General features: G+C 59.4%; 59 protein-coding genes and 1 pseudogene (2 of these 60 cut by a window edge). 29 read left to right on the top strand and 31 right to left on the bottom strand.

Annotated elements, in window-relative coordinates:
- Window positions 1-1,440, bottom strand: partial view of an NADP-dependent isocitrate dehydrogenase gene (locus ACZZ0A_RS14640; protein WP_007920205.1) — the 5' portion only. It extends 786 nt beyond the left edge of the window; 1,440 of the gene's 2,226 nt are visible here — the first part of the coding sequence; it begins with the start codon at window positions 1,438-1,440; the stop codon falls past the left edge of the window.
- 481 nt (window positions 1,441-1,921) lie between these two features.
- On the opposite strand from ACZZ0A_RS14640, the gene icd reads away from it, so the two are divergent.
- Window positions 1,922-3,178: an NADP-dependent isocitrate dehydrogenase gene (gene icd, locus ACZZ0A_RS14635; protein ID WP_007920207.1), complete on the top strand. Its 1,257-nt coding sequence runs from the start codon at window positions 1,922-1,924 to the stop codon at window positions 3,176-3,178.
- A gap of 85 nt (window positions 3,179-3,263) precedes the next feature.
- Here the strand turns inward: icd and ACZZ0A_RS14630 are convergent, their stop codons facing one another.
- Complete coding sequence (locus ACZZ0A_RS14630) at window positions 3,264-3,569, bottom strand: cold shock domain-containing protein (protein WP_123376865.1); 306 nt, start codon at window positions 3,567-3,569, stop codon at window positions 3,264-3,266.
- Window positions 3,570-3,793: 224 nt separating this feature from the next.
- Between ACZZ0A_RS14630 and clpS the strand changes: the two genes are divergently transcribed.
- Window positions 3,794-4,177 (top strand): ATP-dependent Clp protease adapter ClpS, encoded by a 384-nt coding sequence (clpS, locus tag ACZZ0A_RS14625; RefSeq protein WP_011334948.1) that lies wholly within the window; start codon window positions 3,794-3,796, stop codon window positions 4,175-4,177.
- A 30-nt stretch (window positions 4,178-4,207) separates the two neighbouring features.
- Window positions 4,208-6,478, top strand: coding sequence for an ATP-dependent Clp protease ATP-binding subunit ClpA (gene clpA / locus ACZZ0A_RS14620; RefSeq protein ID WP_007920210.1), 2,271 nt, complete (start codon window positions 4,208-4,210; stop codon window positions 6,476-6,478).
- Between the two features lie 1,013 nt (window positions 6,479-7,491).
- Here clpA and infA read toward each other — a convergent pair.
- The 4 genes from infA to trxB all read right to left on the bottom strand — a co-directional run bounded on the left by infA (window position 7,492) and on the right by trxB (window position 10,291).
- Entirely contained in the window at window positions 7,492-7,710 is a 219-nt protein-coding gene (infA, locus tag ACZZ0A_RS14615; protein ID WP_002553999.1) for a translation initiation factor IF-1, read from the bottom strand.
- A 112-nt stretch (window positions 7,711-7,822) separates the two neighbouring features.
- Window positions 7,823-8,530 (bottom strand): arginyltransferase, encoded by a 708-nt coding sequence (locus ACZZ0A_RS14610; RefSeq protein ID WP_007908064.1) that lies wholly within the window; start codon window positions 8,528-8,530, stop codon window positions 7,823-7,825.
- 57 nt (window positions 8,531-8,587) lie between these two features.
- Window positions 8,588-9,268 carry a leucyl/phenylalanyl-tRNA--protein transferase gene (gene aat, locus ACZZ0A_RS14605; protein WP_463543377.1) on the bottom strand — a complete coding sequence of 227 codons (681 nt, stop codon included), beginning with the start codon at window positions 9,266-9,268 and terminating at the stop codon, window positions 8,588-8,590.
- A gap of 63 nt (window positions 9,269-9,331) precedes the next feature.
- Complete coding sequence (gene trxB / locus ACZZ0A_RS14600; RefSeq protein WP_007908068.1) at window positions 9,332-10,291, bottom strand: thioredoxin-disulfide reductase; 960 nt, start codon at window positions 10,289-10,291, stop codon at window positions 9,332-9,334.
- A 297-nt stretch (window positions 10,292-10,588) separates the two neighbouring features.
- Between trxB and ACZZ0A_RS14595 the strand changes: the two genes are divergently transcribed.
- The 6 genes from ACZZ0A_RS14595 (at window position 10,589) to cysG (ending at window position 18,214) form a co-directional block, all read left to right on the top strand.
- Window positions 10,589-12,997 (top strand): DNA translocase FtsK, encoded by a 2,409-nt coding sequence (locus tag ACZZ0A_RS14595; RefSeq protein WP_034155142.1) that lies wholly within the window; start codon window positions 10,589-10,591, stop codon window positions 12,995-12,997.
- A gap of 67 nt (window positions 12,998-13,064) precedes the next feature.
- Window positions 13,065-13,685, top strand: coding sequence for an outer membrane lipoprotein periplasmic chaperone LolA (gene lolA, locus ACZZ0A_RS14590; protein WP_123376619.1), 621 nt, complete (start codon window positions 13,065-13,067; stop codon window positions 13,683-13,685).
- Window positions 13,686-13,826: 141 nt separating this feature from the next.
- Window positions 13,827-15,149, top strand: a complete 1,323-nt coding sequence (locus ACZZ0A_RS14585) for a replication-associated recombination protein A (RefSeq protein ID WP_007908078.1) — start codon at window positions 13,827-13,829, stop codon at window positions 15,147-15,149.
- Window positions 15,149-15,523 (top strand): fluoride efflux transporter CrcB, encoded by a 375-nt coding sequence (gene crcB, locus ACZZ0A_RS14580; protein WP_007908079.1) that lies wholly within the window; start codon window positions 15,149-15,151, stop codon window positions 15,521-15,523. The genes ACZZ0A_RS14585 and crcB overlap by 1 nt, the downstream gene beginning before the upstream one ends.
- Before the next feature lie 15 nt (window positions 15,524-15,538).
- Window positions 15,539-16,819, top strand: coding sequence for a serine--tRNA ligase (gene serS, locus ACZZ0A_RS14575; RefSeq protein WP_007908080.1), 1,281 nt, complete (start codon window positions 15,539-15,541; stop codon window positions 16,817-16,819).
- The gene (gene cysG / locus ACZZ0A_RS14570; protein ID WP_414893781.1) at window positions 16,820-18,214 is read left to right on the top strand and encodes a siroheme synthase CysG; all 1,395 of its coding nucleotides are present in this window, start codon (window positions 16,820-16,822) and stop codon (window positions 18,212-18,214) included.
- A gap of 94 nt (window positions 18,215-18,308) precedes the next feature.
- Here cysG and ACZZ0A_RS14565 read toward each other — a convergent pair whose 3' ends face one another.
- The 8 genes from ACZZ0A_RS14565 to ACZZ0A_RS14530 all read right to left on the bottom strand — a co-directional run bounded on the left by ACZZ0A_RS14565 (window position 18,309) and on the right by ACZZ0A_RS14530 (window position 23,035).
- On the bottom strand, window positions 18,309-19,310 hold the full coding sequence (locus ACZZ0A_RS14565; protein ID WP_007908082.1) for a glutathione S-transferase family protein: 1,002 nt from the start codon (window positions 19,308-19,310) through the stop codon (window positions 18,309-18,311).
- A gap of 91 nt (window positions 19,311-19,401) precedes the next feature.
- The gene (locus ACZZ0A_RS14560; RefSeq protein ID WP_463543376.1) at window positions 19,402-20,403 is read right to left on the bottom strand and encodes a glycosyl transferase family protein; all 1,002 of its coding nucleotides are present in this window, start codon (window positions 20,401-20,403) and stop codon (window positions 19,402-19,404) included.
- Entirely contained in the window at window positions 20,400-20,735 is a 336-nt protein-coding gene (locus ACZZ0A_RS14555) for a TusE/DsrC/DsvC family sulfur relay protein (RefSeq protein WP_007908084.1), read from the bottom strand. The genes ACZZ0A_RS14560 and ACZZ0A_RS14555 overlap by 4 nt, the downstream gene beginning before the upstream one ends.
- On the bottom strand, window positions 20,732-21,025 hold the full coding sequence (gene tusB / locus ACZZ0A_RS14550) for a sulfurtransferase complex subunit TusB (RefSeq protein WP_007908088.1): 294 nt from the start codon (window positions 21,023-21,025) through the stop codon (window positions 20,732-20,734). Before tusB ends, ACZZ0A_RS14555 begins: the two co-directional genes overlap by 4 nt.
- The gene (gene tusC, locus ACZZ0A_RS14545) at window positions 21,025-21,381 is read right to left on the bottom strand and encodes a sulfurtransferase complex subunit TusC (protein WP_414893779.1); all 357 of its coding nucleotides are present in this window, start codon (window positions 21,379-21,381) and stop codon (window positions 21,025-21,027) included. The genes tusB and tusC overlap by 1 nt, the downstream gene beginning before the upstream one ends.
- 1 nt (window position 21,382) lies before the next feature.
- Window positions 21,383-21,775 carry a sulfurtransferase complex subunit TusD gene (tusD, locus tag ACZZ0A_RS14540; protein WP_007908093.1) on the bottom strand — a complete coding sequence of 131 codons (393 nt, stop codon included), beginning with the start codon at window positions 21,773-21,775 and terminating at the stop codon, window positions 21,383-21,385.
- A 200-nt stretch (window positions 21,776-21,975) separates the two neighbouring features.
- Entirely contained in the window at window positions 21,976-22,680 is a 705-nt protein-coding gene (locus ACZZ0A_RS14535; protein WP_123376626.1) for a YoaK family protein, read from the bottom strand.
- Between the two features lie 25 nt (window positions 22,681-22,705).
- The gene (locus ACZZ0A_RS14530) at window positions 22,706-23,035 is read right to left on the bottom strand and encodes a DUF6388 family protein (RefSeq protein WP_463543375.1); all 330 of its coding nucleotides are present in this window, start codon (window positions 23,033-23,035) and stop codon (window positions 22,706-22,708) included.
- A 134-nt stretch (window positions 23,036-23,169) separates the two neighbouring features.
- Here ACZZ0A_RS14530 and ACZZ0A_RS14525 point away from each other — a divergent pair, with 134 nt between their 5' ends.
- Window positions 23,170-23,520: a hypothetical protein gene (locus ACZZ0A_RS14525; RefSeq protein ID WP_095113675.1), complete on the top strand. Its 351-nt coding sequence runs from the start codon at window positions 23,170-23,172 to the stop codon at window positions 23,518-23,520.
- 96 nt (window positions 23,521-23,616) lie between these two features.
- Here ACZZ0A_RS14525 and ACZZ0A_RS14520 read toward each other — a convergent pair whose 3' ends face one another.
- A complete protein-coding gene (locus tag ACZZ0A_RS14520) occupies window positions 23,617-24,042 on the bottom strand; it encodes a GNAT family N-acetyltransferase (RefSeq protein WP_123376627.1) in 426 nt (141 codons plus the stop codon).
- A 148-nt stretch (window positions 24,043-24,190) separates the two neighbouring features.
- On the opposite strand from ACZZ0A_RS14520, the gene ACZZ0A_RS14515 reads away from it, so the two are divergent.
- From ACZZ0A_RS14515 to ACZZ0A_RS14500, 4 genes and pseudogenes are all read left to right on the top strand, one after another.
- Window positions 24,191-24,628 carry a hemerythrin domain-containing protein gene (locus tag ACZZ0A_RS14515; protein WP_007908104.1) on the top strand — a complete coding sequence of 146 codons (438 nt, stop codon included), beginning with the start codon at window positions 24,191-24,193 and terminating at the stop codon, window positions 24,626-24,628.
- 221 nt (window positions 24,629-24,849) lie between these two features.
- Complete coding sequence (locus ACZZ0A_RS14510; RefSeq protein ID WP_095113674.1) at window positions 24,850-25,479, top strand: lytic polysaccharide monooxygenase auxiliary activity family 9 protein; 630 nt, start codon at window positions 24,850-24,852, stop codon at window positions 25,477-25,479.
- A gap of 43 nt (window positions 25,480-25,522) precedes the next feature.
- A pseudogene (locus tag ACZZ0A_RS14505) lies at window positions 25,523-26,524 on the top strand (chitinase); the annotation flags it as partial.
- A 151-nt stretch (window positions 26,525-26,675) separates the two neighbouring features.
- Window positions 26,676-27,266, top strand: a complete 591-nt coding sequence (locus ACZZ0A_RS14500) for an NUDIX domain-containing protein (protein ID WP_095113673.1) — start codon at window positions 26,676-26,678, stop codon at window positions 27,264-27,266.
- Between the two features lie 94 nt (window positions 27,267-27,360).
- Here ACZZ0A_RS14500 and ACZZ0A_RS14495 read toward each other — a convergent pair whose 3' ends face one another.
- Complete coding sequence (locus ACZZ0A_RS14495; RefSeq protein WP_463543374.1) at window positions 27,361-27,876, bottom strand: methylated-DNA--[protein]-cysteine S-methyltransferase; 516 nt, start codon at window positions 27,874-27,876, stop codon at window positions 27,361-27,363.
- A 155-nt stretch (window positions 27,877-28,031) separates the two neighbouring features.
- Here ACZZ0A_RS14495 and ggt point away from each other — a divergent pair, with 155 nt between their 5' ends.
- The 3 genes from ggt to ACZZ0A_RS14480 all read left to right on the top strand — a co-directional run bounded on the left by ggt (window position 28,032) and on the right by ACZZ0A_RS14480 (window position 31,570).
- Window positions 28,032-29,759, top strand: coding sequence for a gamma-glutamyltransferase (ggt, locus tag ACZZ0A_RS14490; protein WP_463543373.1), 1,728 nt, complete (start codon window positions 28,032-28,034; stop codon window positions 29,757-29,759).
- Between the two features lie 67 nt (window positions 29,760-29,826).
- On the top strand, window positions 29,827-30,360 hold the full coding sequence (locus ACZZ0A_RS14485; RefSeq protein ID WP_447786128.1) for a cysteine hydrolase family protein: 534 nt from the start codon (window positions 29,827-29,829) through the stop codon (window positions 30,358-30,360).
- A 196-nt stretch (window positions 30,361-30,556) separates the two neighbouring features.
- A complete protein-coding gene (locus tag ACZZ0A_RS14480) occupies window positions 30,557-31,570 on the top strand; it encodes a lysozyme inhibitor LprI family protein (protein WP_095113672.1) in 1,014 nt (337 codons plus the stop codon).
- A gap of 21 nt (window positions 31,571-31,591) precedes the next feature.
- On the opposite strand, the gene ACZZ0A_RS14475 is transcribed toward ACZZ0A_RS14480, so the two are convergent.
- Window positions 31,592-32,236 (bottom strand): TetR family transcriptional regulator C-terminal domain-containing protein, encoded by a 645-nt coding sequence (locus tag ACZZ0A_RS14475; protein ID WP_463543372.1) that lies wholly within the window; start codon window positions 32,234-32,236, stop codon window positions 31,592-31,594.
- 143 nt (window positions 32,237-32,379) lie between these two features.
- Here ACZZ0A_RS14475 and ACZZ0A_RS14470 point away from each other — a divergent pair, with 143 nt between their 5' ends.
- Window positions 32,380-32,838: a GNAT family N-acetyltransferase gene (locus tag ACZZ0A_RS14470; protein ID WP_414893775.1), complete on the top strand. Its 459-nt coding sequence runs from the start codon at window positions 32,380-32,382 to the stop codon at window positions 32,836-32,838.
- A gap of 128 nt (window positions 32,839-32,966) precedes the next feature.
- Window positions 32,967-33,602, top strand: a complete 636-nt coding sequence (locus ACZZ0A_RS14465) for a hypothetical protein (RefSeq protein WP_463543371.1) — start codon at window positions 32,967-32,969, stop codon at window positions 33,600-33,602.
- Between the two features lie 39 nt (window positions 33,603-33,641).
- On the opposite strand, the gene ACZZ0A_RS14460 is transcribed toward ACZZ0A_RS14465, so the two are convergent.
- Together ACZZ0A_RS14460 and ACZZ0A_RS14455 are read right to left on the bottom strand one after the other, a co-directional pair.
- Window positions 33,642-34,187, bottom strand: coding sequence for a hypothetical protein (locus ACZZ0A_RS14460; protein ID WP_007908120.1), 546 nt, complete (start codon window positions 34,185-34,187; stop codon window positions 33,642-33,644).
- Window positions 34,188-34,240: 53 nt separating this feature from the next.
- A complete protein-coding gene (locus tag ACZZ0A_RS14455; RefSeq protein WP_007908121.1) occupies window positions 34,241-34,558 on the bottom strand; it encodes a DUF7693 family protein in 318 nt (105 codons plus the stop codon).
- Between the two features lie 157 nt (window positions 34,559-34,715).
- Here ACZZ0A_RS14455 and ACZZ0A_RS14450 point away from each other — a divergent pair, with 157 nt between their 5' ends.
- Window positions 34,716-36,161, top strand: a complete 1,446-nt coding sequence (locus ACZZ0A_RS14450; protein WP_463543370.1) for a SulP family inorganic anion transporter — start codon at window positions 34,716-34,718, stop codon at window positions 36,159-36,161.
- Here the strand turns inward: ACZZ0A_RS14450 and ACZZ0A_RS14445 are convergent.
- Window positions 36,129-38,360 (bottom strand): GAF domain-containing protein, encoded by a 2,232-nt coding sequence (locus ACZZ0A_RS14445; RefSeq protein WP_463543369.1) that lies wholly within the window; start codon window positions 38,358-38,360, stop codon window positions 36,129-36,131. The two genes, ACZZ0A_RS14450 and ACZZ0A_RS14445, sit on opposite strands and share 33 nt — an antisense overlap.
- Before the next feature lie 253 nt (window positions 38,361-38,613).
- Window positions 38,614-39,132: a carboxymuconolactone decarboxylase family protein gene (locus ACZZ0A_RS14440; protein WP_007908124.1), complete on the bottom strand. Its 519-nt coding sequence runs from the start codon at window positions 39,130-39,132 to the stop codon at window positions 38,614-38,616.
- Window positions 39,133-39,263: 131 nt separating this feature from the next.
- On the opposite strand from ACZZ0A_RS14440, the gene ACZZ0A_RS14435 reads away from it, so the two are divergent.
- Window positions 39,264-40,079 (top strand): cupin domain-containing protein, encoded by an 816-nt coding sequence (locus tag ACZZ0A_RS14435; protein WP_463543368.1) that lies wholly within the window; start codon window positions 39,264-39,266, stop codon window positions 40,077-40,079.
- A 3-nt stretch (window positions 40,080-40,082) separates the two neighbouring features.
- Here the strand turns inward: ACZZ0A_RS14435 and ACZZ0A_RS14430 are convergent, their stop codons facing one another.
- Window positions 40,083-40,976, bottom strand: a complete 894-nt coding sequence (locus tag ACZZ0A_RS14430) for a DMT family transporter (protein WP_463543367.1) — start codon at window positions 40,974-40,976, stop codon at window positions 40,083-40,085.
- Window positions 40,977-41,065: 89 nt separating this feature from the next.
- Between ACZZ0A_RS14430 and ACZZ0A_RS14425 the strand changes: the two genes are divergently transcribed.
- From ACZZ0A_RS14425 to ACZZ0A_RS14415, 3 genes are all read left to right on the top strand, one after another.
- A complete protein-coding gene (locus ACZZ0A_RS14425; RefSeq protein ID WP_463543366.1) occupies window positions 41,066-42,397 on the top strand; it encodes an aminotransferase-like domain-containing protein in 1,332 nt (443 codons plus the stop codon).
- Window positions 42,398-42,449: 52 nt separating this feature from the next.
- Window positions 42,450-42,836, top strand: coding sequence for a c-type cytochrome (locus tag ACZZ0A_RS14420; protein ID WP_463543365.1), 387 nt, complete (start codon window positions 42,450-42,452; stop codon window positions 42,834-42,836).
- Window positions 42,837-43,040: 204 nt separating this feature from the next.
- Window positions 43,041-43,334 (top strand): hypothetical protein, encoded by a 294-nt coding sequence (locus ACZZ0A_RS14415; RefSeq protein ID WP_007908133.1) that lies wholly within the window; start codon window positions 43,041-43,043, stop codon window positions 43,332-43,334.
- Here the strand turns inward: ACZZ0A_RS14415 and ACZZ0A_RS14410 are convergent, their stop codons facing one another.
- The 3 genes from ACZZ0A_RS14410 to ACZZ0A_RS14400 all read right to left on the bottom strand — a co-directional run bounded on the left by ACZZ0A_RS14410 (window position 43,335) and on the right by ACZZ0A_RS14400 (window position 46,133).
- Complete coding sequence (locus tag ACZZ0A_RS14410; RefSeq protein WP_463543364.1) at window positions 43,335-44,978, bottom strand: sensor domain-containing diguanylate cyclase; 1,644 nt, start codon at window positions 44,976-44,978, stop codon at window positions 43,335-43,337.
- A gap of 147 nt (window positions 44,979-45,125) precedes the next feature.
- Entirely contained in the window at window positions 45,126-45,449 is a 324-nt protein-coding gene (locus ACZZ0A_RS14405; protein WP_463543363.1) for a hypothetical protein, read from the bottom strand.
- Window positions 45,450-45,572: 123 nt separating this feature from the next.
- On the bottom strand, window positions 45,573-46,133 hold the full coding sequence (locus ACZZ0A_RS14400; protein ID WP_123376640.1) for a chorismate mutase: 561 nt from the start codon (window positions 46,131-46,133) through the stop codon (window positions 45,573-45,575).
- A gap of 199 nt (window positions 46,134-46,332) precedes the next feature.
- Here ACZZ0A_RS14400 and ACZZ0A_RS14395 point away from each other — a divergent pair, with 199 nt between their 5' ends.
- Together ACZZ0A_RS14395 and ACZZ0A_RS14390 are read left to right on the top strand one after the other, a co-directional pair.
- Window positions 46,333-47,688 (top strand): MATE family efflux transporter, encoded by a 1,356-nt coding sequence (locus tag ACZZ0A_RS14395; protein WP_007908144.1) that lies wholly within the window; start codon window positions 46,333-46,335, stop codon window positions 47,686-47,688.
- A 74-nt stretch (window positions 47,689-47,762) separates the two neighbouring features.
- Window positions 47,763-48,326, top strand: a complete 564-nt coding sequence (locus ACZZ0A_RS14390; protein ID WP_463543362.1) for a YceI family protein — start codon at window positions 47,763-47,765, stop codon at window positions 48,324-48,326.
- 15 nt (window positions 48,327-48,341) lie between these two features.
- Here ACZZ0A_RS14390 and ACZZ0A_RS14385 read toward each other — a convergent pair whose 3' ends face one another.
- From ACZZ0A_RS14385 to ACZZ0A_RS14375, 3 genes are all read right to left on the bottom strand, one after another.
- Complete coding sequence (locus ACZZ0A_RS14385) at window positions 48,342-48,554, bottom strand: YXWGXW repeat-containing protein (RefSeq protein WP_007908149.1); 213 nt, start codon at window positions 48,552-48,554, stop codon at window positions 48,342-48,344.
- 93 nt (window positions 48,555-48,647) lie between these two features.
- A complete protein-coding gene (locus tag ACZZ0A_RS14380) occupies window positions 48,648-48,920 on the bottom strand; it encodes a YXWGXW repeat-containing protein (protein ID WP_463543361.1) in 273 nt (90 codons plus the stop codon).
- Window positions 48,921-49,101: 181 nt separating this feature from the next.
- Window positions 49,102-49,587 (bottom strand): DUF3592 domain-containing protein, encoded by a 486-nt coding sequence (locus ACZZ0A_RS14375; protein WP_007908152.1) that lies wholly within the window; start codon window positions 49,585-49,587, stop codon window positions 49,102-49,104.
- A gap of 151 nt (window positions 49,588-49,738) precedes the next feature.
- Between ACZZ0A_RS14375 and ACZZ0A_RS14370 the strand changes: the two genes are divergently transcribed.
- Window positions 49,739-50,425 carry a GNAT family N-acetyltransferase gene (locus ACZZ0A_RS14370; RefSeq protein ID WP_007908154.1) on the top strand — a complete coding sequence of 229 codons (687 nt, stop codon included), beginning with the start codon at window positions 49,739-49,741 and terminating at the stop codon, window positions 50,423-50,425.
- A 64-nt stretch (window positions 50,426-50,489) separates the two neighbouring features.
- Here ACZZ0A_RS14370 and ACZZ0A_RS14365 read toward each other — a convergent pair whose 3' ends face one another.
- Window positions 50,490-50,930, bottom strand: coding sequence for a hotdog fold domain-containing protein (locus ACZZ0A_RS14365; protein WP_034156174.1), 441 nt, complete (start codon window positions 50,928-50,930; stop codon window positions 50,490-50,492).
- Window positions 50,931-51,093: 163 nt separating this feature from the next.
- Between ACZZ0A_RS14365 and ACZZ0A_RS14360 the strand changes: the two genes are divergently transcribed.
- Complete coding sequence (locus ACZZ0A_RS14360) at window positions 51,094-51,726, top strand: TetR/AcrR family transcriptional regulator (protein ID WP_007908165.1); 633 nt, start codon at window positions 51,094-51,096, stop codon at window positions 51,724-51,726.
- 182 nt (window positions 51,727-51,908) lie between these two features.
- Here ACZZ0A_RS14360 and ACZZ0A_RS14355 read toward each other — a convergent pair whose 3' ends face one another.
- Window positions 51,909-52,544, bottom strand: coding sequence for a TetR/AcrR family transcriptional regulator (locus ACZZ0A_RS14355; RefSeq protein WP_463543360.1), 636 nt, complete (start codon window positions 52,542-52,544; stop codon window positions 51,909-51,911).
- Window positions 52,545-52,630: 86 nt separating this feature from the next.
- Between ACZZ0A_RS14355 and ACZZ0A_RS14350 the strand changes: the two genes are divergently transcribed.
- Entirely contained in the window at window positions 52,631-53,218 is a 588-nt protein-coding gene (locus ACZZ0A_RS14350) for an NAD(P)H-dependent oxidoreductase (protein WP_463543359.1), read from the top strand.
- A gap of 103 nt (window positions 53,219-53,321) precedes the next feature.
- Here ACZZ0A_RS14350 and ACZZ0A_RS14345 read toward each other — a convergent pair whose 3' ends face one another.
- Window positions 53,322-53,948 carry the 3' portion of a DmpA family aminopeptidase gene (locus tag ACZZ0A_RS14345; RefSeq protein WP_463543358.1) on the bottom strand. Its footprint extends 492 nt past the window's final position, so only the last 627 of its 1,119 coding nucleotides appear in the window; its start codon lies beyond the right edge, outside the window — the gene reads right to left on this strand; its stop codon occupies window positions 53,322-53,324.

Here is a 53,948-nt window from a genome sequence, read left to right as displayed (position 1 = left end):
GCTTGCGCGAGCACGGTTGACGGCCAGTTTGACCCAGTCCTGGATCGGCGCGTCTTTGGTCTGGCACATGCGGAAGATGTCGCCGGCTTCAACAGCCTGTTCCATCAGCAGGTTGCCCTTGCTGTCGGTGACGCGAACCACGCCGTCAGCCTTGATCTGGAACGTCTTGTCGTGCGAGCCGTACTCTTCGGCTTTCTTCGCCATCAGGCCAACGTTTGGCACGCTGCCCATGGTGGTCGGATCGAAAGCGCCATTGGCTTTGCAATCTTCGATCACAGCCTGGTAGATGGTCGCGTAGCAGCGATCCGGGATCACCGCCTTGGTGTCGTGCAACTGACCGTCGGTGCCCCACATTTTGCCGGAGTCACGGATCATTGCCGGCATCGAGGCGTCGACGATGACGTCGCTCGGCACGTGCAGGTTGGTGATGCCTTTGTCGGAGTTGACCATCGCCAGCGATGGACGAGCGGCGTAGACCGCGGCCATGTCGGCTTCGATCTGCGCTTGCTGCTCGGCCGGCAGGGCCTTGATGCGCGCGTACAGATCGCCGATGCCGTTGTTCAGGTTGAAGCCGATCTCGGCCAGCACGTCAGCGTGCTTGGTCAGGGCGTCTTTGTAGAACTCGGCAACGATCTGGCCGAACATGATCGGGTCGGAGACCTTCATCATGGTCGCTTTCAGGTGAACCGAGAGCAGCACGCCCTGGGCCTTGGCGCTTTCGATTTCAGCAGCGATGAACGCGCGCAGGGCGTTTTTGCTCATCACGGCGCAGTCGAGGATCTCGCCAGCCTGAACGGTGGTTTTTTCTTTCAGGACGGTAGCGGTACCGTCCTTGGCGATCAGTTCGATCTTCACGGCGTCAGCGGCGTCGATCAGGGCAGCTTTTTCGCTGCCGTAGAAATCGCCGGTGCTCATGTGAGCGACGTGGGACTTGGAGTCTTTGGCCCAGGCGCCCATTTTGTGCGGGTGCTTGCGAGCGTAGTTTTTAACCGACAGCGGTGCGCGACGGTCGGAGTTGCCTTCACGCAGAACCGGGTTCACGGCGCTGCCCTTGACCTTGTCGTAACGCGCCTTGGCGTCTTTGTCGGCGTCGCTGGTCACGGTTTCCGGGTAGTCCGGGAGGTTGTAACCCTGAGCTTGCAGCTCTTTGATCGCGGCTTGCAGCTGTGGCACCGAAGCGCTGATGTTCGGCAGCTTGATGATGTTGGCTTCAGGCGTAACGGCCAGGTCGCCCAGTTCGGCGAGGTGGTCGGCTACGGCTTTGTCGCCCAGTTGCTCGGGGAAGCTGGCCAGAATGCGCGCTGCAAGAGAGATATCGCGGGTTTCCACGGCGATATCGGCCGAAGCGGTGTACGCCTCGATGATCGGCAGCAGGGAATAGGTGGCGAGGGCTGGAGCTTCGTCGGTGAAGGTATAGATGATCTTCGAGCGGGTGGGCATATTCGGATTAACTCTCTCTTCTTTGCTAAAGCGTGCGCAGAAACTCGAGGGGCGCCGGGTAAGCGCGTTCGTTCAAAGTCATCCATGAACCGAATGTCGAGATTCTTCGCGGTGATGTTGGGTGCATCAGTAGAGCGTCAAGCAGTCGGACTGCGGTAACAACCCGACCAATCAGGCGGAAAGTCTCGTGCTAGAGAGGCCAGCCGTCGTGACCCTGTGGTCAGCGGGCGGCATTATACATAGGTAGCTGGCAATCTGCCGATGGTTCATATGCAACGATTCTCGTCCATTGGTCTAAAGGTCGCAGGGCGGGGTGGGGCGTAGAGTCGTCGCGAATGCTTGAGTTTGGCGCTTTTCCCTTTGCTTTCAGGCTTGTACGAAACGAGATGTAGCCGCGCCACGAACAGAGGGTTTGCGTGTTGATTTAACTGGGTTACGCTCGAACCAAGCCAGATGTTCAATCCAAACAATGGAGTTCAGCATGGGTTACAAGAAGATTCAGGTTCCAGCCGTCGGCGACAAAATCACCGTCAATGCAGACCATTCTCTCAATGTTCCTGATAACCCGATCATCCCCTTCATCGAAGGTGACGGCATTGGTGTCGACATCAGCCCGGTGATGATCAAGGTTGTCGATGCTGCAGTTCAAAAGGCATACGGCGGTAAACGCAAGATTTCCTGGATGGAAGTCTACGCCGGGGAAAAAGCCACTCAGGTTTACGATCAGGACACCTGGCTGCCTCAGGAAACTCTCGATGCAGTCAAGGATTATGTGGTTTCCATCAAAGGCCCGCTAACCACGCCGGTCGGTGGCGGCATCCGCTCGCTGAACGTGGCCCTGCGTCAGCAACTCGACCTGTACGTCTGCCTGCGCCCGGTGCGCTGGTTCGAAGGCGTGCCAAGCCCGGTGAAAAAGCCTGGCGACGTCGACATGACCATCTTCCGCGAGAACTCCGAAGACATCTATGCCGGCATTGAGTGGAAGGCCGGTTCGCCGGAAGCCACCAAAGTCATCAAATTCCTTAAAGAAGAAATGGGCGTCACCAAGATCCGTTTCGATGAAAACTGCGGCATTGGCGTCAAGCCGGTTTCGCTGGAAGGCACCAAGCGCCTGGCGCGCAAGGCTCTGCAATATGTGGTCGATAACGACCGCGATTCGCTGACCATCGTGCACAAAGGCAACATCATGAAGTTCACCGAAGGTGCCTTCAAAGAGTGGGCCTATGAAGTAGCCGCGGAAGAATTCGGCGCGACCCTGCTCGACGGCGGCCCGTGGATGCAGTTCAAAAACCCGAAAACCGGCAAGAATGTTGTGGTCAAGGATGCCATCGCCGACGCCATGCTCCAGCAGATTCTGCTGCGCCCGGCCGAATACGATGTGATCGCGACCCTCAACCTCAACGGCGACTACCTCTCCGACGCTTTGGCGGCGGAAGTGGGCGGTATCGGTATCGCGCCGGGCGCCAACCTGTCCGACACCGTGGCGATGTTCGAAGCGACCCACGGTACGGCGCCGAAGTACGCCGGCAAGGATCAGGTCAACCCGGGTTCGCTGATTCTCTCGGCAGAAATGATGCTGCGGCACATGGGCTGGACTGAGGCGGCGGATCTGATTATCAAGGGCACCAACGGCGCTATTTCGGCCAAGACTGTGACCTATGACTTTGAGCGTCTGATGGACGGGGCCAAGCTGGTTTCGTCTTCGGGCTTTGGCGATGCGCTGATTTCGCATATGTAAAACGCGGGCACATAAAACCGCCTGATTCTTCATTGAGTCAGGCGGTTTTTTATTGCTTGGGATATTCAGGTGAAGATCAGTCAGCTCACGCTTTGGCAGTTGCGGCAGCGGCAGCGGCAGCGGCAGCAGCGCTGACAGCTGCACTATCAATGGCACTGGATGGTTCGACTGACTGGATGTTTACGGCATGCAGCCCCTTGGGGCCTTGGATAATGCTGAAAACCACCGCCTGCCCGGCCTTAAGGGTTTTGTATCCGTCCATCTTAATCTGAGAAAAATGAGCAAAAAAGTCGATCTCTTTGCCATCCTCATCGCGGCCTTCACGGGCGTCGGTATTGATAAAGCCGAATCCCTTGGCATTGTTGAACCATTTCACCTTGCCGACAGCCATGCTCAAATCCCTCTGCAACAGATTCCATCGCTGGAGTATCATCCAATTCATCCGCAATCTAATCCGTTAAAAGGATTGACTCCGCGGATCTTTTTTACCCACTGTGGGCTCTATTGGTTGTAACACCGTTTTCCCGATAGTCAAGGTGACCGGGCAGTCGGAGTTGAAAACGCGTACAACCGCCCCCACCACTGTATTTGCACAACTGACGAACCTTTCTTTCCATGCATGCAATCAGCCAGATTCGACTAACATTCAATCAGGATCGCCCGCTTCTCCAAAAGGATCTTCCACAGGAGCACGACGACGATTCGGCAGGCGTTGCTGTTCAGGAAGCAAAGCCTGCGTTACAGGCGCCGCCGATGTACAAGGTGGTTTTGTTCAACGATGACTACACACCGATGGATTTCGTCGTCGAAGTGCTCGAGGTGTTTTTTAACCTGAATCGCGAGCTGGCGACCAAGGTCATGCTGGCCGTCCACACAGAAGGACGGGCAGTATGTGGAGTGTTTACCCGCGACATCGCCGAGACAAAGGCCATGCAGGTCAACCAGTACGCCAGGGAAAGCCAGCATCCGCTACTCTGTGAAATCGAGAAGGACGGTTAATCGCCGACCACTTGGGTATGAGGTGAAGCTATGTTAAACCGCGAGCTCGAAGTCACCCTCAATCTAGCCTTCAAAGAGGCTCGTTCGAAACGTCATGAATTCATGACCGTCGAACACCTTTTGCTGGCCCTATTGGACAATGAGGCTGCCGCCACCGTTTTGCGTGCCTGCGGCGCAAACCTCGACAAACTCAAGCATGACCTGCAGGAGTTCATCGACTCCACCACGCCATTGATCCCCGTTCATGACGAAGATCGCGAAACCCAGCCAACTCTGGGCTTCCAGCGTGTACTGCAACGTGCTGTTTTCCACGTACAGAGCTCGGGCAAACGCGAAGTAACCGGCGCCAATGTGCTGGTTGCCATCTTCAGTGAGCAAGAGAGTCAGGCAGTGTTCCTGCTGAAACAGCAGAGCGTTGCGCGCATCGATGTCGTCAATTACATCGCACACGGCATTTCCAAAGTGCCGGGGCATGGCGATCACTCTGAAGGTGAACAAGATATGCAGGACGACGAGGGCGGTGAGTCTTCTTCTTCAGGCAATCCTCTGGATGCTTATGCCAGCAACCTCAACGAACTCGCGCGCCAGGGTCGTATCGATCCGCTGGTCGGTCGTGAATCGGAAGTCGAACGTGTCGCGCAGATTCTCGCGCGTCGGCGCAAAAACAATCCGCTGCTGGTCGGTGAAGCAGGCGTGGGTAAAACCGCGATTGCCGAAGGTCTGGCCAAGCGCATTGTCGACAACCAGGTGCCGGATCTGCTGGCCGGTAGTGTTGTTTATTCGCTCGATCTCGGTGCTCTGCTCGCGGGCACCAAGTATCGCGGTGATTTCGAGAAGCGCTTCAAGGCGTTGCTCAATGAATTGAAAAAACGTCCGCAAGCCATTCTGTTTATCGACGAGATCCACACCATTATTGGTGCGGGCGCTGCGTCGGGCGGAGTCATGGACGCTTCGAACCTGCTTAAGCCGCTACTGTCGTCTGGCGACATTCGCTGCATCGGTTCGACCACGTTCCAGGAGTTTCGCGGCATCTTCGAGAAGGATCGCGCCTTGGCGCGTCGCTTCCAGAAGGTCGATGTCGTCGAGCCATCGGTGGAAGACACCATTGGTATCCTGCGCGGCCTGAAAGGGCGTTTCGAACAGCACCACAACATCGAATACAGCGACGAAGCGCTGCGTGCCGCTGCTGAACTGGCGTCGCGCTATATCAATGACCGACACATGCCGGACAAAGCCATTGATGTTATTGACGAGGCGGGCGCCTATCAGCGTCTGCAACCGGTCGAGAAGCGCGCCAAGCGTATCGAGGTGCCGCACGTCGAAGACATCGTCGCGAAAATCGCGCGGATTCCGCCTAAGCACGTCACCAGCTCCGACAAGGAGTTGCTGCGTAACCTTGAGCGTGACCTGAAGCTGACGGTGTTTGGTCAGGACGCGGCGATCGATTCGCTGTCAACCGCGATCAAGCTGTCTCGTGCCGGCCTCAAGTCGCCTGACAAGCCAGTCGGTTCGTTCCTGTTCGCAGGCCCGACCGGTGTCGGTAAAACCGAGGCCGCGCGGCAATTGGCCAAGGCGTTGGGGATCGAACTGGTGCGTTTCGACATGTCCGAGTACATGGAGCGTCACACCGTATCGCGTCTGATCGGTGCCCCTCCAGGTTATGTCGGTTTCGATCAGGGCGGTCTGTTGACCGAAGCGATCACCAAGCAGCCGCACTGCGTATTGCTGCTCGATGAAATCGAGAAAGCGCATCCGGAAGTCTTCAACCTGCTGCTGCAGGTGATGGACCACGGTACGCTGACTGACAACAACGGGCGCAAGGCGGATTTCCGCAACGTGATCGTGATCATGACCACCAACGCCGGTGCCGAAACGGCTGCGCGGGCTTCGATCGGTTTCACCCATCAGGACCACTCGTCTGATGCGATGGAAGTGATCAAGAAGAGCTTCACACCGGAGTTCCGTAACCGTCTGGACACCATTATCCAGTTTGGTCGCCTCAGCCATGAGGTCATCAAAAGTGTGGTGGACAAGTTCCTTACCGAGCTTCAGGCGCAGCTTGAAGACAAGCGTGTGCTGCTTGAGGTCACTGATGCTGCGCGGAGTTGGCTGGCGGCGGGTGGTTATGACTCGGCAATGGGCGCACGTCCGATGGCGCGTCTGATTCAGGACAAGATCAAGCGTCCGTTGGCGGAGGAGATTCTGTTTGGCGAGCTGGCCGAGCATGGCGGTGTGGTGCACATCGACATCAAGGATGGTGAGTTGACGTTTGACTTCGAGACTACCGCAGAAATGGCCTGATGGCCTTGGATCAAGAGGGCGCCTTCGGGCGCCTTTTTGTTATTTGTCGTTTGGGGTTTTTGGGTGAATATCCGTTGCTGCGGTGATGGCTTATTACGGTTTCGCCCTTACGGCGACTCACTTTTTTTCAAACGCCAAAAAAAGTAAGCAAAAAACGCTTGCTCCTACGTGCGGCCCGCTCGCTGGGGCTCGGGGTTCCTTCGCTGCGGGATCGATCCGGGCGCAGCGTCTCCGGTTTGCTTCGCTGCACCTACTCCCGCTGTGTTTGGCTGCGCCAAACGGTCGCTGCGCTCCCACGCCCGGATCAATCCCTCCACTCAGCCTTCCGACGTCGCCTTGCAGATCAAAAGCCGCAGCCGAGCTAACGCTCATCCTGTTGAGTGGTGAGGAGCAACAGCGTGTTCGGCTTTGGATTTGTGGTGGATTTTCCCCTCATCGGAACGCCGCCCGCCCAGCCCTCTCCCGAGGGAGAGGGGGCCGATTTTTGGGCGTTTCAAAACCTGAGTTCGCCGCGGTATCGCATGTCGGCGTACCTCGCCCAAACACCACGGTCAGTTCCCTCTCCCTTCGGGAGAGGGCTAGGGTGAGGGGCTCTTGATCTGGCTCTGGCTCTGGCTCTTGATCTGGCTCTGGCTCTGGCTCTTGATCTTGCTTTGGCTTTTGATCTTTTGCCCCTTCGGCAGGCCGAGCGTAGGTGTCCATCCGGGGGTTAGGCGCGCAGCGCCGTGCGGCGAAGCCGCATACATCGAGAGGAGGTGCAGCGAAGCAAACCGTAGGCGATGCCCCCGGATGGACACCGTAGCGAGGGAACACTGAGCCTCAGCGAAGTGCCGTACGCCGGGGCAAAGCCTTTTGGGTTACCTTTTCGGCGTTTGGAAAAGGTGACTCGCTGTAAGAGCGAAACCGCCAGCGGCGGCACCCGCAGCAACGGATATGCCCCCAAACCCAAACCAACCCCCAAAACGCACAAACAAAAACGCCCGGCATAAACCGGGCGTTTTGTATTGACTTGATTAACGAGCGCGGTAAGTGATGCGCCCTTTGCTCAAGTCATAGGGCGTCAGCTCGACGCGCACTTTGTCACCGGTAAGAATACGAATGTAGTTCTTGCGCATCTTGCCGGAAATATGCGCGGTTACGACGTGCCCATTTTCCAACTCCACACGAAACATGGTGTTGGGCAGGGTGTCGACGACAGTGCCTTCCATTTCGAAGCTGTCTTCTTTCGACATGCAGTAAAGCCCTCGGTATCCAATGAATGGCCCGGTGCAACTGCGCCAGGCAAAAGCGGCGTGCATTGTGCCCGAAAAATGGGGTTTACGCCAAGGGGTTTACGGCTTGGGTTTAGTTGAGGATGACCCAGCGCTGATTAATCAGCAATTCGATGGGGCGATATTGCGTCTTGTAGTTCATCTTTTTGCAGTTCTTGATCCAGTAACCGAGGTACACCGCCTCAAGTCCGAGGCGCTGTGCCTCGGCGATTTGCCAGAGGATGGCAAATCGGCCAAGGCTACGGCGTTCCTCGGCCGGTTCGTAGAAGGTGTACACCGCCGACAAACCGTTCGGCAGTAAGTCGGTCACAGCCACGGCTAGCAACCGTCCGTCGAGTCGGAACTCATAGAAGCGCGAGAAGGGCAGATCGCGTACCAGAAAAGTCGAGAATTGATCGCGGCTCGGCGGGTACATATCGCCGTCGGCGTGGCGTTGTTCGATATAGCGCTGGTACAGATCGAAATATTCTTCGCTGAACTGCGGTTTGGCCGGGCGCACCTGCAAATCCGTGTTGCGTTTGAAAATCCGCTTCTGCTGACGATTGGGTGTGAACTGCGCCACCGGAATGCGCGCAGGCACGCACGCATTGCAGTTCTGGCAATGCGGGCGGTACAGATGATCGCCGCTGCGACGAAAGCCCATTTCCGACAGGTCTGCGTAGACATGCACATCCATGGGCTGACTCGGATCGAGAAACAGGGTCGTGGCCTGCTCCTCGGGCAGATAACTGCAAGAGTGAGGCTGAGTGGCATAGAACTTCAAACGCGCCAACTCGGTCATGATCAACCCTCGGGATAAGCTGGTGAATTAAGTGTAAGCCACGCGCGCAAAAGTCGCTCAGCAAACCCAGGTGGCGCGATTGGGCTGATCCAGGTGATGTGCCAGATAGTCGGCGAATTGCTGACGAGGAATTGCCCGCGCGCCGAGGCTGTGCAGATGATCGGTCGGCATCTGGCAATCGATCAGCACGAATCCCGAGTCTTTCAGATGGCGCACCAGGGTGGCAAAGCCGAATTTGGAGGCATTGTCGGCGCGGCTGAACATCGATTCGCCGAAAAACAGTTGGCCCATCGCCAGGCCGTACAGGCCGCCGACCAGTTCGTCTTGATCCCAGACCTCCACCGAATGCGCGAAGCCGCGACGATGCAGTTCAACGTAGGCGTCCTGCATGGCTTGGGTGATCCAGGTGCCGTCGGCGTAGTCCCGTGGTGCAGCGCAGGCGCGGATCACCGCTTCGAAGTCCTGATCGAAGGTCACTCGATAGCGTTCCTGGCGCAGCAGTTTGCCGAGGCTGCGCGAGACATGCAGTTCGTCGGGAAACAACACCGTGCGCGGATCCGGCGACCACCAGAGAATCGGCTGGCCCTCGGAAAACCACGGAAAGCAGCCATGGCGATACGCTTGAATCAGTCGGTCGGCCGACAGATCGCCACCGGCGGCGAGCAATCCGTTGGGGTCGCGCATGGCCTTTTCCAGCGGTGGAAAAGTCAGGGAATTACGTTGTAACCAAGTCAGCATGGCATCCAGGCTTGCAGAAGGGGAGGGCGGTGCGGGCCGTTTGGCCCGCGATAAAGTGTGCCGTTAAATGACCGGAATGTCGTCCAGATACTTCTCGGCATCGAGTGCGGCCATGCAGCCGGCGCCTGCCGATGTCACCGCCTGACGGTAAACGTGGTCGGCCACGTCGCCGGCGGCAAACACCCCGGGAATCTCGGTGGACGTAGCGTCGCCGTCACTGCCACCCTTGACCAGCAAGTACCCATCACGCATCGGCAGCTGTCCCTGAAACAGATCAGTGTTGGGTTTGTGACCAATGGCAATGAATACGCCGGCCAGCGCCAGTTCTGTGGTTTCGCCGGTATGGCTGTCACGCAGTCGTGCGCCGGTGACGCCGCTGGCATCGCCGAGTACTTCGTCGAGATTCTGGTTCCAGTGCAGGCGCACGTTACCGTTCGCGGCTTTCTCGAACAGTTTGTCTTGCAGGATTTTCTCCGCACGCAGCTTGTCGCGGCGGTGGATCAGATGCACCTCCTTGGCAATGTTCGACAGGTACAGTGCTTCCTCGACGGCGGTATTGCCGCCGCCGACCACGGCGACCACCTGATTGCGATAGAAAAAACCGTCACAGGTCGCGCAGGCGGATACGCCTTTGCCGGCGAAGGCTTCCTCTGAAGGCAGTCCCAGGTATTGCGCCGAGGCCCCGGTGGCAATGATCAGTGCGTCGCAGGTGTAAGTGCCGCTGTCGCCAGTGAGCTCGAACGGGCGCTGCTGCAACTTGGCGGTGTGGATGTGGTCGTAAACGATCTCTGTGGCAAAGCGTTCGGCGTGTTTCTGCATGCGCTCCATCAGTACCGGGCCGGTGAGGCCTTCGACGTCGCCGGGCCAGTTGTCGACTTCGACGGTAGTGGTGAGCTGGCCACCGGCCTGCAGGCCGGTAATGACCACGGGTTTGAGGTTGGCGCGGGCGGCATACACGGCAGCGCTGTAACCGGCCGGGCCGGAGCCGAGGATGATCAGGCGTGAATGCTTCGCTACGTTCATCAAATACACCTCATAAGCCTTTGTCACAAAAGGTAATGCATGCTCAAATTGAGTCGCGGCTTCTGTGTGCTTGACTATGCTCAATCCTGGGGCTTGAAGCATGGCATCAGACGCACAAACCCGTACAATGCCGGGCTGTTACAGAATATTCGCGCTGCGCTGTGTTTATAAAATGCGCGACGCAGTGTTAAAAGTAGTCTCAGTTGCGCTCGTTCACTTTTTTACCTGCCTGGATTGGGCAGTTTTTTATCGTCATTCAATAGATGGACGCGCCTTGGGCGCAGGAAAAGAAGCGTTTTGAAGAAATCCACCGAAGCACCAAAAACAGTCGTTCCGCTCTGGCGCCAACAGTTGCACTACCGGCTCAAGGAAGGTGCATTGATCGCCATCGGTGCCTTGTGCCTGTTCCTGATGATGGCTTTGCTGACCTACGGCAAGGACGATCCAGGCTGGAGCCACAACAGCAAGATCGACGACGTACAGAATTTCGGCGGCCCGGCGGGCTCCTACAGCGCCGATATATTGTTTATGGTGCTGGGTTACTTCGCCTACATCTTCCCGCTGCTGTTGGCGATCAAGGCCTACCAGATCTTCCGTCAGCGCCACGAACCGTGGCAGTGGAGCGGCTGGCTGTTCTCCTGGCGTCTGATCGGTCTGGTGTTTCTGGTGCTGTCCGGCGCGGCGCTGGCGCATCTGCATTTCCACGCAGCGTCGGGTCTGCCGGCAGGTGCGGGCGGCGCGCTGGGCGAAAGTCTCGGCAATCTGGCGAAGAATGCGCTGAACATTCAGGGCAGCACGCTGTTGTTCATTGCGTTGTTCCTGTTTGGCCTGACGGTGTTCACTGACCTGTCGTGGTTCAAAGTGATGGACATCACCGGCAAGATCACCCTTGATCTGTTCGAACTGTTTCAAGGCGCGCTCAATCGCTGGTGGTCGGCACGTACCGAACGCAAACAACTGGTTGCGCAACTGCGTGAAGTCGACGATCGCGTCCACGACGTGGTCGCGCCGACGGTGACCGACAAACGTGAGCAGGCCAAAGTCAAAGAACGCCTGATCGAACGTGAGCAAGCCCTGAGCAAGCACATGTCCGATCGCGAGAAACAAGTGCCGCCGGTTATCGCCCCGGCTCCGGCCAAGGCGCCCGAGCCAAGCAAGCGCGTACAGAAGGAAAAACAGGTGCCGTTGTTCGTCGACAGCGCCGTGGAAGGCACCTTGCCGCCGATCTCGATTCTTGATCCGGCGGAAAAGAAACAACTCAATTACTCACCGGAATCCCTGGCGGCGGTCGGCCACTTGCTGGAGATCAAGCTGAAGGAGTTCGGGGTCGAGGTCACGGTGGATTCGATCCACCCAGGCCCGGTGATTACCCGTTACGAAATCCAGCCGGCTGCCGGCGTCAAAGTCAGCCGCATCGCCAACCTCGCCAAAGACCTTGCGCGTTCCCTGGCCGTGACCAGTGTGCGGGTGGTCGAGGTGATTCCGGGCAAGACCACCGTCGGTATCGAGATCCCCAACGAAGACCGGCAGATCGTACGTTTCTCCGAGGTGCTGTCGACGCCCGAGTACGACAACTTCAAATCGCCGGTCACCCTGGCACTCGGTCATGACATTGGTGGCAAGCCGGTCATCACCGACCTGGCGAAGATGCCGCACTTGCTGGTGGCCGGTACGACCGGTTCCGGTAAGTCGGTGGGTGTGAACGCGATGATTCTGTCGATCCTGTTCAAGTCCGGCCCGGAAGACGCCAAGCTGATCATGATCGACCCGAAAATGCTGGAACTATCGATCTACGAAGGCATTCCGCACCTGCTGTGCCCGGTCGTCACCGACATGAAGGATGCCGCCAATGCCCTGCGCTGGAGCGTCGCCGAGATGGAGCGCCGCTACAAGCTGATGGCGAAGATGGGTGTCCGAAACCTGTCCGGCTTCAACGCCAAGGTCAAGGAGGCCCAGGACGCCGGCGAGCCGTTGAGCGATCCGCTGTACAAGCGCGAAAGCATCCACGACGAAGCGCCGTTGCTACAGAAGCTGCCGACCATCGTTGTGGTGGTCGACGAATTCGCCGACATGATGATGATTGTCGGCAAGAAGGTTGAAGAACTGATCGCCCGTATTGCCCAGAAGGCGCGGGCGGCCGGTATTCACTTGATCCTCGCGACCCAGCGACCGTCGGTGGACGTGATCACCGGTCTGATCAAGGCCAACATTCCGACCCGTATGGCGTTCCAGGTGTCGAGCAAGATCGACTCCCGGACCATCATCGACCAAGGCGGCGCCGAACAACTGCTCGGCCACGGTGACATGCTCTACATGCCGCCGGGCACCAGCCTGCCGATCCGCGTTCACGGTGCATTCGTATCCGACGATGAAGTACACCGGGTGGTCGAAGCGTGGAAACTGCGCGGCGCACCGGAATACAACGACGACATCCTCAACGGTGTCGAAGAAGCCGGCAGCGGTTTTGAAGGCAGCAGCGGTGGCGGTGATGGCGATGATCCGGAAGCCGACGCGCTGTATGACGAAGCCGTACAGTTCGTACTCGAAAGCCGTCGCGCCTCGATCTCCGCTGTACAGCGCAAGCTGAAGATCGGCTACAACCGCGCCGCACGGATGATCGAAGCCATGGAAATGGCCGGGGTCGTCACCTCGATGAACACCAACGGTTCCCGTGAAGTCCTGGCCCCGGGCCCGGTACGCGACTGATTGCAAACGCAAGAGGCGGGACAATGATGTGCCGCCGCTCTCCCAACGAGTATTCAAGAGGACTCCCATGCGTCTTATCCGCATGCTGTTGCCAGTACTGGCGCTGACCACGCTCACGGCCCACGCCGATGACAAGGACGTGGCGCGTCTGACCCAATTGCTGGAAACATCCAAGACCCTGAGCGCGAACTTCTCGCAGCTGACCCTCGACGGCAGCGGCACGCAGTTGCAGGAAACCACCGGCAACATGACCCTGCAGCGTCCGGGGCTGTTCTACTGGCACACCAATGCGCCGGCCGAGCAGACCATGGTCTCCGACGGCAAGAAGGTCACCCTGTGGGACCCGGATCTGGAACAGGCGACCATCAAGAAGCTCGACGAGCGTCTGACCCAGACCCCGGCGCTGCTGTTGTCCGGTGATGTGTCGAAGATCAGCCAGAGCTTTGATATCACCGCGAAAGAGGCGGGCGGCGTGATCGACTTCACTCTGAAGCCGAAAACCAAGGACACCCTGTTCGATAACCTGCGCCTATCCTTCCGCAATAATCTGCTTAACGATATGCAACTGATCGACAGCGTCGGCCAGCGCACCAATATCCTGTTTACCGGGGTGAAGGCCAATGAGCCGGTTCCAGCGTCGAAGTTCAAGTTCGACATCCCCAAGGGTGCCGACGTAATCCAGGAATAAACCCAAAACCCTTTGTAGGAGTGAGCCTGCTCGCGATTCGATTTGTCAGTCACATCTTCATCGTCTGACCCACCGCTATCGCGAGCAGGCTCACTCCTACAGGGTCAATGATCGGCAAAATAGAGGTTTCAACGCTACGTGATGGATCTGTTTCGCAGTGCACCGATTGCCCAGCCACTGGCCGCGCGTTTGCGTGCGACCAATCTGGATGAGTACGTCGGTCAGGAGCACGTGCTCGCTCGCGGCAAACCTCTGCGTGAGGCGCTGGAGCAGGGTGCCCTGCATTCGATGATCTTCTGGGGCCCGCCGGGCGTGGGTAAAACCACCTTGGCGCGGTTGCTTGCGGAAGTCTCCGATGCGCACTTCGAAACGGTCTCGGCGGTGCTCGCCGGGGTCAAGGAGATCCGTCAGGCCGTTGAAATCGCCAAGCAGCAGGCCGGCCAGTACGGCAAGCGCACGATTCTGTTCGTCGATGAAGTGCACCGCTTCAACAAGTCCCAGCAGGACGCATTCCTGCCGTACGTTGAAGACGGCACGCTGATCTTCATCGGCGCCACCACCGAAAACCCTTCGTTCGAGCTCAACAACGCTCTGTTGTCGCGCGCCCGCGTCTACGTGCTGAAAAGCCTCGACGAAGCGGCGCTGCGCAAACTGGTGCACCGCGCGCTCACCGAAGAGCGCGGGCTGGGCAAACGTAACTTGACCCTCAGTGATGAGGGTTTTCAGATGCTGCTATCGGCCGCCGATGGCGATGGCCGGCGTCTGCTCAATCTGCTGGAGAATGCCTCCGATCTGGCCGATGACAACAGCGAGATGGGCATCGATCTGCTGCAAAGCCTGCTCGGCGACACGCGCCGGCGTTTCGACAAGGGCGGCGAAGCGTTCTACGACCAGATCTCGGCGCTGCACAAATCCGTGCGCGGCTCCAACCCCGATGGCGCGCTGTACTGGTTTGCGCGGATGATCGACGGCGGTTGCGATCCGCTGTACCTGGCCCGACGCGTGGTGCGCATGGCCAGCGAAGACATCGGCAACGCCGACCCGCGCGCATTGAGCCTGTGCCTCGCCGCGTGGGAAGTGCAGGAACGCCTCGGCAGCCCCGAAGGTGAGTTGGCGGTGGCTCAAGCCATTACTTATCTGGCCTGTGCGCCAAAAAGCAACGCGGTATACATGGGCTTCAAAACCGCGCTGCGTGCCGCCGCCGAAAACGGCTCGCTGGAAGTGCCGCTGCACCTGCGCAACGCGCCGACCAAACTGATGAAACAATTGGGCTACGGCGACGAATACCGCTACGCCCATGACGAACCAGACGCCTACGCCGCCGGCGAAGACTATTTCCCGGAAGAACTCGAGCCGATACCGTTTTACCAACCGGTGCCGCGCGGCCTGGAGTTGAAGATCGGTGAGAAGCTCAACCACCTCGCTCAACTTGATCGTTTAAGCCCTCGGCAACGGAGAAAATAGTGCTTCCATTGATCATTGCGGTCTCCGCCGGCGGGGTTGCCGGCACCTTGTTGCGCTTCGCTACCGGCAATTGGGTCAACGCCAATTGGCCGCGGCACTTCTATACCGCGACGCTGGCCGTTAATATCGTGGGCTGTCTGCTGATTGGCGTGTTGTACGGCCTGTTTTTGATACGCCCGGAAGTGCCGATCGAGGTGCGTGCCGGGTTGATGGTCGGCTTCCTCGGGGGGCTGACGACTTTTTCATCCTTTTCACTGGATACGGTGCGCCTGCTGGAAAGCGGGCAAGTGCCGCTGGCCCTGGGCTATGCGGCGCTCAGCGTATTCGGCGGGCTGCTCGCGACGTGGGCTGGCCTGTCTTTGACCAAACTTTGATAACGAGAAACCGACATGCTCGATTCCAAACTGTTACGTAGCAACCTTCAGGACGTAGCGGACCGCCTGGCTTCCCGTGGCTTTGCCCTGGATACCGCGCGCATCGAAGCGCTGGAAGAACAGCGCAAGACCGTCCAGACCCGCACCGAAGCACTGCAGGCTGAGCGTAACGCGCGTTCCAAATCCATCGGTCAGGCCAAGCAGCGCGGCGAAGACATCGCGCCGTTGATGGCGGACGTCGAGCGCATGGCGGGCGAACTGAGTGCCGGTAAAGTCGAACTGGACGCGATCCAGACCGAACTGGACTCGATCCTGCTCGGCATCCCGAACCTGCCACACGAATCCGTTCCGGTCGGCAAAGACGAAGACGACAACGTTGAAGTGCGCCGCTGGGGCACGCCGACTGCATTCGATTTCGAAGTGAAAGACCACGTGGCGCTGGGCGAGAAGTTCGGCTGGCTGGATTTCGAAACCGCCGCCAAGCTGTCCGGCGCCCGTTTTGCCCTGCTGCGTGGCCCGATCGCCCGTCTGCACCGCGCACTGGCGCAGTTCATGATCAACCTGCACGTCAACGAGCACGGCTACGAAGAGGCGTACACGCCTTATCTGGTTCAGGCGCCGGCACTGCAAGGCACCGGTCAACTGCCGAAGTTCGAAGAAGACCTGTTCAAGATCGCTCGCGAAGGCGAAGCCGATCTGTATTTGATCCCGACAGCCGAAGTATCGCTGACCAACATCGTGGCCGGTGAAATCGTCGATTCGAAACTGCTGCCGATCAAGTTCGTTGCCCATACTCCGTGCTTCCGCAGCGAAGCCGGCGCGTCGGGTCGCGACACGCGCGGCATGATCCGTCAGCACCAGTTCGACAAAGTTGAAATGGTCCAGATCGTTGAGCCATCGACTTCGATGGAAGCGCTGGAAGGTCTGACTGCCAACGCTGAAAAGGTGCTGCAATTGCTCGGTCTGCCTTATCGCACCCTGGCACTGTGCACCGGCGACATGGGCTTCAGCGCGGTCAAGACTTACGATCTGGAAGTGTGGATCCCGAGCCAGGACAAGTACCGCGAAATCTCCTCGTGCTCGAACTGCGGCGATTTCCAGGCCCGTCGCATGCAGGCGCGCTTCCGTAACCCGGAAACCGGCAAGCCTGAGCTGGTGCACACCTTGAACGGTTCCGGTCTGGCTGTTGGCCGTACCCTGGTGGCCGTGCTGGAAAACTACCAGCAGGCCGATGGTTCGATCCGTGTGCCGGACGTGCTGAAGCCGTACATGGGTGGCCTTGAGGTCATCGGCTAAATGAAATATCTGCCGCTGTTTCACAACCTGCGCGGCAGTCGTGTGTTGGTCGTCGGTGGGGGGGAAATTGCCTTGCGCAAATCCCGCCTGCTGGCCGATGCCGGTGCGCTGCTGCGGGTGGTCGCACCTGAAATCGAAACGCAACTGCGTGAGCTGGTCGCTGCTTCTGGCGGTGAATGCCTGTTGCGTGGTTACGTCGAGGCAGATCTGGACGGTTGCGGGCTGATTATTGCCGCTACCGACGATGAGACACTGAACGCACAAGTTTCCACCGATGCTCATAAGCGCTGCGTGCCGGTCAACGTGGTCGACGCGCCGGCCTTGTGCAGCGTGATCTTCCCGGCGATCGTCGATCGCTCGCCGCTGATCATTGCCGTGTCCAGCGGCGGCGATGCACCGGTGCTGGCGCGTTTGATCCGCGCCAAGATCGAAACCTGGATTCCGTCGACATACGGCCAATTGGCCGGGCTCGCCGCGCGTTTCCGTAATCAGGTGAAAGGCCTGTTTCCGGATGTGCAGCAGCGTCGTGGTTTCTGGGAAGATGTATTTCAGGGACCGATTGCCGATCGGCAACTGGCCGGGCAGGGCGCCGAGGCCGAACGTCTGCTGCAAGCCAAGATCGATGGCGAAGCCATGGTCACCACCGGCGAGGTGTATCTGGTCGGCGCAGGCCCGGGCGATCCGGACCTGCTGACCTTCAAGGCCTTGCGCCTGATGCAGCAAGCCGACGTGGTGCTGTACGACCGTTTGGTTGCACCTGCGATTCTTGAGCTATGCCGTCGCGATGCCGAGCGGGTTTATGTCGGCAAACGTCGTGCTGATCACGCCGTGCCGCAGGATCAGATCAACCAGCAACTGGTCGATCTGGCCAAGGCCGGCAAACGTGTGGTGCGGTTGAAGGGCGGCGATCCGTTTATCTTCGGCCGTGGCGGCGAAGAGATCGAAGAACTGGCCGCTCATGGCATTCCGTTTCAGGTGGTGCCGGGTATCACCGCAGCCAGCGGTTGCGCGGCGTATGCCGGGATTCCGCTGACCCATCGTGATCACGCGCAGTCGGTGCGTTTTGTCACCGGGCATTTGAAGGACGGTTCCACCGATCTGCCATGGGCCGACCTTGTCGCCCCGGCGCAGACGCTGGTGTTCTATATGGGCCTGGTCGGCTTGCCGGTCATTTGCGAACAACTGATCAAACATGGTCGTTCAGCAGATACCCCGGCGGCGTTGATTCAGCAGGGCACCACGGTCAATCAGCGCGTCTTTACCGGCACGCTGGCCGATCTGCCGCGATTGGTGGCGGAGCATGAAGTGCATGCGCCGACACTGGTGATCGTTGGTGAAGTGGTGCAACTGCGCGAGAAACTGGCGTGGTTCGAAGGGGCTCAGGCGCAGGTCTGAGTCAGATCAAAAGATCGCAGCCTTCGGCAGCTCCTACATGAGAATGGGTTCCCTGTAGGAGCTGCCGAAGGCTGCGATCTTTTGCTTTTTGCTATTAACCCTTCAACCAAACCCCTTTCCCAGCCAACCGCGCCCGATCATGCGCCACGGTGAAATCCTGCTCCGGCCCCTTCGGCACAACACCCGTCGGGTTGATCGTCTTGTGACTGCCGTAGTAGTGATTCTTGATGTGCTGGAAATCCACCGTCTCGGCAATCCCCGGCAACTGATACATCTCCCGCAGCCAGTTCGACAGGTTCGGATAATCGGCAATGCGCCGCAGATTGCACTTGAAGTGCCCGTGATACACCGCATCAAACCGGATGATCGTAGTGAACAGGCGCACGTCAGCTTCAGTGAGGTATTCGCCGCTCAGATAGCGGTTTGCGCTTAAAACGCCTTCAAGGTGATCGAGTTCGGCAAACACCTCATCGAACGCTTCTTCATAAGCCTGTTGCGACGTCGCAAAGCCTGCGCGATAAACGCCGTTGTTCACGGCCGGATAGATTCGCTCGTTCAACGCATCAATTTCACCGCGCAACGGTGCTGGGTAGAAATCCAGATCATTGCCGGTCAGATCATCAAACGCGCTGTTGAACATGCGGATGATCTCCGCTGATTCGTTGCTGACGATGCGTTTGAGCTTCTTGTCCCACAGCACCGGCACAGTAACGCGGCCGGTGTAATCGGCCGTGTCGGCGGTATAGCGCTGGTGCATGAAGTCGAAGCCATCGAGCTTGTCGCCGGTTGAGCCGAGTGCCGTGTCGAAGGTCCAGCCGTTTTCCAGCATCAGCCAACTGACCACCGAGACGTCGATCAGACTTTCCAGGCCTTTGAGCTTGCGCAGGATCAGCGTGCGATGTGCCCACGGACAGGCGAGGGAAACGTATAGGTGATAGCGCCCGGCTTCAGCGGCAAAACCGCCTTCACCGCTGGGGCCGGGTTCACCGTTGGCGGTCACCCAGTTGCGGCGTTTGGCCTGTTCACGCTGGAACGCGCCGTCCTTGCTGCTTTCGTACCACTTGTCCTGCCAGTGGCCATCGACGAGTAAACCCATGATCAAGACTCCGTAAACCAATAATCGTTGGAGTCGAGTCTATTCCGATGAGTTCGAACAAAAAGCGCAAAGATCGGGCGTGAATGATCGGTTAAATCGATTTGTTCCGCGCGGCCCAGTACTGCTCGGCGGTTGCGAAGGCTTGCTCACGGTTTTGACCGAGGCCGCGCAAGGCCAGGGCCATGGTCGCAATCAGGGCCATTTGTGGATAGCTGTCGACCACGTCGCCACGCCACACCGCTTTCAGATGTTCAACGTCCAAAGTTGCCGGTTTGACGTGGCGCTGCGCCGACAATTGCGGCCATTCCTCGTCCCAGCTCTCGCCGCCAGTGGTGCCGTATAAGTGACTGTTGGCATCCGGGTTGATCTCGATTTCGCCACCGTCACCCTTGACCACAATCGCCGTGTCGCCGAGCAAGCCGCTGGCATCGCGATGCACGGCCTGATAGCCAGGATGGAAAATACTCTGCAGCCCACAACGCGCGCCCAGCGGATTGAGAATCCTCGCCAGCGAATGAATCGGCGAGCGCAGGCCAAGGGTGTTGCGCAGGTCGATCATCTTCTGCAGTTGTGGCGCCCAGTCCACCAGCGGCATGAGCGCCAGTCCGCCGTTGTCCAGCGCCGTGCCGGTCTGCTGCCAGGTCCGGCACAACGGGATGTTCAATTCGCCGAGCAATTGCTCGCTGTACAGCCGCCCGGCCGTGTGCGCGCCGCCGCCGTGCATAAAGATGCGCACTCCGTTCTGTGCCAGACACTTGGCTGCCAGCAGGTACCACGGCAGATGGCGCTTTTTGCCGGCATAGGTCGGCCAGTCCAGATCGACGTTCAGCTTGGGGGCCTGCAAGCGCTCGCGCAGGGCTTCGGTGAAACCGGCCATCTCCTCGGCGCTTTCTTCTTTGTGCCGCAGCAACATCAGGAACGCGCCGAGCTGGGTGTCTTCGACCTTGTCGTCGAGCACCAGGCCCATCGCTTCGCGGGCTTCTTCACGGGTCAGGTCGCGGGCGCCGCGTTTGCCCTTGCCGAGGATTCGCACGAATTGAGCGAACGGATGTTCGGCTGGCGTTTCGAGGGTCAGCGCTGGAAAGTCGGTCATAAGCAATTCGTCGGTTTGGGCAGGCCCGCCAGTTTCGCGGCGAGTTTGGCGGGGGTGCCTTTGAACAGTCGGTTCAGGTGCAGGCTGTTGCCTTTGTCCGGGCCGAGTTTCAACGCGGTGTACTTGATCAACGGCCGGGTGGCCGGTGACAGCTGGAATTCGGCATAGAAGCTGCGCAGCAGCTCGAGGACTTCCCAGTGCTCCGGAGTCAACTCTATCTCTTCGGCAGCGGCGAGGGCGCTGGCGACCTCAGCCGACCAGTCGCTGAGGTCGACGAGAAAGCCATCCTTGTCCAGTTCGATGGCGCGGGCGCCGACGGTCATGGAATTCATAGCCAGCTGTTGACCTTGTCGTGGTGTATCGACAGTTCGACGAAGGCCGGGTAATCGATCGCTTCGGCCCAGTCCGGGACTTCGATGGCGCGAGCCTGTGCATCTTCGGCCAGAACCCACAGTTTGATCTGGCGGCTTTGCAGATCGGTGAATGGCGCTGTGCCCGGTTGCAATGCATAGACGGCATCGCCGGACAGCAGCAGGGCATCAGCGCTGCCGATCAGGCGCAGGCAACTGCTCAGGCGATCGTCGCCGAACGGGGAATGAGACAACACATGCAAAGTCGACATCAGAGGGTGATCACCTGGTCGTAACGGTCAATAAGGGCGGTGATTTGTTCGGCGGCCAGCGGCTGCGCTTCGGCCAGCGACAGATTGCCGAGACCGCGTGTGCTGGCGCTGTCGGCGCAGTAAAACAGTTCTTCTACGCCGAACATCGACAGCGCCTGCAGGTTGGCGCTGAGGTCTTTCTGTTGCAGGGTCTTGGCGTTTTGCCCGGCGGCGAGTTGCAGCACGCCATCATCCAGAAACAGCAAGCCAACGGGCAGATCGAAGGCGCCACCGGCCAGCACGATGTCCAGCGCTTCACGAGCGCCGGGGCCAGACCACGGCGACTGGCGGCTGATGATCAACAGGGACTTGGCCATCTCACGCACCTCCAAAGCAGATCAAACGGTCGGCGTCTTGCACCGCGTCATGCAACTGACCGAGGCCGGACAATTCCCACGGCGCGCTGACTGAGACGGCGTCACGTTGATAGCGTTTGGCTTCTTCAGCGTTGAGCGCACCGCGACGCAGGGCGGCGGCGATACACACCACGCCATCCAGATTCTGCTCGGTTATGAAGCTGCGCCATTGTTTGGGCAAATCCAGTTCGTCCTGCGGGGTGACGAGCGCATCCGAGGCGTTATAAACGCCGTCCTGATAGAAAAACAGCCGGACGATCTCATGCCCGCCGGCCAGCGCAGCCTGCGCAAACAGCAGGGCGCGGCGCGAGGAGGGCGCATGGGCGGCGGAAAACAGCGCGATGGCAAACTTCATGACGGACTCGATCAGCAAAACTGCGGCCATGATAAAGCATTGCAGGCCGCAAAGGATCGCAGCGCTTACAGGGAAACACGATCTCTGTAGGAGCTGCGGCACGCTGCGATCTGTTGATTTTGATTTTGAAAAACAAGATCAAAAGATCGCAGCCTCGTTTCACTCGACAGCTCCTACAGGGAGCACGGGGCGGGCGTTGATTAGCGAGGCATGTAGCCCAGTTGCCAGCGCCGCGGAATTTTCAGGGAGAGCAGCCCGATCATCGCGGCCAGCAACCCGCTGACGAACATCGCCTTGAGTCCAAGATGATGCTCCAGCACTGCGCCCAGAATCGCGCCGATAAACATTCCGCTCCAGGGCACCAGCTGCACCCGCCAGCCGCTGCGCCGTTCGCCAAGCATCCAGCGGCCCAATCCACGGCCGAACCGCGACAACGCGCCAGTCACGTAAGTCAGCCCGACCGGCAAGCCATTCACTTCTTCGACCGCCGCGTTGAGCATGCCCATCGCTATGATCGCCGCCAGCAGCGCTGGCAGTTGCGTGTCGAATGGCCAGGCCGCCGCCGCGCACAGCAGGGTGGCGATACACAGCAGCAGAGGAAGCGCCCGGCGTCCGCCAAAACGTGCGACGACAACCCCCAAGGCATTGCCGACAATAAATGTTGCGACGAGGATCAACAATCGCGCAGTCAGCCCGACATCGCCATCGCTGATTGCCACGGCAAGTCGGGTGGTGTTGCCGCTCATGAACGAGACGAAGTCGCCGCTGGCCATAAAGCCAATGGCGTCGGTCATTCCGGCCAGTACCGAGAGGCTGGCCACCAGCGCCAGACCAATCCGCCCGCGCCACTTCTGTGTGTGCAGGTGGCCGGGGCTGGCGCGGTGAGTCGAAGCGGATGGCAGCATGAGTGGCGGTGTCCTTAGGCGGAGGTTACGGCTCTATGCCATACAGATCGCAATATTCCAGCCAATCCATTCCGGCCATTTCCGCGACTTCGCGATGCACTTCCAGACGCTGCGCCTGATACGCCTCAGGCGAATCAGCGGTCAGTTGCAAGGTCAATTCCCAGGCGAACAACCCGCGGCTTTCCGCTTCCTCTTCAAACGCTTCATGCAGTCGTTCTTCACGATATTGCGCCTGCGTTTCGCCCTTGGCCTGAGCCAGCAACGGGTTGAGGTGATCGAGGGTTTCGCGCAGTTCGGGACGCGCGTCGAGAAACACTTTCAGGGCATGTTCATGTCGCTGGTCGGTAGGCGCCATGTGTTTTCCTTGTGAGGCTGATGAGCTTAGGTTGCCGCAGCGACCTGCGCGTGTCGCGCTATAAATGCAGTAAAGCAGAACGATTCCTGCTGCTGCGATGATACAGTCCGCTTTTTTCTGAATGAGCGAATGCAATGCGAATTCTGATGGTAGCGCTGGCCGCGACATTGCTGGCCGGTTGCGCAGGCTCGGTGATGGACGATGCTCGCACGAAAACCCCGTACAAGGTGTTGACGTCGGACAAGGCTGAAAAAGTCGTGGCGCAGTGTGTGCAGTTTGGTTGGCAGGACGAAGCGGTGTTCGGTGTGGATGCGGCGGCGTATCTGGAACCGCGCAAGTCCGGCGGGACGACGGTGTACACCCGTTCGGCAGAGTCGTTTGTCGACGTGATTACCCAGGCATCGGGCACGACGTTGAATTACTACGCGCAGAAGGATGACTTTGTCGCCAAGCGCCGGTTGGCGGCGTTGGCGACCTGCCTGTAGGGGCAATTGTCGCAGTGATGCTCAACCCGCCTTCGTCGGAAGGCCGCCCGGAGCAGGCTCGCTCCGGATGGCCTTCCGACGAAGGGGCCGCAACATTCAACCGATCAATCGCTTCTGGAAGAAATGCCGCTTATGCCCCAGTGGATAATCCAGAATCTCTCCGCATTCGCTAAATCCAAGCTTCTTGTAAAACTCCGGTGCCTGGAAGGAGAAGGTGTCGAGCCAGATGCCAACGCAGTCTTTTTCCCGTGCCAGATCTTCCGCCCTCTGCATCAACTGCGAGCCGATACCCTTGCCGCGACCTTGCTCCGGCACGGCCAGTAACTCAATGAACAGCCAACGATAGAACGTGTGGGCATACAAACCTCCGAGGATCGCGTCGTGTTCATCACGCACTAACAGAGCGATCGGCTCGAAGGTCGACGGTCCGGCGTTGGCAACGTTGTGCGCACGCAGCGGCGCGAGGATGGCTGTGCGTTCTTCTTCGGTCGGGTTTTGTGACTGCTCGATGCGTAAGTTCATGCATGACTTCCTTGTTGTTTGAATTCGCAGCCTATCCTGCCCCGCGGCCATCTTCCAAGCCCTTCTTCAACCCGGTGGAACTGCCGCTCTCGCCTCGGGGTCTAGGCTTTACAGCGTCATTCCAGCACGCGGTTGATGAGGAACCCCCATGAATATTTTCGAAGCCCTTCGCGAAAGCCATGACCGCCAGCGTACTTACGCCAAGACCTTGATCGAAACCAGCGGCGATACGCCGGAGCGGGTCGAAGCCTACAAACAGCTCAAGGCAGAACTCCAGGCCCATGAAACCGCCGAAGAGCGCCATTTCTACATTCCGTTGATGGAGCTTGATGACGGTGTCGATTTGAGCCGCCATGCCATCGCGGAACATCATGAAATGGACGAGATGATGGAAGAACTCGATGAGACCGAGATGTCCAGCCCGGCCTGGCTGGCCACCGCCAAGAAGCTCTCTGACAAAGTTCACCATCACCTGAAGGAAGAGGAACAGAAGTTCTTCCAGATGGCTGGCAAATTGCTCAGCGAAAAACAGAAAGAACAACTCGCCGGGCAATACGAAAAGGAGTTTCAGGAACAATTGCCGTAATCACTGAATGGCAGTCTTTGTAGCATTGGCGTGTAATCTTTTGTCGTCATCTCTGGTGGGCGTTGTCGCAAAAGACTGTATATGCATCCAGTATTTGCGGTGTTTTTACGGTTCAAGGCTGCTGACTGCGACAAAACCGCCGATGGACAAAAAATCCGTCTCCGTTAGCTTGAAGGCCTCTCCTCGGAAAGGAGAGTTCTTAAATCAACGGAGTGAAAAACATGAATCAACCACAAACCCAACTGCGACACGGTCGTGTCATTTCCCCTGCAAGCCGCGGTGCGGTAGCGATTGAGCAAGGATTGCTCGGCGCCTGGCAGGTCAACGAAATGGAAGGCGGCAAGAACTTCCCGGCGCTGGCGGCGGGGCCATTTCCGGCGCCTTACCAGAGCGACTCGGACAGCGTCACGCCACCGGCCGATGGCTACATCCTCAGCGGCGGCAAGACCGATGCCCGCGACTGTGTGAACTTCACCAATGACGAAATGAGCAAGAAACTCGCTCGTCCGTTCACTTGGCCGCTGCTCAATGTCACCCCGGGACAAACCCTCGAAATCAAGTGGGAATACACCGCACCACACACCACCCGCGGCTACCGCTGGCTGATCACCAAGGACGGCTGGGACCCGAAACAGCGCATTACCCGTGCGCAACTGGAAGCCCAACCGTTCTTCGAGGACTTCTACACTCAGGTGCCTTATTACAGCTACCCGAATGAGTTGAAGGCCAAGGTCAATCACGCGGTGAAACTGCCGGCCAACAAAAGAGGCCATCACGTGATCGTGCTGATGTGGATCGTCGCCAACACCGGCAACGCCTTCTATCAGGCTTTCGACGTCGACTTCAAATAACGGCGCAGCGTCGCCAAACCCACACGTTCTGAAGGATTAGAACATGTCAAAAATCGATTTCTCTTTAGTGCAAAACGCGGCGAGCGATGCCGCCTCGCTGATGCCGAGCATTGCCGGCAAAAAGGTCCTTATGGGCTTCTGGCACAACTGGCCCGCAGGCCCGAGCGATGGTTACCGCCAGGGCCGCTTTGCCAGCCTCTCGCTGGAGGACGTACCCAAGGAGTACAACGTGGTTGCGGTCGCTTTTATGAAGGGCAGCGGGATTCCGACCTTCAAACCGTTCAACGTTTCCGATGCCGAGTTCCGCCGCCAGGTCGGCGTACTCAACAGCCAGGGACGGGCCGTGTTGATTTCCCTCGGCGGCGCCGATGCGCACATCGAATTGCGCAGCGGTCAGGAACAACCGCTGGCCAATGAAATCATTCGTCTGGTGGAAACCTACGGCTTCGACGGTCTGGACATCGATCTTGAACAGAGCGCGATTGATTTCGCTGCCAACAAGACAGTTCTGCCGGCCGCACTGAAACTGGTCAAGGATCACTACGCAGGCCAGGGCAAGCACTTCATCATCAGCATGGCTCCGGAGTTTCCGTACCTGACCAGCACCGGGAAATACATCAGCTATTTGCAGGCACTGGAAGGCTACTACGACTTCATCGCCCCACAGTTCTACAACCAGGGCGGTGACGGCGTTTGGGTACCGGAGGCGAACAACGGCGCGGGTGCGTGGATTGCGCAGAACAACGATGCGCTGAAGGAGGATTTCCTTTACTACCTGACCGAAAGTCTGGTGACCGGCACACGTGGCTTCACGCGGATCCCGGCGGACAAGTTCGTCATCGGTCTGCCGGCCAATAACGATGCGGCAGCCACCGGTTATGTGATCGACAAAACCGTGGTCGGGAATGTCCTCAAGCGTCTGGCGATCAAGGGGATACCGATCAAAGGCCTGATGACCTGGTCGGTGAATTGGGATAACGGTACCAGCAAGGATGGCGTGCCATACAACTGGGAGTTCAGCCGGCGTTATGGGCCGTTGATTCACGGGGTACCCGCCGCAGGGCAAGCTTTCGATGATAAGCAATCGTTTATCGCTCGTTAGTTGCAAATGAAGAAGCCCGGTAGCGCTGCCGGGCTTTTTTTGTTTGCGCAATTATTCGACCATGGCGACTTACTCAGGAACAGGATCAGGCGTCATGTCCAACACAGCCGAGCGGGTCAACATTGTCGACACTCAAGTGTTGTCCCATGACTGGTATCTACTGAAGAAAATCACCTTCGACTATCACCGCAACAATGGCGAGTGGCAGCGTCAGACCCGTGAGGTTTACGACCGTGGCAATGGCGCTGCGATTCTGTTGTTCAACCGCGAGCAGCGCACGGTGGTGCTGACCCGGCAGTTTCGTTTGCCGGTATTCGTCAATGGCCACGATGGTTTGTTGATCGAGGTGGCGGCCGGGTTGCTCGAAGGTGCAGCGCCGGAGCAACGGATTCGCGATGAAGCCGAAGAGGAAACCGGGTATCGCGTGCACGATGTGACGAAGGTGTTCGAGGCTTACATGAGCCCTGGCTCGGTGACCGAGAAACTGCATTTTTTCATTGCCGAATACGACGCCGCATCGAAGGTTAGCGACGGTGGTGGTCTGGAAGAGGAGACCGAAGAACTGGAAGTGCTGGAGTGGCGATTCGACGACGCGTTGGCGGCGTTTCAGCGCGGCGAGATCTGCGACGCCAAGACCATCATGCTGTTGCAATATGCGGCGATGAATAACCTTTTTGCCCAATAAATCAAAAGATCGCAGCCTTCGGCAGCTCCTACAGGAAAACGCATTCCAGGTAGGAGCTGCCGAAGGCTGCGATCTCTTGATCTGTATTGACTGACTAAAACAAATCCCCGGTTTTGCCAATCTGCGACCAGTCGCCACCTTCAAGTGTCAGCAGGCGCTCTTTCGCCTCTAGCCCACCGGCAAACCCGGTGAGCTTCCCCGACGCGCCGATCACTCGATGACACGGCGCGACAATGGAGATCGGGTTGCGTCCGTTCGCTGCGCCCACTGCCCGCACGGCGCTGGGATTGCCTATCTGTTCGGCAATCTGGCTGTAGGTCCGCGTCTCGCCGAATGGAATGGTCAGCAGCGCCGCCCAGACCTTTTTCTGAAACTCGGTGCCAGCGAAATTCAGTTCCAGATCAAAACAGTCACGCGTCCCGGAAAAATATTCTTCAAGTTGTCGAGCCGTTCGAATCAGGATCGGATTGTTGGGTGCCTCACTCATCGGGCCGAGGCGCACACGGTTCGGTTTGTCATTTTCCCAGAGGATGGCTGCCAGTCGTGAACCGTTCGCGACCAGCTTCAGCTCGCCGACGGGCGAGGGCAGGGTGATGAACGTGTAAGGCATGACGGCAGACTCCGGATCAGGGCGGCAACAGCGCCCAGCATACTGCCTGATCGGGGAGGCGCAATACGCAAAGCCGACCATACTGCTTGGTGCTCTTGCAGCGTTCCCCCTCTGTTTTGCACAGACCCTGAAAACAACAAAAAAGAGATCGACTCATGAAGTACGAACCTTTGGCCAAGTCGCTGATAGCGACCTCACTGGCACTCAGCTGTCTCATGGCTCACGCGGCGTCAGTCGCTCCGGTTGCCGCCGAAAACGGCATGGTGGTCACCGCGCAACATCTGGCCACCCATGTCGGCGTCGACGTACTGAAAAGTGGCGGCAATGCCGTCGACGCGGCGGTCGCCGTGGGGTACGCGCTGGCGGTGGTTTACCCCGCAGCGGGCAACCTCGGTGGAGGCGGCTTCATGACCATTCAACTGGCGGACGGGCGTAAGACCTTCCTCGATTTCCGCGAAAAAGCGCCGCTGGCGGCCACCGCCAACATGTACCTCGACAAGGAAGGCAACGTAATTCCCGATCTCAGCACCCGTGGACATTTGGCGGTGGGCGTACCGGGCACGGTGTCCGGCATGGAACTGGCGCTGAGCAAATACGGGACCAAGCCACGCAAGGAAATGATTGCACCGGCGATCAAACTGGCGGAAGACGGTTTTGAACTGGAGCAGGGTGACGTCGAACTGCTGGAGTACGCCACCGACGTGTTCAAGAAGGACATGCGCGATTCTGGCTCGATCTTCCTCAGCAAAGGCGAGCCGATGCAGGTCGGGCAGAAACTGGTGCAAAAGGACCTCGGCAAGACCCTGCGGACCATTTCCGAGAAAGGCGCCGACGGCTTCTATAAAGGCTGGGTAGCCGATGCCATTGTCACTTCCAGTCAGGCCAACAAAGGCATCATTACCCAGGCCGACCTCGACAAATACAATACCCGCGAACTGGCACCGGTGGAGTGTGATTACCGTGGTTACCACGTGGTCTCGGCGCCGCCGCCAAGCTCTGGCGGGGTAGTGATCTGCCAGATCATGAACATCCTCGAAGGCTATCCGATGAAGGACCTGGGCTTCCATTCCGCTCAGGGCATGCACTACCAGATCGAAGCGATGCGTCACGCGTATGTCGATCGCAACAGCTATCTCGGCGATCCGGATTTCGTCAAAAATCCGATCGAGCACCTGCTGGACAAGAACTACGCGACCAAACTGCGCGATGCCATCCAGCCGCAAAAGGCCGGCGTGTCGGCTGAGCTCAAGCCTGGTGTAGCGCCTCATGAAGGCAGCAACACTACCCACTATTCGATCGTCGACAAGTGGGGCAATGCGGTGTCGGTCACCTACACCCTCAACGATTGGTTCGGCGCCGGCGTGATGGCAAGCAAGACCGGGGTGATCCTCAACGATGAAATGGACGACTTCACCTCCAAGGTCGGCGTGCCGAACATGTACGGTCTGGTGCAGGGTGAAGCCAATGCGATTGCCCCGGGCAAGGCACCGCTGTCATCGATGAGCCCGACCATTGTCACCAAGGACGGCAAAGTGGTGATGGTGGTCGGCACGCCGGGCGGGAGCCGCATCATCACCGCGACGTTGCTGACCATGCTCAATGTCATCGACTACGGCATGGGCTTGCAGGAGGCGGTCGACGCGCCACGCTTCCACCAGCAGTGGATGCCGGAAGAAACCAACCTCGAAGACTTCGCCGCCAGCCCCGACACGAAGAAGCTCCTCGAAAGCTGGGGCCACAAATTCGCCGGGCCGCAGGACGCCAATCACATCGCCGCGATTCTGGTCGGCGCACCGTCGCTGGGGGGTAAACCCGTCGGGAAAAACCGTTTCTACGGCGCCAACGATCCACGCCGCAACACTGGCTTGTCACTGGGTTACTAAGAAGCGTAAAAAAGGGGGCGGGCTCACATCCGCCCCCGTCTCAAGGACTGATCAAGGAAGGCTCATCATGACCACCGCATTGCTGATCATCGACGTCCAGCGCGCCCTCTGCTCGGGCGAATACCAGTGCCATGACATTCACCGTGTAATCGACACCATCAACGGCCTCAGCGCCCGCGCGCGCAAGGCAGGTGTGCCAGTGGTGCTGATCCAGCATGAAGAAAAGGACAGCCCGTTGGCCCATGGTGCCGAAGGCTGGCAACTGGCCGAAGGGCTTGAGACATCGCCGAAAGACTTGCGCGTACGCAAGACCACCCCGGATTCGTTCTACCAGACTGACTTGCGCAAACTGTTGCCGAGCGAAGATTTCGAAAAACTGCTCATCTGCGGTCTGCAAACCGATTACTGCGTCAATGCCACCGTGCGCCAGGCCCATCAACTGGGTTATGACGTGGTGCTCGCCGCCGACGCGCATTCCACCGTCGACAACGGCAACATGAGCGCCGAAGACATCATCACCGAGCACAACAAGGATCTGGCGCACCTGACCGGCTCCGTGGCGCGCATCGACGTCAAACCCGCCGCCGACATCAGGTTCTGACTACCCACACCAAACCTGTAGGAGTGAGCCTGCTCGCGATAGCGGTGTGGCATTTGATGCAGCATCGTCTGACAGAACGCTATCGCGAGCAGGCTCACTCCTACAGTGATTGCGAAACCCTGATTGCTATGTACATCAGGGATTTCCGCTGGCAGCACTGGCATACTGCGCGCCGTCCGAAGAATGGAATCTCTCGATGTTCGCGATCTCCCTGCGTTACGCCTTGCTGCTGACGTCCCTTGCGTTTGCCTCTGTTACCCACGCCAGCAGTTTCGATTGCTCCACGGCCAACAACAAAACCGAAAAAGCCGTTTGTGGCGACCCGCAGATTTCGCTGCTCGACGAGAAGCTGGGCAAGCTCTGGCATTCGACATTGGCCAGTGTCCCCGATGCCAAAGCCCTCAAGGCTGACCAGCGGCAGTGGCTGAAAAGTCGCAACGCCTGCGGCGATCAGACGGCCTGTTTGCGCCGCGAGTATTTGATGCGGCTGAGCGAGCTCGAACACGCTACCCAGCCGTTCAGTTGGGACGCAACCTGGCAACTCATACCGCCGGGGACTTCAACCTCGGCAACGGTGATAACCCAGCGCCGCGATGCCACGCACATCAGCATCGACATCACGGCGGCTGAGGGTGCCAACTCCGGTGATCTGGATGGCGTTGCCACACTCAACGACGGTAAAGCCGTTTACTCGGAAGATGAGTGCACCCTGTTGTTCACTCCCATCAACGGTGTGCTGGATATTTCGCTTGCAGGGGAAGGCGGGTATTGCAGTGCCGGATTGGGCGTCTACTACACCGGCCGTTTTGTCGCCTCGGAGCACCCGCTGACACTGGATTACGACATGCTCAGCCTGGGCCTGGCACAAACACCGGAAGAGAACCAGGCACTGCACACCTTGCTCAAAGGTGATTATCAGACACTGGTGGAAAAGTCCGGCTCCCTGATGACGGGTGAGCCAGGCACCGATGTGCCGGGCAGTCAGGTCTGGGAGATGTGGATGCGCGGTCTGGGTGGCACCGGCATCGTGATGCGCTCATCCGATGGCCATTTCTGGGTGTTGTTGGTGACCTACGACAGTTCCGGCCATTCGCGTCTGCGCTACTACACCAACGTGGCGAAATGGAAAAAAGTTCTACCCGATGCCTTGCACGACTGGAATGAGCGCATGAAAGCTCATCTGGAGCTGCCCGTAGACTTCATGCCCTGATCTGCGCGGTAGCCCATCCGCTCACGTCGCAAACAAAACCCCACGAATCCCGCCCACCCGCGGCGTCACCACGACACCCTCCAGCACCATTCGCGTAATCGTCTGCGCCGCCGTTTGATAATCCTCATCCTGCGGCACTTCGCGCCCCATGATCCGACCCATCTGCCAGCCAATGTTGGTGTACGTGCGCGTCGCCGACCAAATGAACAGCATCAGATGCTCAGGATCCACCGGCGCCAGCAAGCCGCGATCGATCCAGCTGCGCAGGCATTCAACATTACGCCGCGCTTCGGCCTGCAACAGATCGCGGCACTCATCCGGCAGCTGTCGACCGCCCAGCAGCAGCTCGCCACTGAATACCTTGGCAATCGCCGGATGCTCGCGAGCAATACGAATCCGCGCGGCAACGTAAGCACGCAGCCCCGTCAGCGGGTCATCACTTTCACGCAGCGCCGCTGAAGCTTCCAACAGCGGCTCGACAAAGCCCAGCAGTACTTTGCTGTAAAGGTTTTCCTTGGTCTGAAAGTAATAATACAGATTGGCCTTGGGCACCCCGGCACGCGCCGCAATATCGCGAGTCTGGGTGGCGTCGAAGCCGTTGGCGGCGAACTCTTCGCGGGCAGCGGCGAGGATCAACTGCTCGTTGCGGACGCGGATGGCACTCATGGCAATACAGGTTGGCTGGACGGCATGGACAGATTCTGACGATTTTGGATTCGCAATATACAAAACTATATAGCGGTGAGGCCAGCACACTCGAAGGACAGCGCTATGCTGTTTCGATCAACGAGTGGAAACGGAGCCGGCACATGACCCTTCAGGCAGTGCGAGCCGACGCGACACATCTGGATGCGGTGGCGCCGTTGTTCGACGCTTACCGTGGTTTTTACCAACAGCCGTCGAATCTCGAGCAATCGCGAACCTTCATCGCCGAGCGCATGGCTGGCAACGAATCAGCGATATTTCTCGCGCAGGATGAACACGGCGAGGCGCTGGGATTCGTGCAATTGTACCCGACGTTCTCGTCCATCGATGCCCACCGCACCTGGCTGCTCAGCGACCTGTTCACCACGCCCGCCGCACGTGGACGCGGGGTGGGTCGATTGCTGATGAACACGGCGCGTGACTTTGCCTTGGCGAGCGGTGCCAAGGGGCTGGTGCTGGAAACCGCCACCGACAACCTTATGGCGCAAGGTTTGTACGAATCCCTCGGCTACGTGCGCGACAGCGGTTATTACACCTACATCCTCGACTTGCGGCAGGGTTGAGCAAATTTTTTTGCGATTTCCCGAATTCAGGCTTTCGCCCGACCGCCGCTCTCTCTAGAATCCGCCCGGCCTTCAAAATGAAGGCGCAATGCCATCATCTGGATGTGTATACATAGGGACGGATCATCATGCAATTCGGGAAAATTCTGGCGCTGGGGCTGGTACTTGCGCTGGGCGGTTGTGCCAGTTTCACCAAAGACGAAGTGGCGCCGGTGACCATGCCGTCGATGGCCAGCTACACCAATAAGCCAAACGTATACGTCGATTTCGATTTCTATCAGGGCGAGCCGAAAAGTGGTTCCGCCGTGGAAGTGCCGCAAGCACGTGATCAACTGAAACCACAGCTGCAAAAAATCCTCACTGACTCGGGTCTGTTCGGCCGTGTCACCCTGGACGAGTTCCAGAAGCAGCCGGGGGACTACAGCCTGCGTCTGAAAATGTACAACCATCCGCCGAATGCCGGTTCCATGGTACTGGGCTTTATTAGTGGTTTCAGCCTGGGGGTGATCCCGGCGTACGGCACCGATCAGTACTCCATGAGCCTGGAAGGCATGGATGGCCAGGGTCAGGCCCTGACCACCGCGAGCAATCATGATGCGATCGGGACCTGGATCGGTATCTGGTTCATCCCGCTGATGGCCAACACACCGAAAGACGCGGTGAATGACACTTTCACCCGTCAGGTCAACGCGCTGCTCAAGCAAATGGTCGATAGCAAAAACCTGAAGTACTCGGCACTCGAAACCGGTATTCCAATGGCCTGAAGAAAAAAAAGAGCCGCAATCGCGGCTCTTTTTTTGCCCTTACTTCAGGGCCTGAATGAACTGTGGATCGCTGTACAGTTCCTTCAGCAGGTCACGCACCATCGGGTTGTAAGCGTTGACCGCGTTCGGAATCGCAATGAAGCCGAAAAAGCTGCTGCTCCACTGGCTGCTGACATTCTTGGTGGCGTCGTACACCACATCGTTGCCGTTGAGCAGGGTGAAGCGAGCGGCGAGTTTGCCGTCGCCCGTGCCCATGCCTGCGGACAGTTCGTTCTTCACCACCAACACTTTCAACTGACGCTGCGCCTGCGGATCGAGCAGGCCGGCCTTGCGCAGTTCTTCAGTGATCGCATCCTGAATGTGCGCCGGGATGCTGCCGGACGGCGAGCGAACCGGGTTGGCGCGAACCACCAGCGAACCTTCACCGGATTCGGCCGTGACCTGAGGATTGCTGATCGCGTGGAGCGGCGGGGTTTGCTTGAGCTTCTGCACGTTCTCGAAGCTTGGCTCGTAACGAGTCATGGTCATGCCACAGCCTTGCAGTAGCAGGGCCAGCATCGGGATCAACAACAGCGACTTCTTCACGGCAGTTCCTTGCGTGGGAATAGAGGAGGGCGCGAATTATGGGCAGAGTGCCATCATTGGGCAACCTCGTTCGTCTGCGTGTTGAGCAATCGCTCGATCTGCGCCAATTCCCAGGTACTGAGTAAACTTACCGGATCGGTGCCATAACGCTGCCAGCTCTCCAGCGCGCCTTCTTGCCCATCGCCATTGCGGGCAAATTCACAGTGATGTAAGCGGCTACCTTCAAAGTCCAGCAGCAGGTGCCAGCCCTCGATATCGACCGCGACCCGCCCCGCCTCGTCAGGCATCTCGCAGACTTTGAAAGTGAGGACACCCAGCGCCGCTTCACGCAAACGCTGGCACACCTCGCGGGCGCTCAGAAAGGCAGACATGTTCAACTCAATGGATACAGGAACGCGCCAGCATAAAGCCCGAGCCGACAAGTGTCAGCGTTCACTGGCCCGATCCCGGACAATTCCGTAACATCCGCAACCCTCTTTTCTCCGAACACCTGCAGTCGCGCTCGACGGCTGCTCAATCAGGTAAGCCATGAAACCGATTCGTCTGCGCGCCGATGTCCTGGCCGGACTCACCACCTCGTTTGCCCTGTTGCCCGAATGCATTGCGTTCGCGCTGGTGGCGCACCTCAATCCGCTGATGGGCCTGTATGGCGCCTTCATCATTTGTACACTGACGGCGTTGTTCGGCGGCCGGCCAGGCATGGTCTCCGGCGCGGCGGGTTCGATGGCCGTGGTCATCGTCGCGCTGGTGGTGCAACACGGCGTGCAGTATTTGCTGGCGACGGTGTTGCTCGGCGGTCTGATCATGATGGCGTTCGGGCTGCTGCGCCTGGGCAAACTGGTGCGCATGGTGCCGCACCCGGTGATGCTCGGCTTCGTCAACGGCCTGGCGATCATCATTGCATTGGCGCAACTGGAGCATTTCAAGAGCGATGAGGACTGGCTCAGCGGTACGCCGCTGTACCTGATGACCGGGCTGGTTGCGCTGACCATGGCCATCGTCTACATCCTGCCGCGTCTGACGAAAGCGGTGCCGCCGGCACTGGTGGCGATTCTCGGCGTCGGTCTGCTGGTCTACCTGTTCGGCCTGCCGACCCGCACCCTTGGCGACATGGCACACATCGCCGGCGGCTTGCCGACGTTCGCCTTGCCGGACATCCCGTGGAATCTGGAAACCCTGCGCATCATCGCGCCTTACGCAATCCTGATGGCGCTGGTCGGTCTGCTGGAAACCTTGCTGACCCTCAACCTCACCGACGAAATCACCGAAACCCGTGGCTACCCGGATCGCGAGTGCGTGGCGCTCGGCGCGGCCAACATGGTCAGCGGCGCGTTCGGTGGCATGGGCGGGTGCGCGATGATCGGCCAGACCGTGATCAACCTCAGCTCCGGCGGGCGCGGGCGCTTGTCCGGCGTGGTTGCTGGCGTGCTGATTCTGTTGTTCATTCTGTTCCTGTCGCCGCTGATCGAGCGTATTCCGCTGGCGGCGCTGGTCGGCGTGATGTTCGTGGTGTCGCAGCAGACCTTCGCCTGGGCGTCGTTGCGGGTGGTCAACAAAGTGCCGCTCAATGATGTGCTGGTGATCATCGCCGTGACCACCATCACCGTGTTTACCGATCTGGCCACTGCGGTGCTGTGCGGCATCATTATTGCGGCGCTCAACTTTGCCTGGCAGCAGGCCCGTGAGCTGTATGCCGATGAGCATCTGGAGGCTGACGGCAGCAAGCTCTATCGTCTGCACGGCACGCTGTTTTTCGCCTCGACCACGCCGTTCCTCAATCAGTTCGATCCGGCCAATGATCCGGCTCGGGTGACGCTGGATTGTCGGCATTTGAGTTTTGTCGATTACTCGGCGATTGCGGCGTTGAAGACTTTGCGCGAGCGATATGCCAAGGCGGGTAAGCATTTGCAGGTGTTTCATTTGTCTGAGCGCTGCAAAAAATTACTCAAGCGTGCCGGTGTCGACCACGACTGAAGGCGCTGGCGCTGACGCCTTCAGCCAGGTCTTGCTGAGAATCCGCGAGACCTGATCGGCCGAGTAGGGCTTGGCGAGAAACTCGAAACCCTCGTGACCGTAGCGCGCCAGTTCTTCGCTGTAGCCGGAGGTCAGTATCACGGGCAGATCCGGGCGGCGACGGCGCAATTCCCTGGCGAGCGCGACTCCCGTGATACCGGGCATGACGACATCGGAAAACACTGCGTCGAAAGCCCTTGCGTCTTCGCCTGCCAACTTCAAGGCTTCTTCGGCGTTGGTGGCCCATGTCGTGTCATAGCCCAGATCCTGCAGGATCTGATTGGCGAAGCGGCCAACGTCCAGATTGTCCTCGACCACCAGCACCCGGCGCTTTTCATGCGGCGCCTGCAGTTCGCCTTCGTCCGACGTCTCGCTGGCCTGCGGCGCAACCGCCGGTACCTGGGGCAGGTACAGCGTAAACTGCGTTCCGTGACCGACCAGGCTGGACACATCGACATTACCGCCCGATTGCTTGGCAAAGCCGAACACTTGCGATAACCCGAGCCCTGTGCCTTTGCCGACATCTTTAGTGGTGAAGAACGGTTCGAAAATATGCTCAAGAGTATGCGCATCGATACCGCCGCCGGTGTCCGACAGTGCGATGGACACAAACGGGCCGCTGGCGCCGGCATGGCCGCGAATCGCTGGCAGTGGTTTGTCGCACTCAAGGCGCAATTTCAGCAGGCCTTGGCCATTCATCGCGTCACGGGCGTTGAGCGCGATATTGATCACTGCGGTTTCGAACTGACTCAGATCGACGCGGATGTAGCAGGGTTGGTCCGGCCGTTCGACGCTGACATGAATTTGCGCGCCCGTGACAGACTCGAGCATTTCACCGATGTTCGCCAACCGTTCGCCCGCATCGACCACTTGCGGGTTGAGCGGCTGACGCCGGGCAAAAGCAAGTAATTGGCTGGTCAGCTTGGAGGCGCGCTCGACGGTGTCGGAAACCGCGCGCATATAGCGCTGACGACGCTCCTGCGGCAGGTTGGGCTGGCGCAGGAAATCCACTGACGAGCGAATGATAGTCAGCAGATTGTTGAAATCATGGGCCACACCGCCGGTCAACTGGCCGATGGCTTCAAGCTTTTGTGACTGGCGCAGCGCCGACTCCGTTTCGGCCAGACGCAAGCTGCGTTCCTCGACCCGTTGTTCCAGCGTGGCATTCAGTTCCGCCAGCGCCAGCAGGCCTTCACGCACGTTGGCATCGGCGCGGACCCGTTCGATGTGCGCCCAGCAACGCTCGGTGACTTCGCTCAGCAGTGACTGTTCGAAGCGCGACCAGGCTCGCGGCACATTGTCGTGCACCGCCATCAGTGCGGTCAGTCGTCCTTGCTTGATCAACGGCACGCAAATGGTTGCAGTGATGCCGATGGCCTGGAAGGTTGCCGATTCTTCAGGGGCGAGTTCGCTGCGGTTGTCATGGATGATCAGCGGTTCGCCGGCACGTAGCAAGGTCACGGCTTTCTCACCGAAGTCGCGCAGTCGATAGTGGCCGACGATGCTTGGCGAGCCGGGCGCCGCCCAATCGCCGCGAATGGTGAAACCGTCCTCATCGGCGTCCATGTCGGCGTAGGCACAGTTTGACAGCTGCAGATGTTCGACCATCAGACGCGTGGTGATGGCGAGAATGGCTTGGGCATCGGTCGCGTTGGCAACGGCGTTGCCGAGCGCCTCAAGCACGGCCAGACGCTGGTTGAGAAAAACCGTCTGGGTGGTTTCCGTAACGGTATCGAGCATGCCGACCACGTTGCCGAGCGAATCGCGGATCGGGCTGTAGCAGAAGGTAAAAAACGCCTGCTCCGGTCCGCTGCCTCGCTCGATGGTCAGCGCAAAGTTTTCGATGTAAGTGGCTTGCCCGGCGTACGCCGCATCGGCAATCGGGCTGATCTCGCTCCAGGCTTCTTCCCAGATCTTGCTGAAAGGTCTTCCCAGAGCGTTCGGTTTAGCGCCGAGAATCGGCAGGAAGGCGTCGTTGAACAAGGTGATCAGTTCTGGCCCCCAAACGATGGCTTGAGGAAAGTGCGAGGCAAGACTGAGCGAGACCGTGGTCTTGAGCACATCGGGCCAGTTTTGCAACGGACCCAGCGGGGTGCTTGCCCAATCATGGCGTCGAATCTGCTCGGCCATCTCACCGTTGTCTTGCAACCAGTCTGTCATGGGAATCGTGTCTTTCCGGGCATCTGCGTGTGAAGAAAGACCTTTGCGCGCGGTGTTTGGTTTCAGCACGCCCGCTCGCAGTGAAACTGTTTTTTCAGGTCTGCGCACATCATTGCACGATGCGTGAGACAAAACGATTTGTGACAAGGGCGCCGGCTCCCGCCGGAGACGAGACGCCCCACAAAATATTGAGGGGCTGCTGCGCATTCCGGCGGGAGCAAGCGCCCTCGCCACAGTGTTTGTCAGGTTTTGATCAGGCATCGATGGCCGGGAAATCGATATCCGTCAGCGCCGCATTGTTCAGGTAGTTGGTCAGGCTCTGCACGGCCACCAGCGCAATCACTTCAATGATCTTCACGTCGTCGATACCGGCAGCGCGGGCGGCGGCGATCTGTTCGTCACTCAAATGGCCGCGGCTTTCGGTCAACTGACGGGCGAGGGCGGCGTAGGCGTTGAGTTCGCCTTGGCGGGCGGCGACGATATCCTGTGCCGAGAGCCCGGCCTTGCCGGCAAACAAGGTGTGCGCGGCCAGGCAGTAATCGCAACCGTTGACCTGCGAGGTGGCGAGGTAAACGGCTTCTTTTTCCTGGGCGCTCAGCGAAGTCTTGCCGAGGATTGCCGAGGCTTGCACGTAGGTTTCGAGGGCCACTGGCGCTTTGGCCAGGGTGGTGAAGACGTTTGGCAGGAAACCGATTTTCTTTTTCACGCCTTCCAGCACTGGGCGGCTGGCGTCGGCGGCGGTTTCGAGGCTGATAGCGTGGATGCGGCTCATGGTGATTCTCCGAAAGTCCGGTGCGAAGTGCGCCGGGGATGGAGGTCATGTTATGGAACCGGGCTGGTGGATTGGCGGCAAATCGTCGAGGATATGCGGCAGATCGTCCAGACTTACCCTTGGAGTCGTCCATGGATCGCCTTTCCACGTTGCTCAGCCATTTCGGCGTGTCTGCCGGGACCTTTCACAGCGGCACGTTTTGCGGCCTCAGCGTTCACGACGGCGAGCCATGCGGCCATGTGCATTTGTTGCAGGCAGGCGAGTTGCTGCTCAAGCCGGGCAGCGAGCGTGAAACTCGTCTCTGTGAACCGTCGCTGATCTTCTTCCCCCGGCCCTTTGCCCATCGCATGTTCGCCGACGAGGCGATGGACACCCGAGTGGTCTGCGCCACGCTGACGTTTGACGGCGGCTTCGGCAATGCACTGGCGGCGGCACTGCCGGATTATTTGGTGCTGAAGCTGACGGACATCCCGGAATTGGGCAGCACCGTGGAATGGCTGTTCAAGGAAGCCTTCGAAGGGCATTGCGGGCGGGTGGCGGTGATGGATCGCCTGTTCGAACTGCTGGTGATTCTGCTGTTGCGGCACTTGATCAGCAGCCGCGAGCAACAACCGGGGATGATCGCCGGGCTAGCTGATCCGCGTCTTTCGCGCGCCTTGAACCTGATGCACGAGCAACCGCAAAAACCGTGGAGCGTGGCGGATCTGGCCGCTGTCGCCAACCTGTCCCGCGCCGGGTTTGCCGAGCAGTTTCGCCGGGTCGTCGGGCAGACACCGGCCGATTATCTGCTGAGCTGGCGCGTCAGTCTGGCGCAGAAACGCTTGCGCGAAGGCAAGCCGATTGCGCTGATTGCCGAGGAGGTCGGTTACGAAAGTCCTTCGGCGCTGGCCCGGGCGTTTCGGCGCAAGACCGGGCTCAGCCCGCGCGAGTGGAAGGCGGGCGCCTGAGGATCATTTGGCGAATTTCTTCGCCCCGGCCACGCACAGAATCACGCCCAGCGTCACCGCGAGCATGCCGATGCTGACGTGTTCATGCAGCAGCGTCGCCGCCAACGCCAAGCCGAAAAACGGTTGGAGCAATTGCAACTGACCGACCGCGGCAATCCCGCCCTGGGCCAGGCCGCGATACCAGAACACAAAACCGATCAGCATGCTGAACAGCGACACGTAGCCCAGGCAAAGCCACGCCGACAGACTGATCGTGCTGAACGAGGCGGGCGCCAAGCACAGACTCAACACCGCCATGAGCGGTAGCGACAGCACCAGCGCCCAGCAAATCACCTGCCAGCCGCCGAGGGTGCGCGACAACTTCGCGCCTTCGGCATAACCGAGGCCGCAGGCCAGAATGGCCGCGAGCATCAGCAGGTCACCGGTGGGCGAGGCCGTCAGACCTTGTGCCAGGGCGAACCCGACGACCAAAGCGCTGCCGAGAATCGAGAACATCCAGAACACCGGTCGCGGCCGCTCACCGCCGCGCAGCACGGCGAAAATTGCCGTGGCCAGTGGCAGCACGCCGACAAACACAATCGAATGTGCTGACGTCACGTGTTGCAGCGCCAGGGCGGTCAGCAGCGGGAAGCCGAGCACCACGCCCATCGCGACTATCAACAGCGACAGCCACTGATTGCGCGCCGGGCGCTGCTCGCGAAACAACCACAACAGCGCCACCGCCAACACCCCGGCGATGGCGGCGCGGACCACGGTGAGAAACACCGGATCGAACTCCAGCACCGCCAAACGTGTGGCCGGCAGTGAGCCGCTGAAGATCACCACGCCGATAAAACCGTTGATCCAGCCGCTGGTTTTTTCCAGTGCCGGGGTCGTCAGATTCGAGGTCCGTTCCATCACCGTTCACGCTCAGAAGTGGGTTGCGTTGCGGTCATGCTAGAGCTGAGAATCAGCACAATCAAAAAATTGTCATGGATACATCCGGCATGCCACGTTCACGCTACAAGACACTGGTTGACGCCTTTGCCGCAGACATTCGCTCGGGCCAATTGCCGCCGGGTACGCGGTTGCCGACTCATCGGCAATTAGCGGCTCAAGAAGGGTTAGCGCTGGTCACGGCCTCGCGGGTGTACGCGGAGCTGGAGGCGATGGGCCTGGTCAGCGGCGAGACCGGGCGCGGCACGTTTGTCCGCGAAACCTCGTTGTCGCCGGGGCAGGGCATCGATCAGAAACAGGTGGCGGTCGGCATGATCGACCTTAACTTCAACTACCCGTCGCTGCCCGGTCAGGCCGATTTGTTGCGCAGCGCGTTGCGCCAACTGGCGTTGTCGGGTGATCTGGAGGCGTTGCTGCGCTACCAGCCGCACGCCGGTCGTGCGCACGAGCGCGCGTCGGTCGCTCGGCATCTGCTGACGCGCGGGGTGAACGTCGAGGCCGAGCAAGTGCTGATCGTCAATGGCGCCCAGCAAGGCCTGGCGGTGACGCTGATGGCGCTGCTCAAACCCGGTGATGTGATTGCCGCCGATGCGCTGACCTATTCCGGGTTCAAGGTGCTGGCCGAAGCGCTGCACCTGGAGGTCGTGGCGATTGCATTCAACGAGCATGGGCCGGATCTCGCCGCGCTGGACAAACTCTGTCGCAGCCGCTCGGTGCGCGCCGTGTACAGCATGCCGACGTTGCACAATCCGCTGGGCTGGGTGATGCCTCCGGCGCAGCGCGAGCAGTTGGTGGCGATTGCCCGTCAGCATGATCTGACGATCATTGAGGACGCAGCCTACGCATTTCTGGTGGACAACCCACCGCGTACGTTGATCGATCTGGCGCCGGAGCGCACGGTGTACGTCTCGGGCCTGTCGAAAAACATCGCCACAGGTCTGCGCGTCGGTTTCATCGCTGCACCGACAGAGACCGTGCCGGCGCTGGAACGCATCATTCGCGCCACGACCTGGAATACGCCGGGCATCATGACTGCCATCGCCTGTGGCTGGCTCGACGACGGTACAGTGACGCTGCTGGAGGAACAGAAGCGCAACGACGCCAAGGCGCGGCAGGCGCTGGCGGCCGAAGTGTTGAAAGGACTGCCGAGCCTTGGCCATCCGGCGTCGTATTTCTTGTGGCTACCGTTGCCGGAGGATGTGCGCGCCGATCAGATTGTCGTCGAGCTGATGCACGAACAGATTTCCGTCACCACCGCCGAGCCGTTTTCGGTGTCGGGCCATGCGCCGCATGCGATTCGTCTGGCATTAGGCTCGGTGGACATGGACGTGTTGCGTCACGCATTGATTAGAATCAGAAAGGTCGTTGGCGCTTACCGGTAAAAACAAAATGCTACCCTTGCGCCGCCCGATGCAGACCGACCCGGAACCCTCGATGAAAAACACCGCAGCACTGTCACTCGCCCTGATGCTCGGCACCAGCCTGTTCAGTACGCTCTCCCACGCCTCGGGCGACCCCGAGGCCGGCGCGAAAATCTTCCCGCGTTTGTGTGGCGGCTGCCATCAGGTCGGCGAATCGGCCCGTCCCGGATTCGGCCCGCAGCTCAATGGCATCATTGGTCGGCCTGCCGGGACGTCAGAGAATTACGTGTATTCCGATGCGATGAAGAACTCGGGGGTGACTTGGGATCGTGAGACGCTTATCGCTTATCTGAAGGATCCGAAAGGTGTGGTGCCGGGTACGCGGATGATTTTCTGGGGGCTGAGCGACGAAGAGAAACTCGACAATCTGCTGGCATACCTCCAGACCTTCACGCAATAACGGCAGGAGCTGGCGCAGGCTGCGATTGATTGTTCCCATGCTCTGCGTGGGAATGCAGCCCACAGGGGTCATAACCGTCACGGCCACGCCTTGTTCGCGATTCAAGTTGGTGTGTTCGGGCGATATGCCGGGCACCCAAGTCCCTGATTGAAAAATGACATGCAAAAGCTATTCGGTGTTTTTGCCGCCTTTAAGGAACCCACCATGAAATCTTTGCTATTGGCAGCGCCGCTGTTGTTTGCCACCGGACTGGCCCACGCTGGCATCCCCCTGCTCAACGCTACGTGCCCGGGCAAGATCGAAGTGCACGCCGATGAGGGTGGCCCGATTTATATCAATGGCAAGGAAGGCCAGTTGAAGAAATTCAACGACAACTACTTCGAAGCCAAAGGCGCGGGCGTGACCATTTCCCTGAGTATCAATCCCGATGGTTCGCCTGCTGTGTCCTACACCGGGAAGAACAAGGCCAACGGGATTTGCGAAGTGAAGAAGGCCTGATCACGCCACTTGGTTACGGCCCGCTGCTTTGGCTTGATAGAGCTGCTGATCAGCGCGTTTGATCAGAGCACTGTGGCTGTTGTCGGCCGGATCCGCCAGGCCGACGCCGATGCTCACCGTCACATTCCCGACCACAGGAAAGTCGGCCTCGGCAACCGCCGCGCGAATTTTCTCGGCGACAACTTCCGGGGTGTCGGGTTTGGCGATTTCCGGCAACAGCACAGCGAACTCTTCGCCGCCGTAACGGGCGACGAAGTCGGTGGTGCGCAAGCTGCTCTGAATCAGTTGCGCCAACTGCTGTAGTACCTCATCCCCCACCGCGTGACCGTGCGTGTCATTGATTCGTTTGAAGTGGTCGGCATCGATCAGCAGCAGGGAAAACGGGCGTCCAGTGCGGCGGAACAGCAGTGTGTACTCGGTGAGCTTCTCATCGAAACGGCGACGGTTGTATACGCCGGTCAAGGCATCGTGGGTCGCCAGATTCAGCAGTTCGGCGTTGGCCAGTGTCAGGGCTGCGGTGCGTTGTGCCACGGTGGCTTCCAGCGAGGCATTGGCCTCTTGCAGTTCGCGCTCTTTACCGAGCAGCGATTGCGTCATTGCATCAATGGATTGCCCGAGCTGGGCAATTTCCAGCACCGGGTGCTGCAGTGGGAATTGCGCGCCGGGCTGTTGGTTTTGCACCTGCCGTGCCGAGCGCGCGAGTTGTTCGATCGGGCGGCTCAGGTACAGCGCCAGATAGTAGGCCACCAGCCCGAACAACACCGCTGCGACGACACCCAGTATCAGCAATTTGTACATCAGCAGGCGCGCCGGTTGCAGCGCGGTTTCCAATGGCTGGCGCACGGCAATCGCCCACGACAGCGCCGTACTCGATGGCGTCGGGACGGTGACCATGCTGGTGAGGAAGCCGTTACCCGCGGTCCAGCCCTGCAACTTCGAATCAGTCGCCGCCAGTTGCTGGCCCATCAGTGCTTCGGGATAGAGAATCTTGCCATCGTGATCGATGATCAACGCTTCGATATCCGGCATTGAGTTTTTATGCGAAAACGCCGCCGACTCAACAATGCGCGTGACCCAGCTCCAGTGTGCATGGGCGCCCAGGACACCAATCACCTGACCATCGGCGTTATGGATCGGCGCGGCGAAATCGATGAAACGCAGCGGTTCACCGTTCGGCAGCCCCGGCAGCAATTTCGCCAGCAACACCGCTTCGTGAGGGTCGCCGGTGTACTCACTGCGTAAACCGGCCTGGAACCACGGCCGTTGTTGCACTGATTGACCGACCAGCAACTCGTTGACGGCCTGATGCACCTTGCCCTCGGCATCGGTGACGCCCATCCACGCATACTCGGCGCGCGCCTGAGTGCGCAGTTGCATTGATTTCAGAATCGCCGGGTTGTCCAGATCGCCACGCTCAAGATGCGGCGCGCGGCTGAGCAGATAAACCTCCAACTGGCGTTCGCGCAGTTGTTCACCCAGCAACGATGCGGCCGAGCGCGCGGTGTTGAGCAAGGCATTGCCGCTGGCCTGCTTCATTTGTTCAGTGGCGATGTGACCGACATAGAAGCCAACGCTGAGCAGTGTCAGCAGAGATAAACCGGCAAACCAAAGGGTGAGGTGGCTACGCAGACTGGCTTTGAGCATGGGCAGGCGAGGTCTGTTTTGGAGTTGTGCCCGCATGGTATGCGCAATGGGCGGTGGGTGGCCAGTCGGGGAATGGATGGCGGCGGACGTGAAAAAGCCCGGCTGATCAGGCCGGGCTTTTATTGCGATTGTGATGAAGCCGCAGCGTTAAGCGACGCGGCGTTCGATCAGACGATCGGAACCACCTTCGGCAACACGGCGTTCGAGCAGGCGATCGGAACCACCTTCGGCAACGCGGCGTTCGATCAGACGATCGGAACCACCTTCGGCAACACGGCGTTCAAGCAGACGATCAGCGCCACCTTCGGCAACGCGACGTTCGAGCAGACGATCGGAACCGCCCTCGGCAACACGACTTTCAATCAGCTTGTCCGAGCCGCCTTCAGCGACCTGGGTGTGTGCCGCAGTGGCGGCAAAAGCGTTAATGGCGAAAACCGAGAAAGCGATGCCGAGAAGGGTTTGGCGTTTCATGATCGTGTGCTCCAAGGGGTAGTTGTTTGTCTGGAGCCGATGTTACGCCGTGGATTATTTATGAGAACTTCATTGACGTGATGGTGACTATCGACGCCAGCAATGTATGCCCGAACCCCCGTTTCATGGGGCTGTTGATCGCACACACAGCTCACCGGTCGCCCGCGTCAGGGCCAGTTCATGCAACGCATCGTGGGCCAGGCCACTGCGCGCCTTGGCCAGCCACGCCGGGCAATTGGCGTCATGGCGATACGGCGTGAAGGCGGCGTATTGCTGCAGCAGGCGGGTTTGCAGTTCATCCAGGCGCGGGCGGATCTGCTTGCCCAGGTCGGGGCGCGGGGTGTCCGGCGCGCTACCGGTCGCTTGCCACTGTGCGAGCAAACCGTACTGCACCAGTTTGTTCGCCTCCATTTGCGCAGCGATCAGTTGCGCCACGTCCTCCGGGTCGAGTTGGCGCTCGGCGGCCAGCGTGCGAGCATTGGCGATGACCTGCGCCTCACGCGGGCTGTCCTGAATCGGCTTGCCGCTGTCCCATTTGGTCAGCGCGACGAGGTCGCCGATGTTCAGGCGTTCGTTGAGTGTTTCCAGCAACGGCTTCAACGTTTCGGCGGGCGCGGCGGCGTGAGCGCTGGTGGCGAGCAGGGCGAGGAGGCTGGCGGTCAACAGATTGGCAACGTGCGGCATGAACAGAGTCTCAATGAGAGCAATGGAAGTGGGCAGTTGTTTACCACAGTGCTGAACCGACACCTATAGATCCGTGCTCATTACACAGGTGCGGGCACCGGTAATAAACACCGATTTGAAATGTTAATTGCACCCCGCGAGCAACTCACCGAAGCTATCCTCAATCAGCCCTCCCGCCGTCGAGATGGACCTCTATTCAATGCAAGCCGTCGCCCAACGCCCACTCTGGCACACCTACCTGTTGTTCCTCGCGCCGATGGTGCTGTCCAATTTTCTGCAATCGATGTCGGGCACGGTCAACAGCATCTACATCGGCCAGATGCTCGGCACCCAGGCGTTGGCAGCGGTGTCGGGGATGTTTCCCATCGTGTTCTTCTTTATCGCACTGGTGATCGGCCTCGGCGCGGGCGCCGGGGTGTTGATCGGTCAGGCATGGGGCGCGCGTGAGCCGCACATGGTCAAGGCGATTGCCGGGGCGACGCTGTTGCTCGGGGTGTTGATCGGTCTGGTGGCTGCGGTGCTGGGCAGCGTGTTCGCGCGACAGGCGCTGACCGGGCTGGGCACGCCGGCAGATGTGCTCGACGATGCGGTGGCGTATGCCCATGTGATGATGTGGATCTTGCCGTCGCTGCTGGTGTTTGTGTTGTTCACGCAGCTGTTGCGCGGGGTAAGCGATACGCTGTCGCCATTGCTGGCGCTGATGGTCTCGACCTGCGTCGGGCTGGCCCTGACACCGGCGCTGATTCGCGGCTGGTTCGGCTTGCCACAACTGGGCATTCAGAGCGCGGCGTACGCGGGGCTGGCCGGTAACCTGGCGGCGATGGCATGGCTGGCGTGGCGCCTGATTCGCAAGGGCCATCCACTGGCGCCGGACCGCGAGTTCTTTGCTGCGTTGCGCCTCGACGGGGTGATTCTCGGCAAGGTGTTGCGCATCGGCCTGCCGACCGGCGTGCAGATGATTGTACTGTCGCTGTCGGAGTTGGTGATTCTGGCGCTGGTCAACCAGCACGGCTCGCAAGCGACGGCGGCGTATGGCGCGGTGACGCAGATCGTCAACTATGTGCAGTTCCCGGCGTTGTCGATTGCAATCACCGCGTCGATCCTCGGTGCACAGGCCATCGGCGCCGGGCGGCTGGAGCGCATGGGGCCGATCCTGCGCACCGGGCTGTTGATCAACGTATGCCTGACCGGCGGCCTGATCGTGCTCGGTTACCTGTTGTCACACTGGTTGCTGGGACTGTTCCTGACCGAGGACTCGACCCGGGCGATGGCTGAGCATCTGCTGCACATCATGTTGTGGAGCCTGTTGGTGTTTGGCTTCCAGGCCATCATTGGCGGGATCATGCGCGCCAGCGGCACGGTGTTGGTGCCGGTGATCATTGCGATCATTTGCGTGGTCGGTGTGCAGCTGCCAGCGGCGTACTGGCTGGACGGGCAATATGGTTTGCAAGGCGTGTGGATGGCGTTTCCGGTGGCGTATCTGGGCATGCTGGTGTTGCAGACCCTGTATTACAAACTGGTCTGGCAACATCAGAAGATCGAGCGTTTGGTGTAGGCGCTGGCGTAACAGTCGGATGTTTGCTTAAGTCAATCGAGGCCCTCGACGGCAAGCCCCGCCTGGAGAATCCGATGTCGATCCGATTGCTGCTGGCTGCCGCGAGTTCGCTGTGCGTCGTCTCTGTCGCACAGGCTGTCGAGTACACCCGCGTCAACACCACCGCCAGTCAGATCAGCTTCACCTACAACCAGATGGGCTCGCGGGTGTACGGCACCTTCGGCAAGTTCGAGGCAACGCTGGACTTTGACACCGACAACCTCGCCGACGCCCACACCTCGTTGCATATCGATCTCACCAGCATTGATGCCGGCAGCGAAGACGCCAACACCGAGCTGGTGAAACCGGCATGGTTCGACACTGAAAAATTCCCCGTGGCGGTGTTCGAATCCAAGCGTTTTACCCAAGATACAAAAATCAAAAATCTTTACTTGATCTACGGCCAGCTCACCCTCAAAGGCATCACCCGTGAGGTTCAGGTACCGGTGGAATTGAAACCGGACAGCGCCATCGGCGTTTTCGACGGTGAGCTGGTGCTCAACCGCGATGAGTTCGGCCTCGGCGCGGGGGAGTGGGCGGACACCGTGGTGTCCAAGGACATCGCCATCAAATTCAAAGTGGTGGCGCCACAGCAGTGACGCTCGCCGTTGCAATCAATAGGCCCGCCAGTGCCCCGGCACCCAGCGCCATTGGTTGCCGCCCCAGCGATAGTGCCCGGCAACCCAGTGATAACCCGGTGCCGGCATCACCGGAACCACTTCGACCAGCGGCGGAGGCCGATGCGGACGGGCCGGCTCGACGACGCAACCGGACAACGTAACGGCCACCAGCGTGGCGGCCAGCAGTGCTTTAACGGTTTTCGACATGGTGGTGTTCTCGCAAGAAGTGATGGCCAGGCTGTCGCGCATTCATCGCACCCAATGCCCCTCGACCCAGAACCAGTTTGGCCCGCGTGCCTGTCAGTGCCCGGGTTTCCAGCGCGCGCCGTACCTCACCGGTTGCCAGTGGCCGGGTATCCACACATAACCGCGTCCTTGCCAGCGCCAATGACCTTGATCCCAGACATAACCAGGACGCGCGCCGGGCATCACTTCCATACGCATCGGCGGCGGGGCTTGCTGGACGATCACCTCCGGTTGCGCAAACACCGGGGCGCTGCTCAGCGCCGCCAGCGTCAGCGGCACCAGCAGCAGGGTTTTTCGCCATTTGGACAGGGAACGCAAAACGCTCATGACAACTCCTCAAGGCCTGCGTCGAAAAGTGAACGCAGCTGCAGAATTGGATGCCTGATTTGCGAAAGATCCCCTATGCGGCGGATGAATTTTTTTTCAGGGAGGGCGATGCGAGAACGTCAGGATGGCGCCGCAGCAAGACGCCCGGCGCGCGTGATGGTTTTTGCCTGTGAGTCTGGACTCAATAGAACCGGTCTTGCTCTTTCATTGCCTGAATCTGCCAGAACGTTCTGCCCGAGATCAGCAGAAACAGCAACGCGAGCAACACACCACCAGTCATGATGCAGAAGCTCGTTCGGTAGCTCTGCAACTGGCTGGCGATGCAGCTTTTATCGGGCATCCACGGCGACACCAGCAGGGTGATCGGACCATCGACTTCGTACTGGGTATGCTCAACGTAGCGTTCGTCGGCGTGTTGCCCTTCATGGGTCTGGCCTTGAGCATCGGTGTATTGATAGTGAATGACCTTGCCATTGGCGTTCATTGGAATCTGCTCCAATGCCGTGACGCTGCCGCGGTTTTCCACACCGTTGAAACTCAGCGCCCCATAAAGCATGCCCGACTTGTGAGCCATTGCAGCGAGCAGCAGAACTACGCAGCAAGCAACGGTCAGCATGACGATACGGTTATAGAGGTGATCCTTGGCAGCTTCGCGCGGGTAGTACATGGCCGATCCCTGGTGGTGACTTTTGTAGGAGACCGTTACATCGGCGCTCGGAACAGGAACTTTAGACGTCGAGCGGGCCGGTCACGGTATGATGTCGCGGCTCGTCGACCGCAGCGCCGGTCGGCAACGCTTTTCACCGTCGGAGTTCCTCATGCCACGCATCACCCACTACAAAACCCCATGCCCCGAAGGCGTCAACAGCCAGATCCTGCAAATGGTCGTCGATTACCTGACCGACATCAGCGCGGTCGGTCTCGGCCCGAGCAACCTGCTGTACAACGTCTATCAGTACGCGGTCGGCTATGAGGTGCATCTGTATCTGGAAGCGTTGAATGGCGAGAAGGGCACCGACGTCGAGTTGCTGGTCGCCACCGACGAGGATGATCCAGAGCAAGTGATCGGTTTTCTGTTGTACCTGCCGGTGCAGGGCGATTGGGAAGCCTGCAGCGTGGCTTATATGGCCGTGCGCGAAGGGCATCGGCGTCAGGGCGTGGCGCGGGCGCTGATCGGCGAAATGCTCGGGCGTTATCCCCACGCGGAACTGGCCTGCACCGTGGGTAAAGTCCCGTACTTCGAAGCCTTGGGTTTTGAAGTGATCGGTTCACGGGAAACGCAGGTATTGATGAGCACCCGGCATTACCGCAGCAACGGCCTGCGCGGATTTATCGACACCACGCCGATTTACCGGTCGCTGGAAGTCCAGCAGATCCACACCTATCTACTGCAGAAAAACGGCAAGCGGGCGATGCTCGATGCTGAGAAACAGCGCGATCGACACCTCGATCAGACCACCCGCCACACCGAAGAATTTGTCCGGCAACGCCTGACCGTACACTGACCTCACATCGCTGAAAAAGCCCTTGCTGTGAATGGCGCAGCAAGGGCTTTTTTGTGCGCGTCATTCAGCCGAGTTTGACGTTCATGGTGATCCGCGCCGTGAACACGTGCTTGCCCTCGGTGTCGCGAATATCCACGGTGACGATCTTGTCGCCCTCGCTTTGCCAATCCACACCTTCACCACTGGCCACTGCCGTCACATCGGTTTTCGCCTTGGCCAGGTACTCCACGGTCATGCCTTTGGGGATCCAGCGTGCGCCGGCCGGGATCGATACATCGGTCATCATCCCGGCGGCGAGTTCTGCGGCGTTGCACATGGCAATCGCATGCACGGTGCCGAGGTGATTGGTGATCTCACGACGGAACGGCACTTGCACCGTCGCCGCATTGGCGCGCAACTCGGTCACCAGCGGGTTGATGGTGCTGAAGTACGGCGCGACCTGGCAGGCCATCTGGCTGAAGGCTTGCGGACCTGCGCTGTTGAACATGCTGAGAAACTGACTCATGGAAACGCCTCGCGAAAAGTGAATTTGCAGAATGATGTTCCGTTGCAGAATAATATTCTGTAACGGAACGGTATTCGGTCTGCGGGAAATCTGTCAACCTGTGCGTGTTTTTTTCATGGGCACGACGTGTGCCTTTCAATCCGATTTTCAGGCAGTCAGCCGCATGGACACCGCAGATCTACTGGAACGCAGTTACCCCGGCCGTCGCGCCGAACTCAAGCGCGATATCTTTCGCAAGGCGCTGAGCCTGTTCAATGAACAGGGGATCGAGGCCACCACCATCGACATGATTCGCGCCGAGTGCGACACCAGCGTCGGGGCGATCTATCACCATTTCGGTAACAAGGAGGGCTTGGTCGCCGCATTGTTTTTCACCGCGCTGGAGGATCAGGCGCGCCTGCGCGATGCCTATCTGGAGGCTGCGAAAACCACCGAGGAAGGTGTGCAGGCGCTGGTGTTCAGCTACGTCGATTGGGTCGAACGTCAACCGCAGTGGGCGCGCTTCCAGTACCACGCACGATTTGCCGTGACCAAAGGGCCGTTCAAAGACGAACTGACCGAGCGCAACAAGACCCGCAATCTGCGTCTGCGCGACTGGCTGGCCGAATCGGGACGCGCTGCCGAACTCAAGGCGCTGCCCGCCGAACTGTTGCCGTCGTTGATCATCGGCCAGGCCGACAGTTACTGCCGCGCCTGGTTGGCCGGACGAGTGAAGGGCAGCCCGGCGGACTATCGCGAGTTGCTGGCACAAGCGGCCTGGCGCTCGATTTGCGCCGACGCACCGCCGGACTGCTGATTTACGCAGACAAAAAAAGAGCCTCAAAGCTCTTTGATGGGGAGGAAGTGGAGCCCGTGAGGCTCAAGGTGCGCATGAAGCAAGGCACGGGCTTGATTGGGGTTCAGAGCACCCGTGCCTACGCAGTGCTCGAAGAGCGGAGCTACTGCGTGATTCCATCGTAGGAGTGTGCAAGTGGCGGCTCAAGTACCGCCAGTCGCCCGGGCGGCGGCGCGTTCGACCATGGCCAGGAGGGTCGCAAACAGTTCGTCGCTGGCCTCTTGCGCGCTGATTTCACCGTTGGCCGCCGCGTGCGACAGCGCTTCGGCGGCGCCGAGCATCGCCCGCAATGCGGCCTGGGTGATCTGCCCGCCGCTCGCGTGCGGCGCCAGATCGCGGCGGCATTTTTCAAGGAAGATCGCCTCGTACTCGCGCTTTATCTTCTCCAGTTCCGGGGTGCTCGCCAGCGCAGCGATGATCCCTGGTATCTCGTTGCCCTGCAGCATCACGCAATCAACGTACGCTGTGGCAATCACCGAAGCGATGCCGGTCAGTGTCGGCTCGCTTTGGGCGACGGCGGCGTCCATCAGCAACGTTTGTCGTGCATCGAAATCCCGATAGAGCGCTGCGAGCAATCCGGAGCGCGTGACGAAATGATCGTACACCACCGGTTTAGTCACCCCGGCCATTTCGGCGAGATAGCCGAGGGTCAGGGCGTCGGTGCCTTCGGCGCGGATGATTTGCCAGCCGACATCGAGCAATTGGCGCAGGCGATCTTCACGGGACAGGCGACGCCGCGGAGCCGGGGGGACGGGTTGGCTGATTTCAGTGGTTGACATCGTTTATATACCAAACGTAACTTACTGTTCGTAACTTACCAAGAGTATATAAGCCTTGGTGAGCAATCACCAACCGGAGAATTGTCATGCACGCCTTGATCGTCGTCGCGCATCACGACCCACGCTCGCTGACCCACAGCGCCGCCGCGCAAATTGCCGAAAGCCTTGTTCAGGCTAACCCGGCCAACACTTTTGAAATCGCCGATCTCTTTGCCGAAGGCTTCGAACCACGTTTCGGCGCGGCCGATTTCGCCGTACATCACCGTGAGTCCGCGCCGCCCGCCGATGTCCTGGCCGAGCAGGCACGCATCGACCGCGCCGATACCTTGGTGCTGGTGTACCCGGTGTACTGGTGGTCGATGCCGGCATTGCTCAAAGGCTGGATTGATCGGGTGTTCAGCAATGGCTGGGCTTTTGATTTCAGTGGTGACCTCAAGCATGTGAAGCTGCTGCAGCGCCTGCGTGTGCACCTGGTCGGCGTCGCCGGCGCGGATGCGCGCACCTATGAACGCCATGGCTATGGCGCGGCGATGAAAGCGCAGATTGAACACGGGATTTTCGATTACTGCGGGGCGACAGTGCTGAGTTCAACGTTGCTGCCGGAATCGGAGTTGCGCGATCCACGGGAGCAGTTGGCGGTTGCAAGGGAACTCGGCAGCCAAATGCTCACATAACCCCTGTAGGAGCTGCCGAAGGCTGCGATCTTTTGATCTTGTCTTTTAAAAGCAAAATCAAAAGATCGCAGCCTTCGGCAACTCCTACAGTGTTTTTACGGTGTCAGCGGGCGCCGGGCCAGCCTGATTTTTCGAGGGCAGCGAGCAGGGTTTCGGCATCCAGTCCCGGCACCGAATGGCCGTTACCCTCGGTGCTGTCGCTGGTCAGCAACGCATTGATGATCGCTTCTTCAACCGCTTCGGTGGCGGCCAGGAACAGCTCGCTGATGTGGTCATTGTTGACCATGCGCAAACCATCGCAGGTCGGCGCGCCTTTGCCTTCGTAGGCCGCGGGCGGTACGTGAGCGTTGCCGGTGGCGAAGGCGACGAAGATGTCGCCGCTGTGATCCTCGTTACCGCCGCCGGTGCGCGCCAGGCCCAGGCTCGCGCGTTGCGCCAGACGTGTGCACTGGTGCGGCAACAGCGGCGCATCGGTGGCCAGGCAGACGACGATCGAACCCATGCCCGGATGCGGTAATGAGGCGCGCAAGAACGGCGAATCTTTCTGCTCCATGTAACGTCCGACCGGGTAGCCGTCGACCCGCAACTCACTGCGAATACCGTGGTTGGCCTGTACGATTGCGCCGACAGTCCAGCCGCCCTGGGCAGCGTTCAAGCGCCGCGACGAAGTGCCAATGCCACCCTTGAATTCATGGCAGATCATGCCGCTACCGCCGCCGACGGCGCCCTC

Source organism: Pseudomonas sp. AC242 (genome assembly GCF_979258655.1).
The sequence above is the reverse complement of the archived record's forward strand: the minus strand, read 5'-3'. Positions and strand labels throughout refer to the sequence as shown.

Excerpts from the sequence above, each read along its gene's own strand:
- icd (WP_007920207.1), top strand. The coding sequence starts at position 1,922 with ATGGGTTACAAGAAGATTCAGGTTCCAGCCGTCGGCGACAAAATCACC.
- ACZZ0A_RS14630 (WP_123376865.1), bottom strand. The coding sequence starts at position 3,569 with ATGGCTGTCGGCAAGGTGAAATGGTTCAACAATGCCAAGGGATTCGGC.
- clpS (WP_011334948.1), top strand. The coding sequence starts at position 3,794 with ATGCATGCAATCAGCCAGATTCGACTAACATTCAATCAGGATCGCCCG.
- clpA (WP_007920210.1), top strand. The coding sequence starts at position 4,208 with ATGTTAAACCGCGAGCTCGAAGTCACCCTCAATCTAGCCTTCAAAGAG.
- infA (WP_002553999.1), bottom strand. The coding sequence starts at position 7,710 with ATGTCGAAAGAAGACAGCTTCGAAATGGAAGGCACTGTCGTCGACACC.
- ACZZ0A_RS14610 (WP_007908064.1), bottom strand. The coding sequence starts at position 8,530 with ATGACCGAGTTGGCGCGTTTGAAGTTCTATGCCACTCAGCCTCACTCT.
- aat (WP_463543377.1), bottom strand. The coding sequence starts at position 9,268 with ATGCTGACTTGGTTACAACGTAATTCCCTGACTTTTCCACCGCTGGAA.
- trxB (WP_007908068.1), bottom strand. The coding sequence starts at position 10,291 with ATGAACGTAGCGAAGCATTCACGCCTGATCATCCTCGGCTCCGGCCCG.
- lolA (WP_123376619.1), top strand. The coding sequence starts at position 13,065 with ATGCGTCTTATCCGCATGCTGTTGCCAGTACTGGCGCTGACCACGCTC.
- ACZZ0A_RS14585 (WP_007908078.1), top strand. The coding sequence starts at position 13,827 with ATGGATCTGTTTCGCAGTGCACCGATTGCCCAGCCACTGGCCGCGCGT.
- serS (WP_007908080.1), top strand. The coding sequence starts at position 15,539 with ATGCTCGATTCCAAACTGTTACGTAGCAACCTTCAGGACGTAGCGGAC.
- cysG (WP_414893781.1), top strand. The coding sequence starts at position 16,820 with ATGAAATATCTGCCGCTGTTTCACAACCTGCGCGGCAGTCGTGTGTTG.
- ACZZ0A_RS14565 (WP_007908082.1), bottom strand. The coding sequence starts at position 19,310 with ATGGGTTTACTCGTCGATGGCCACTGGCAGGACAAGTGGTACGAAAGC.
- ACZZ0A_RS14560 (WP_463543376.1), bottom strand. The coding sequence starts at position 20,403 with ATGACCGACTTTCCAGCGCTGACCCTCGAAACGCCAGCCGAACATCCG.
- ACZZ0A_RS14555 (WP_007908084.1), bottom strand. The coding sequence starts at position 20,735 with ATGAATTCCATGACCGTCGGCGCCCGCGCCATCGAACTGGACAAGGAT.
- tusB (WP_007908088.1), bottom strand. The coding sequence starts at position 21,025 with ATGTCGACTTTGCATGTGTTGTCTCATTCCCCGTTCGGCGACGATCGC.
- tusC (WP_414893779.1), bottom strand. The coding sequence starts at position 21,381 with ATGGCCAAGTCCCTGTTGATCATCAGCCGCCAGTCGCCGTGGTCTGGC.
- tusD (WP_007908093.1), bottom strand. The coding sequence starts at position 21,775 with ATGAAGTTTGCCATCGCGCTGTTTTCCGCCGCCCATGCGCCCTCCTCG.
- ACZZ0A_RS14535 (WP_123376626.1), bottom strand. The coding sequence starts at position 22,680 with ATGCTGCCATCCGCTTCGACTCACCGCGCCAGCCCCGGCCACCTGCAC.
- ACZZ0A_RS14530 (WP_463543375.1), bottom strand. The coding sequence starts at position 23,035 with ATGGCGCCTACCGACCAGCGACATGAACATGCCCTGAAAGTGTTTCTC.
- ACZZ0A_RS14525 (WP_095113675.1), top strand. The coding sequence starts at position 23,170 with ATGCGAATTCTGATGGTAGCGCTGGCCGCGACATTGCTGGCCGGTTGC.
- ACZZ0A_RS14520 (WP_123376627.1), bottom strand. The coding sequence starts at position 24,042 with ATGAACTTACGCATCGAGCAGTCACAAAACCCGACCGAAGAAGAACGC.
- ACZZ0A_RS14515 (WP_007908104.1), top strand. The coding sequence starts at position 24,191 with ATGAATATTTTCGAAGCCCTTCGCGAAAGCCATGACCGCCAGCGTACT.
- ACZZ0A_RS14510 (WP_095113674.1), top strand. The coding sequence starts at position 24,850 with ATGAATCAACCACAAACCCAACTGCGACACGGTCGTGTCATTTCCCCT.
- ACZZ0A_RS14500 (WP_095113673.1), top strand. The coding sequence starts at position 26,676 with ATGTCCAACACAGCCGAGCGGGTCAACATTGTCGACACTCAAGTGTTG.
- ACZZ0A_RS14495 (WP_463543374.1), bottom strand. The coding sequence starts at position 27,876 with ATGCCTTACACGTTCATCACCCTGCCCTCGCCCGTCGGCGAGCTGAAG.
- ggt (WP_463543373.1), top strand. The coding sequence starts at position 28,032 with ATGAAGTACGAACCTTTGGCCAAGTCGCTGATAGCGACCTCACTGGCA.
- ACZZ0A_RS14485 (WP_447786128.1), top strand. The coding sequence starts at position 29,827 with ATGACCACCGCATTGCTGATCATCGACGTCCAGCGCGCCCTCTGCTCG.
- ACZZ0A_RS14480 (WP_095113672.1), top strand. The coding sequence starts at position 30,557 with ATGTTCGCGATCTCCCTGCGTTACGCCTTGCTGCTGACGTCCCTTGCG.
- ACZZ0A_RS14475 (WP_463543372.1), bottom strand. The coding sequence starts at position 32,236 with ATGAGTGCCATCCGCGTCCGCAACGAGCAGTTGATCCTCGCCGCTGCC.
- ACZZ0A_RS14470 (WP_414893775.1), top strand. The coding sequence starts at position 32,380 with ATGACCCTTCAGGCAGTGCGAGCCGACGCGACACATCTGGATGCGGTG.
- ACZZ0A_RS14465 (WP_463543371.1), top strand. The coding sequence starts at position 32,967 with ATGCAATTCGGGAAAATTCTGGCGCTGGGGCTGGTACTTGCGCTGGGC.
- ACZZ0A_RS14455 (WP_007908121.1), bottom strand. The coding sequence starts at position 34,558 with ATGTCTGCCTTTCTGAGCGCCCGCGAGGTGTGCCAGCGTTTGCGTGAA.
- ACZZ0A_RS14450 (WP_463543370.1), top strand. The coding sequence starts at position 34,716 with ATGAAACCGATTCGTCTGCGCGCCGATGTCCTGGCCGGACTCACCACC.
- ACZZ0A_RS14445 (WP_463543369.1), bottom strand. The coding sequence starts at position 38,360 with ATGACAGACTGGTTGCAAGACAACGGTGAGATGGCCGAGCAGATTCGA.
- ACZZ0A_RS14440 (WP_007908124.1), bottom strand. The coding sequence starts at position 39,132 with ATGAGCCGCATCCACGCTATCAGCCTCGAAACCGCCGCCGACGCCAGC.
- ACZZ0A_RS14435 (WP_463543368.1), top strand. The coding sequence starts at position 39,264 with ATGGATCGCCTTTCCACGTTGCTCAGCCATTTCGGCGTGTCTGCCGGG.
- ACZZ0A_RS14430 (WP_463543367.1), bottom strand. The coding sequence starts at position 40,976 with ATGGAACGGACCTCGAATCTGACGACCCCGGCACTGGAAAAAACCAGC.
- ACZZ0A_RS14425 (WP_463543366.1), top strand. The coding sequence starts at position 41,066 with ATGCCACGTTCACGCTACAAGACACTGGTTGACGCCTTTGCCGCAGAC.
- ACZZ0A_RS14420 (WP_463543365.1), top strand. The coding sequence starts at position 42,450 with ATGAAAAACACCGCAGCACTGTCACTCGCCCTGATGCTCGGCACCAGC.
- ACZZ0A_RS14415 (WP_007908133.1), top strand. The coding sequence starts at position 43,041 with ATGAAATCTTTGCTATTGGCAGCGCCGCTGTTGTTTGCCACCGGACTG.
- ACZZ0A_RS14410 (WP_463543364.1), bottom strand. The coding sequence starts at position 44,978 with ATGCTCAAAGCCAGTCTGCGTAGCCACCTCACCCTTTGGTTTGCCGGT.
- ACZZ0A_RS14405 (WP_463543363.1), bottom strand. The coding sequence starts at position 45,449 with ATGAAACGCCAAACCCTTCTCGGCATCGCTTTCTCGGTTTTCGCCATT.
- ACZZ0A_RS14400 (WP_123376640.1), bottom strand. The coding sequence starts at position 46,133 with ATGCCGCACGTTGCCAATCTGTTGACCGCCAGCCTCCTCGCCCTGCTC.
- ACZZ0A_RS14395 (WP_007908144.1), top strand. The coding sequence starts at position 46,333 with ATGCAAGCCGTCGCCCAACGCCCACTCTGGCACACCTACCTGTTGTTC.
- ACZZ0A_RS14390 (WP_463543362.1), top strand. The coding sequence starts at position 47,763 with ATGTCGATCCGATTGCTGCTGGCTGCCGCGAGTTCGCTGTGCGTCGTC.
- ACZZ0A_RS14385 (WP_007908149.1), bottom strand. The coding sequence starts at position 48,554 with ATGTCGAAAACCGTTAAAGCACTGCTGGCCGCCACGCTGGTGGCCGTT.
- ACZZ0A_RS14380 (WP_463543361.1), bottom strand. The coding sequence starts at position 48,920 with ATGAGCGTTTTGCGTTCCCTGTCCAAATGGCGAAAAACCCTGCTGCTG.
- ACZZ0A_RS14375 (WP_007908152.1), bottom strand. The coding sequence starts at position 49,587 with ATGTACTACCCGCGCGAAGCTGCCAAGGATCACCTCTATAACCGTATC.
- ACZZ0A_RS14370 (WP_007908154.1), top strand. The coding sequence starts at position 49,739 with ATGCCACGCATCACCCACTACAAAACCCCATGCCCCGAAGGCGTCAAC.
- ACZZ0A_RS14365 (WP_034156174.1), bottom strand. The coding sequence starts at position 50,930 with ATGAGTCAGTTTCTCAGCATGTTCAACAGCGCAGGTCCGCAAGCCTTC.
- ACZZ0A_RS14360 (WP_007908165.1), top strand. The coding sequence starts at position 51,094 with ATGGACACCGCAGATCTACTGGAACGCAGTTACCCCGGCCGTCGCGCC.
- ACZZ0A_RS14355 (WP_463543360.1), bottom strand. The coding sequence starts at position 52,544 with ATGTCAACCACTGAAATCAGCCAACCCGTCCCCCCGGCTCCGCGGCGT.
- ACZZ0A_RS14350 (WP_463543359.1), top strand. The coding sequence starts at position 52,631 with ATGCACGCCTTGATCGTCGTCGCGCATCACGACCCACGCTCGCTGACC.